The 57,671-nt window shown below is 64.0% G+C and carries 44 protein-coding genes and 4 pseudogenes (1 of these 48 running past the window's edge); 22 read left to right on the top strand and 26 right to left on the bottom strand.

Going from position 1 to position 57,671, the window contains the following annotated elements:
• From KDW55_RS24050 to KDW55_RS24015, 8 genes are all read right to left on the bottom strand, one after another.
• On the bottom strand, positions 1–543 hold the 5' portion of the coding sequence (locus KDW55_RS24050; RefSeq protein WP_040140936.1) for an alpha/beta hydrolase. The gene continues 249 nt to the left of window position 1, outside the view; the window shows 543 of its 792 coding nt (coding positions 1–543); its start codon is at positions 541–543; its stop codon lies beyond the left edge, outside the window.
• A gap of 84 nt (positions 544–627) precedes the next feature.
• Positions 628–990, bottom strand: coding sequence for a DUF4148 domain-containing protein (locus tag KDW55_RS24045; protein ID WP_040139141.1), 363 nt, complete (start codon positions 988–990; stop codon positions 628–630).
• Between the two features lie 270 nt (positions 991–1,260).
• On the bottom strand, positions 1,261–1,800 hold the full coding sequence (locus tag KDW55_RS24040) for a cytochrome P460 family protein (RefSeq protein WP_040139140.1): 540 nt from the start codon (positions 1,798–1,800) through the stop codon (positions 1,261–1,263).
• Positions 1,800–2,843 carry an alpha/beta hydrolase gene (locus tag KDW55_RS24035; protein ID WP_059546208.1) on the bottom strand — a complete coding sequence of 348 codons (1,044 nt, stop codon included), beginning with the start codon at positions 2,841–2,843 and terminating at the stop codon, positions 1,800–1,802. Before KDW55_RS24035 ends, KDW55_RS24040 begins: the two co-directional genes overlap by 1 nt.
• A gap of 266 nt (positions 2,844–3,109) precedes the next feature.
• Positions 3,110–4,387: an epoxide hydrolase gene (locus tag KDW55_RS24030; protein WP_059546207.1), complete on the bottom strand. Its 1,278-nt coding sequence runs from the start codon at positions 4,385–4,387 to the stop codon at positions 3,110–3,112.
• 169 nt (positions 4,388–4,556) lie between these two features.
• The gene (locus KDW55_RS24025) at positions 4,557–5,159 is read right to left on the bottom strand and encodes a pyridoxamine 5'-phosphate oxidase family protein (protein ID WP_069242610.1); all 603 of its coding nucleotides are present in this window, start codon (positions 5,157–5,159) and stop codon (positions 4,557–4,559) included.
• Between the two features lie 92 nt (positions 5,160–5,251).
• Positions 5,252–5,440 (bottom strand): hypothetical protein, encoded by a 189-nt coding sequence (locus KDW55_RS24020; RefSeq protein WP_040139136.1) that lies wholly within the window; start codon positions 5,438–5,440, stop codon positions 5,252–5,254.
• A 12-nt stretch (positions 5,441–5,452) separates the two neighbouring features.
• Entirely contained in the window at positions 5,453–6,652 is a 1,200-nt protein-coding gene (locus tag KDW55_RS24015) for a PLP-dependent aminotransferase family protein (RefSeq protein WP_040139135.1), read from the bottom strand.
• Positions 6,653–6,948: 296 nt separating this feature from the next.
• Between KDW55_RS24015 and KDW55_RS24010 the strand changes: the two genes are divergently transcribed.
• The 3 genes and pseudogenes from KDW55_RS24010 (at position 6,949) to KDW55_RS24000 (ending at position 9,205) form a co-directional block, all read left to right on the top strand.
• Positions 6,949–8,295 carry an MFS transporter gene (locus KDW55_RS24010; RefSeq protein ID WP_040139134.1) on the top strand — a complete coding sequence of 449 codons (1,347 nt, stop codon included), beginning with the start codon at positions 6,949–6,951 and terminating at the stop codon, positions 8,293–8,295.
• 1 nt (position 8,296) lies between these two features.
• Positions 8,297–8,526 (top strand): annotated as a pseudogene (locus KDW55_RS29780) (hypothetical protein); the annotation flags it as partial.
• Between the two features lie 106 nt (positions 8,527–8,632).
• Positions 8,633–9,205, top strand: coding sequence for a PAS and helix-turn-helix domain-containing protein (locus KDW55_RS24000; protein ID WP_080294468.1), 573 nt, complete (start codon positions 8,633–8,635; stop codon positions 9,203–9,205).
• A 118-nt stretch (positions 9,206–9,323) separates the two neighbouring features.
• Here the strand turns inward: KDW55_RS24000 and KDW55_RS23995 are convergent.
• The 8 genes and pseudogenes from KDW55_RS23995 to KDW55_RS23955 all read right to left on the bottom strand — a co-directional run.
• Positions 9,324–9,581 (bottom strand): annotated as a pseudogene (locus tag KDW55_RS23995) (NmrA family transcriptional regulator); the annotation flags it as partial.
• A 1,084-nt stretch (positions 9,582–10,665) separates the two neighbouring features.
• Positions 10,666–11,715, bottom strand: a complete 1,050-nt coding sequence (locus KDW55_RS23990) for an ESPR domain-containing protein (RefSeq protein WP_212160559.1) — start codon at positions 11,713–11,715, stop codon at positions 10,666–10,668.
• Positions 11,716–12,647: 932 nt separating this feature from the next.
• On the bottom strand, positions 12,648–13,049 hold the full coding sequence (locus KDW55_RS23980; protein WP_040139128.1) for a hypothetical protein: 402 nt from the start codon (positions 13,047–13,049) through the stop codon (positions 12,648–12,650).
• A gap of 424 nt (positions 13,050–13,473) precedes the next feature.
• Entirely contained in the window at positions 13,474–14,037 is a 564-nt protein-coding gene (locus KDW55_RS23975) for a hypothetical protein (RefSeq protein ID WP_209822184.1), read from the bottom strand.
• Between the two features lie 207 nt (positions 14,038–14,244).
• Entirely contained in the window at positions 14,245–15,417 is a 1,173-nt protein-coding gene (locus KDW55_RS23970) for an FAD-binding oxidoreductase (RefSeq protein ID WP_212198052.1), read from the bottom strand.
• Positions 15,418–15,613: 196 nt separating this feature from the next.
• Positions 15,614–16,765 carry a branched-chain amino acid ABC transporter substrate-binding protein gene (locus tag KDW55_RS23965; RefSeq protein ID WP_212160562.1) on the bottom strand — a complete coding sequence of 384 codons (1,152 nt, stop codon included), beginning with the start codon at positions 16,763–16,765 and terminating at the stop codon, positions 15,614–15,616.
• A 380-nt stretch (positions 16,766–17,145) separates the two neighbouring features.
• The gene (locus KDW55_RS23960; RefSeq protein WP_040139123.1) at positions 17,146–17,355 is read right to left on the bottom strand and encodes a CsbD family protein; all 210 of its coding nucleotides are present in this window, start codon (positions 17,353–17,355) and stop codon (positions 17,146–17,148) included.
• Between the two features lie 164 nt (positions 17,356–17,519).
• Entirely contained in the window at positions 17,520–19,055 is a 1,536-nt protein-coding gene (locus KDW55_RS23955; protein ID WP_209822182.1) for a helix-turn-helix transcriptional regulator, read from the bottom strand.
• A gap of 373 nt (positions 19,056–19,428) precedes the next feature.
• On the opposite strand from KDW55_RS23955, the gene KDW55_RS23950 reads away from it, so the two are divergent.
• The 3 genes from KDW55_RS23950 (at position 19,429) to KDW55_RS23940 (ending at position 20,264) form a co-directional block, all read left to right on the top strand.
• Positions 19,429–19,593: a hypothetical protein gene (locus KDW55_RS23950; protein ID WP_167357956.1), complete on the top strand. Its 165-nt coding sequence runs from the start codon at positions 19,429–19,431 to the stop codon at positions 19,591–19,593.
• A gap of 63 nt (positions 19,594–19,656) precedes the next feature.
• Positions 19,657–20,013 carry a BON domain-containing protein gene (locus tag KDW55_RS23945; protein WP_040139120.1) on the top strand — a complete coding sequence of 119 codons (357 nt, stop codon included), beginning with the start codon at positions 19,657–19,659 and terminating at the stop codon, positions 20,011–20,013.
• Positions 20,014–20,066: 53 nt separating this feature from the next.
• On the top strand, positions 20,067–20,264 hold the full coding sequence (locus KDW55_RS23940) for a CsbD family protein (protein WP_040139119.1): 198 nt from the start codon (positions 20,067–20,069) through the stop codon (positions 20,262–20,264).
• 229 nt (positions 20,265–20,493) lie between these two features.
• Here KDW55_RS23940 and KDW55_RS23935 read toward each other — a convergent pair whose 3' ends face one another.
• A complete protein-coding gene (locus KDW55_RS23935) occupies positions 20,494–21,522 on the bottom strand; it encodes a DUF1338 domain-containing protein (protein ID WP_040139118.1) in 1,029 nt (342 codons plus the stop codon).
• A 227-nt stretch (positions 21,523–21,749) separates the two neighbouring features.
• Here KDW55_RS23935 and KDW55_RS23930 point away from each other — a divergent pair, with 227 nt between their 5' ends.
• Positions 21,750–22,706 (top strand): LysR family transcriptional regulator, encoded by a 957-nt coding sequence (locus KDW55_RS23930; RefSeq protein ID WP_212149298.1) that lies wholly within the window; start codon positions 21,750–21,752, stop codon positions 22,704–22,706.
• A gap of 115 nt (positions 22,707–22,821) precedes the next feature.
• Here KDW55_RS23930 and KDW55_RS23925 read toward each other — a convergent pair whose 3' ends face one another.
• Positions 22,822–24,951, bottom strand: a complete 2,130-nt coding sequence (locus KDW55_RS23925; protein WP_212160563.1) for a TonB-dependent siderophore receptor — start codon at positions 24,949–24,951, stop codon at positions 22,822–22,824.
• An 896-nt stretch (positions 24,952–25,847) separates the two neighbouring features.
• Between KDW55_RS23925 and KDW55_RS23920 the strand changes: the two genes are divergently transcribed.
• Positions 25,848–27,476 (top strand): NADP-dependent glyceraldehyde-3-phosphate dehydrogenase, encoded by a 1,629-nt coding sequence (locus tag KDW55_RS23920; protein ID WP_212160564.1) that lies wholly within the window; start codon positions 25,848–25,850, stop codon positions 27,474–27,476.
• A gap of 706 nt (positions 27,477–28,182) precedes the next feature.
• Complete coding sequence (locus KDW55_RS23915; RefSeq protein WP_040140930.1) at positions 28,183–28,506, top strand: hypothetical protein; 324 nt, start codon at positions 28,183–28,185, stop codon at positions 28,504–28,506.
• A 36-nt stretch (positions 28,507–28,542) separates the two neighbouring features.
• Here KDW55_RS23915 and KDW55_RS23910 read toward each other — a convergent pair whose 3' ends face one another.
• Positions 28,543–29,784 (bottom strand): NADH:flavin oxidoreductase/NADH oxidase family protein, encoded by a 1,242-nt coding sequence (locus KDW55_RS23910; RefSeq protein WP_212160565.1) that lies wholly within the window; start codon positions 29,782–29,784, stop codon positions 28,543–28,545.
• A gap of 77 nt (positions 29,785–29,861) precedes the next feature.
• On the opposite strand from KDW55_RS23910, the gene KDW55_RS23905 reads away from it, so the two are divergent.
• Positions 29,862–30,329: a MerR family transcriptional regulator gene (locus tag KDW55_RS23905; protein ID WP_040140928.1), complete on the top strand. Its 468-nt coding sequence runs from the start codon at positions 29,862–29,864 to the stop codon at positions 30,327–30,329.
• 176 nt (positions 30,330–30,505) lie between these two features.
• Positions 30,506–30,826: a DUF1330 domain-containing protein gene (locus KDW55_RS23900; RefSeq protein WP_040139113.1), complete on the top strand. Its 321-nt coding sequence runs from the start codon at positions 30,506–30,508 to the stop codon at positions 30,824–30,826.
• A 28-nt stretch (positions 30,827–30,854) separates the two neighbouring features.
• Here KDW55_RS23900 and KDW55_RS23895 read toward each other — a convergent pair whose 3' ends face one another.
• The gene (locus KDW55_RS23895; RefSeq protein WP_212160567.1) at positions 30,855–31,691 is read right to left on the bottom strand and encodes an NAD(P)-dependent oxidoreductase; all 837 of its coding nucleotides are present in this window, start codon (positions 31,689–31,691) and stop codon (positions 30,855–30,857) included.
• An 86-nt stretch (positions 31,692–31,777) separates the two neighbouring features.
• Between KDW55_RS23895 and KDW55_RS23890 the strand changes: the two are divergent.
• A pseudogene (locus KDW55_RS23890) lies at positions 31,778–32,882 on the top strand (LacI family DNA-binding transcriptional regulator).
• A 108-nt stretch (positions 32,883–32,990) separates the two neighbouring features.
• Here KDW55_RS23890 and KDW55_RS23885 read toward each other — a convergent pair.
• The gene (locus tag KDW55_RS23885) at positions 32,991–34,283 is read right to left on the bottom strand and encodes an MFS transporter (RefSeq protein ID WP_212160568.1); all 1,293 of its coding nucleotides are present in this window, start codon (positions 34,281–34,283) and stop codon (positions 32,991–32,993) included.
• Between the two features lie 440 nt (positions 34,284–34,723).
• Here KDW55_RS23885 and KDW55_RS23880 point away from each other — a divergent pair, with 440 nt between their 5' ends.
• Positions 34,724–35,257 carry a methylated-DNA--[protein]-cysteine S-methyltransferase gene (locus KDW55_RS23880; RefSeq protein WP_040139110.1) on the top strand — a complete coding sequence of 178 codons (534 nt, stop codon included), beginning with the start codon at positions 34,724–34,726 and terminating at the stop codon, positions 35,255–35,257.
• Positions 35,258–35,296: 39 nt separating this feature from the next.
• Here KDW55_RS23880 and KDW55_RS23875 read toward each other — a convergent pair whose 3' ends face one another.
• Positions 35,297–35,794, bottom strand: a complete 498-nt coding sequence (locus tag KDW55_RS23875) for an Lrp/AsnC family transcriptional regulator (RefSeq protein WP_069242599.1) — start codon at positions 35,792–35,794, stop codon at positions 35,297–35,299.
• Between the two features lie 156 nt (positions 35,795–35,950).
• On the opposite strand from KDW55_RS23875, the gene glmS reads away from it, so the two are divergent.
• Positions 35,951–37,780 (top strand): glutamine--fructose-6-phosphate transaminase (isomerizing), encoded by a 1,830-nt coding sequence (glmS, locus tag KDW55_RS23870; RefSeq protein ID WP_212160569.1) that lies wholly within the window; start codon positions 35,951–35,953, stop codon positions 37,778–37,780.
• A gap of 393 nt (positions 37,781–38,173) precedes the next feature.
• Positions 38,174–38,485, top strand: coding sequence for a hypothetical protein (locus KDW55_RS23865; protein ID WP_212160590.1), 312 nt, complete (start codon positions 38,174–38,176; stop codon positions 38,483–38,485).
• 776 nt (positions 38,486–39,261) lie between these two features.
• Here the strand turns inward: KDW55_RS23865 and KDW55_RS23860 are convergent.
• From KDW55_RS23860 to KDW55_RS23850, 3 genes are all read right to left on the bottom strand, one after another.
• Positions 39,262–43,797, bottom strand: coding sequence for an AAA domain-containing protein (locus KDW55_RS23860; RefSeq protein ID WP_212160591.1), 4,536 nt, complete (start codon positions 43,795–43,797; stop codon positions 39,262–39,264).
• A 965-nt stretch (positions 43,798–44,762) separates the two neighbouring features.
• Entirely contained in the window at positions 44,763–45,533 is a 771-nt protein-coding gene (locus KDW55_RS23855) for a hypothetical protein (protein ID WP_212160592.1), read from the bottom strand.
• A gap of 160 nt (positions 45,534–45,693) precedes the next feature.
• Entirely contained in the window at positions 45,694–46,509 is an 816-nt protein-coding gene (locus tag KDW55_RS23850; RefSeq protein WP_212160593.1) for a DUF6597 domain-containing transcriptional factor, read from the bottom strand.
• A 119-nt stretch (positions 46,510–46,628) separates the two neighbouring features.
• Here KDW55_RS23850 and KDW55_RS23845 point away from each other — a divergent pair, with 119 nt between their 5' ends.
• From KDW55_RS23845 to KDW55_RS23815, 7 genes are all read left to right on the top strand, one after another.
• Positions 46,629–47,282: a glutathione S-transferase family protein gene (locus tag KDW55_RS23845; RefSeq protein ID WP_069242577.1), complete on the top strand. Its 654-nt coding sequence runs from the start codon at positions 46,629–46,631 to the stop codon at positions 47,280–47,282.
• Between the two features lie 929 nt (positions 47,283–48,211).
• Positions 48,212–50,986 carry a type VI secretion system Vgr family protein gene (locus KDW55_RS23840; RefSeq protein WP_212160594.1) on the top strand — a complete coding sequence of 925 codons (2,775 nt, stop codon included), beginning with the start codon at positions 48,212–48,214 and terminating at the stop codon, positions 50,984–50,986.
• 18 nt (positions 50,987–51,004) lie between these two features.
• Positions 51,005–53,317 (top strand): DUF3274 domain-containing protein, encoded by a 2,313-nt coding sequence (locus tag KDW55_RS23835; protein ID WP_212160595.1) that lies wholly within the window; start codon positions 51,005–51,007, stop codon positions 53,315–53,317.
• A 134-nt stretch (positions 53,318–53,451) separates the two neighbouring features.
• Complete coding sequence (locus KDW55_RS23830; RefSeq protein WP_212160598.1) at positions 53,452–54,795, top strand: virulence factor; 1,344 nt, start codon at positions 53,452–53,454, stop codon at positions 54,793–54,795.
• A gap of 72 nt (positions 54,796–54,867) precedes the next feature.
• Positions 54,868–55,125, top strand: a complete 258-nt coding sequence (locus KDW55_RS23825) for a PAAR domain-containing protein (RefSeq protein ID WP_209822165.1) — start codon at positions 54,868–54,870, stop codon at positions 55,123–55,125.
• 18 nt (positions 55,126–55,143) lie between these two features.
• Positions 55,144–55,452, top strand: coding sequence for a TrfB-related DNA-binding protein (locus KDW55_RS23820; protein ID WP_059546294.1), 309 nt, complete (start codon positions 55,144–55,146; stop codon positions 55,450–55,452).
• A gap of 232 nt (positions 55,453–55,684) precedes the next feature.
• On the top strand, positions 55,685–57,169 hold the full coding sequence (locus KDW55_RS23815; RefSeq protein ID WP_069242567.1) for an aminotransferase class V-fold PLP-dependent enzyme: 1,485 nt from the start codon (positions 55,685–55,687) through the stop codon (positions 57,167–57,169).
• A gap of 368 nt (positions 57,170–57,537) precedes the next feature.
• Here KDW55_RS23815 and glyA read toward each other — a convergent pair.
• Positions 57,538–57,671: pseudogene (gene glyA, locus KDW55_RS23810) on the bottom strand (serine hydroxymethyltransferase); the annotation flags it as partial.

Raw genomic sequence — 57,671 nt, 5'->3', positions numbered from 1 at the left:
TTGCGTCGCCGCGACGACGCGCTGCTGCGCGGGCGGCAAGTCAGGTGCGAAATCGTGCGCGATCGCGTTGTCCGACAGCGTCGTGAAGCCGCCGGCGTCCTTGCGCAGCTCGCCGGCCCATGCAGGCGCCGGCAACCCCTGCGTCACGTCGGCAATCGACTGGCCGTTGTCCGGCGCGAACGCGGCGACGTAGACGAGCGACTTCACCTTGTCGTCATTGCCCGCGTCGCTGATCACGACGCCGGCCCACGAGTGGCCGACCAGCACGACGGGGCCCGTCTGCGCGTCGATCGCACGTTTCGTCGCGGCCGCATCGTCGGCGAGCGAGCTCAGCGGATTCTGCACCGCGACCACATGCAGCCCACGCGCCTCGAGCAGCGGAATGACGCGATTCCAGCTCGACCCGTCCGCGAACGCGCCGTGCACGAGTACGACGTTCGTGCCTTTCAGATCGTCCTTCGGCGCCGCCTGCGCCGTCATCGCACCGAACAGCCCGCCGAGCACCGCCGCGGACACCAGAACCCGTTTCGTCAAACCGACCATCGTCATGCTCCTGTCTGTCGTGTTGTTGATCATCTGGAATGTTGCAGATCGCGCCGCGCTGCGTAACGCATGCGCGGCCGCGGATTACGAATGCGCGTACAGATCGTCGGCATCCGTGCGTGTGCTGCGTACGTTGTGCGCGGCGCGCGGTCCCGCCGCGGCGAAGCGGGCGGCCGGCGCGACGGCGGCGACGTTGTCGCCCTGCGACTTCGACGGGCCGTTCTGGTCGGAACGGGCGACCTGCTCGGCGGCCGCGACAGCGCTCTCCGCAGCGGCGATGTCGTCCGGGTAATGCGCTTCGCTGCCGGCCGGGCTGTAGCCGGCCTTCTCGAGCCGGACGAGATCGGCGCGCACGTCGGCACGCGTGAGACCATGGCCGGTATCGGCAAACGACAAAGCGGGGATCGCGGCGAGTACGGCAACTGCGAGGATTCGAGCGGCTTTCATGACAGTTCTCCTTGGCGGAAGTGGGGGATATCGATCATTCGGCGTCCGGTGCGAACGTATGGCACCGAACGTTTGCTGCATGTCGACAGTAGAACCCGCTCACGTATCCGGCATGTTTCCGGAACCGGGGTGCTGTGCAAGCCGATGTTTCCGCAACGGCTCCCGATACAGTGCGATACACACGCGCCGATCGCCGCACCTGCCGCTCAACGCAAAAAAGGCGTGCCGCCGTCGGCACGCCTGTCCGTCGAACCGCTTCGTCAGGTCACGTCAAGGCGCGAGCCGCGTGAACACATAATCGTGATTCTTCACGCGCGCCTGATGACAGGCGAAGCACGTCTGGTGCTGGCCGATATCGGCCGGCACGCCGTTGATGAAGCGCCCGAAACCCCAGCCGCCCGTCGACGCATAGCGCCGCGAATCCTTCACCATCACCTGCACGGTCGTCGCCTGGCCCGGCACCGTCGCCGGCGGGAATTCGTCCGACTGCTTGCGCTTGTACGCGAGCTTCACGAGGATCGTGCCGTCCGGAAACGGCAGCGTCGACTGTTCGAGCGCTCGAATCGCGACGGGATTGCCGAGCACCACGCGCAACTCGTCGAGCGGCGCCGCCTCCTCGGCCGGCGCGACCATTTCCCACTTCCGGTAACCGGGCGGAATCGTCACGCCGTAGATCGGCGACGCGGCCGGCTTCGGCTGCTCGGCCAGCGCGGCCGGGCCGCTTGCCGCCAGCGCGCCGGCGAGCAGCACGCCCGCGATCAGCACACGGCGCGCGCCGCCGGCGCGCAAAACGTGAGTATCCGCGCGCATCACAGATGCTCCACTTGCAGGATCGCGTCGGCGAACGCCTGCGGCGCTTCCTGCGGCAGGTTGTGGCCGATGCCGCCGGTGATCGTCCGGTGCTGGTACTTGCCCGTGAACTTCTTCGCATACGCGGCTGGTTGCGGGTGCGGCGCGCCGTTCGCGTCGCCTTCCATCGTGATCGTCGGCACGGTGATTACCGGACCGGCCGCAAGACGCCGCTCGATGTCGTCGTATTGCGCTTCGCCCTTCGCGAGGCCGAGGCGCCAGCGGTAGTTGTGAATCACGACCGCAACGTGATCGGGATTCTGGAACGATGCGGCGCTGCGCGCGAACGTTTCGTCGGAGAACTGCCACTTCGGCGACGCGAGCTGCCAGATCAGCTTGTTGAATGCATCGCGATTCTCCGCGTAACCGATTGCGCCGCGCTCCGTCGCGAAGTAGAACTGATACCACCACTGCAATTCGGCCTGCGGCGGCAACGGCTTGGCGTTCGCCGCCTGGCTGCCGATCAGGTAGCCGCTCACCGACACCAGCGCCTTGACGCGCTGCGGCCACAGCGCCGCGATGACGTCGGCCGTGCGCGCGCCCCAGTCGTAGCCGCCGAACACCGCGCTGTCGATCTTCAGCGCATCCATCAGCGCGACGATGTCGACGGCCGTCACGGCCTGCTGGCCGTTGCGCACCGTGTCGGCGGAGCGGAACGTCGTCGAGCCGTAACCGCGCAGGTACGGGACGATCACGCGATAGCCGGCCGCCGTCAGCAGCGGCGCGACGTCGGCGTAGCTGTAGATGTCGTACGGCCAGCCGTGCAGCAGGAACACGACCGGGCCGTTCTTCGGGCCGAGATCCGCATACCCGACGTTCAGCACACCCGCGTCGATCTGGTGGATCTTGCCGAGCGACGCGGCGCCGGCCGCGCCCTTCGATGTCGATGCGGCGGGCGCCGGCTGCGCATTCGCGAGCGCGCTGAAGCCTAGATCGGCCAGGCTCAGGCTCGCGAGTGTCGAGCCCAGGATCAGGCGGCGGCGGGTGTTCACGGTATCGGGCATGACTCGTTCTCCATTGTCGAAGCGCAAAGAAAGGAATTCCGGTATCGCCGTTCACGCCGGCGGCGCCTGGCATTGCGCCGCCGTGTGATACGCGTCACCGGTTTTATATCCGAACCGCCCGGACGCTTTGTATCTCAACGTATCTGTGTTCGAGTCCGACAAACAACGATTCAAAATCGCGTGCGAACCGACGGTTCGCGGCCGGCGCAGGCGCGCGGGGCAGTCGCCCGCGCCGGCTCGTCGAGCGTCGCCCGATCCGGCCACGCTCACGCGCGCCGCAGCGGCCGGAACCCCGCACGCACTTCGCGCGCGAACAGTTCCGGCTCTTCCCACGCCGCGAAATGCCCGCCCTTGTCGACTTCGTTGAAGTAGATCAGGTTGTGATAGCTGCGCTCGGCCCAGCTGCGCGGCGCCTGGTAGATTTCGCCGGGGAACACCGTGATCGCCGCCGGCAGCGAGATGTCCACCGCGTTGAAGTTGTTCGAGTGATCCTCCCAGTAGATCTGCGCGGACGACGTGGCCGTGTTGGTCAGCCAGTACAGCGAAATGTCGTCGAGAATCTCGTCGCGCGGAATCGAGCGTTCGGGCACGCCGCCGCTGTAGGTCCACTGCGAGATCTTGTCGTACATCCATGCGGCCTGACCCGACGGCGAATCGGCGAGCGCGTAGCCGACCGTCTGCGGACGCGTGACCATCATCGCCGAGTAACCGCAATTGTCGCGATAGAACGTCGCGAGCTTCTCGTACGCGGCCTTCTCCTTCGGCGACAGCGATGCCGGCGCAGGCGCGTCCGTCTGCAGCAGCGTTGCGATGTCCGGCGGCACCGTCGCCGGCATGTTCACGTGAATGCCGGCCAGGCCCTGTACGCGCTGCATCGCCATCCGGTGCGAGATCACCGAGCCGCAGTCGCCGCCCTGCGACACGAAGCGCGTATAGCCGAGACGAGCCATCAGCTCGCCCCACGCGCGTGCGATGTGGTCGGAGCCCCAGCCCGTCTTCGTCGGACGGCCCGAGAAGCCGAAGCCGGGCAGCGACGGCACGACGACGTGGAACGCATCGTCGGCGCTTGCACCGTGCGCGGTCGGATCCGTGAGCGGGCCGATCGCCTTCAGCAACTCGAAGATCGAGCCGGGCCAGCCATGCGTCATGATCATCGGCATCGCGTTCGCGTGCCGCGAGCGCACGTGGATGAAATGAATGTCGAGCCCGTCGATTTCGGTGATGAACATCGGGAAACCGTTCAGGCGCGCCTCGCCCTTGCGCCAGTCGTAGTCGGTGCCCCAGTAGCGCAGCAGCGCCTGCATGCGCGCGAGCCGTACGCCCTGGGATTCGTCGGCGACGGTCTCGCGGCCCGGCCAGCGCGTCGCGGCAATGCGCCGGCGCAGGTCGGCCAGTGCTTCATCGGGAATATGGGCGGTGAACGGGCGTATGCCGTCGCCGCCGGTCGCCGCATGCAGCGCGGTGGGCAGCATCGCGGTGACGCCGGCGGCAACGGAACTGGCCAGCAGGTGGCGACGCATCGGGGAAAACGGTGTGGAAGACATCGTTCGGCATCTCCTTTCGTAAAGTGGAAAGTGAACATGCCGCGCACCTATCGCGCCGACTTTCGAACGGGCGCGCGCTGGTCATGCGGCGTCGCCCATTTGAAAGGTCTGATGTATCCCGGATGTGTCTGGTTTGTACGCGTTTGTAGCAGCGATGCGGAAACCGCGGTCAGGGTGCAACCCAGCGTCCTTCGCAACCGCCGTCGCTCACGTCGAAGATCGCGCGCCGATGGCCGCTGCGCCCGAGTTCGAGCCAGTCGATGCGCGTGACGTCCACGTGGATCAGGCAGAAGTTTCGATAGCCGTCGTCGTCTGCCGTTGCGCCGGTGCTTCGACTCGCCGCGATGCGCGCGTCGTCAGGCGACTCGATCGGCGTGCCCGGGCGCAATGGCGCGCGATACAGGAGCAGCGTATGCGGGCGGCTCGATTGCCAGATCGCACGACGTTGCGCTTCGTCGTCGCAGATCGATGAAACACCTTCCGCGCGAATCTGCACGAGCGAGCCGAGATCGTTCGCGACGATCGCGATGCGCGGATCGCGGCGCAGCTCCGCCACTTTCTCCGAACGCACGTCGGTATGGAACGCCAGCACGCGGCGCGCACGATCGACTTGCCGCAGTACGACCATGCGCACCTTCGGCGCGCCGTCGACGCCGAGCGTCGCGGCCAGCAGCATCGTGAACGGCGAGCGCTGTGCGCCGACGCCGGATTCGAGGCACGACCATAGACGGTCGTATGTTTGCGCAAGCGATTCGGCAGCGGGATCGGACATGTGGGCGCGGCGGTGTCGGGGAGTCGATCGCGCTAGCTTAACCGTCTCGGCGGCCGCGCGCTGCCGGCAGCGCGAGCGGGCGGCCGCCCGGTTCAGTTGTAGCCGAGGACGGCAGGCGCCGCGTCGCCTGCGTCGTTCGGCTCCGCGCCGAAGCGGCCCAGCACGTCGGCCACGTATTGCGGCCCCGCGCTGATCTGCGACGATCTGTGCTCGACGGGCCGGACGCCGGCCATGCCCGGCGCTTCATCCGCCCATCCGGCGGTGCTGACGACGATGTTCATCTATCTGTCTCCTCACGCGGCCAGCGCCGCACCATATGCGCGCACCAGGCGCGCGACGCCTTCCCGGATCGGATCGACGTCCGGCGCGGCGAACGACAGGCGCAGCGACGCGGCGTCGACGTTGTCGGCGAAGAATGCGTTGCCCGGCACGAACACGACCTTGTTCGCGATCGCCCGTTGCAGCAGCACGTCGGACGACACCGCGCCGATCCGCGCCCACACGAACATCCCGCCTTCGGGACGATGAAACGTAATCGCGTCGCCGAAGCCATCGCGCAGTGCGTCGCACATCGCATCGCATTTGCGCTTGTAGGCCGCCGTGATGTGCGGCAAATGGCGTTCGAGCGCACCGTCGGCAAGATACTCGGCGGCGATCGCTTGCGTCCACGGCGCGCTGCACAGGTCGACCGTCTGCTTCGCGATCACGCAGCGGCGTGCGATCTCGGCCGGCGCGATCGTCCAGCCCACGCGCAGCCCCGGCGCGACGATTTTCGACAGGCTCGCGAAGTGCACGATCCAGTCGCGCGCACCTTCGACTTCGCTCGCCAGCGCGAGCATCGAGGGCACCGGCTCGCCCGCGAAGCGCAGATCGCCGTACGGGTCGTCCTCGACGATCAGGAAACGGTATTGCACCGCGAGCCGCAACAGCTTCAGCCGACGTTCGCGCGCAAGCGTCGCGCCGGTCGGGTTCGCGAAGGTCGGCACCGTGTACAGCAGCTTCGGCTGCGCGATCGCGCCCGACGCGAGCAGCGAAGCGAGACGGTCGACGTCGAGGCCGTCGCCATCGACGGGGATCGTCACGATCCGCGCCTGTTGCAGACGCATCGCCGACAGCGTCGCCGGATAAGCGGGTTGTTCGGTCAGCACAACGTCGCCCGGCGCGACCATCACGCGCAGCAGCAGGTCGAGCCCCTGCTGCGAACCGGTGGTGACGAGCAATTCGGCCGGCGTGCACGCGACGCCGCGGCGCGCCATCAATGCGATCAGTTGCTGCTTCAGTTCCGCCAGGCCGTCGGTCGGGCCGTATTGCAGGCAGCGGACCGGCTGCGCATATGCGCGTTCGGCAGCCGTGTTCAGGCCGTCGACGTCGAACAGGTCGCTCGCCGGGTAGCCGCCCGCGAAGGAGATCATCCCCGGTTCGGAAAGGTACTTGAACAGCTCGCGGATCGGCGAACCGGCTGGATTCTGGAATGAGGGCGTGAACGCGTACATGTCGTCGTGAGCTGGATGGCAGCGACGGCCGGGATAGCCGCCACGTGCCGGCCGCCCCTGCGCTTCTGGCGCAAGCGGCGGGGATTCGAGCCACGATTGTCGATAGTCATTAACGGCGCGGCAAACGATATCTACGCACTAGGTCTTGCGGTTTGGTCATTAATGTTCCAGATCCGCCGGTCAGGTTCGCCTCCTCCGATTACCTAGGTAATTGACACCTATCGACCTAGGTAATTGGCCTCCCTACCATGGTTTTCGACGCGAACCGAGCGCCCACACGTAGAGAGGACACGACCATGACCACCCAGGACGTCGACACCAAAACACTCCGGCGCGTGATCGCCGCAGCGTCCATCGGCAATTTTGTCGAATGGTTCGATTTCGCCGCATACGGCTTTCTCGCCACCATCCTGACGCGCGAATTCTTCCCGAGCGGCGACCCGACGGTCGGCCTCCTCAAAACCTTCGCCGTGTTCGCGGTGGCCTTTGCATTCCGTCCGCTGGGCGGGCTGATCTTCGGCGTCGTCGGCGACCGGATCGGCCGCAAGCGCACGCTCGCGTTGACGATCCTGATGATGGCCGGCTCGACGACGCTGATCGGCCTGCTGCCGACCTACGCGAGCATCGGCTACTGGGCGCCGCTGCTGCTGACGATCATCCGCTGCGTGCAAGGCTTTTCGGCCGGCGGCGAATACGCCGGCGCGTGCGCGTACGTGATGGAACACGCGCCGCGCCGCCGCCGCGCATTCTTCGGCAGCTTCGTGCCGGTATCGACGTTCTCGTCGTTCGCGTGCGCGGCCGTGGTCGCGTATCTGCTCGAATCGTCGCTGTCGTCGCAGGCGATGATCGACTGGGGCTGGCGCGTGCCGTTCCTGATCGCGGCGCCGGTCGGCCTCATCGGCGTCTACCTGCGCGTGAACCTCAATGAAACGCCCGCGTTCCAGGCGCTCGAAGGCAAGCACGACATCGCGCATGCGCCGCTGATGGAAACGCTGCATTCGCAATCGTGGAACATCCTGAAGCTCGGCGCGTTCGTGTCGGTGACGGCGCTGTCGTTCTACACGTTCACCACCTATTTCGCGACGTACCTGCAAGTCGCCGGCCACCTGTCGCGTGGCACGTCGCTGCTCGTGACGGTGCTCGCGCTGTTTTTCGCGGCAGCGTTGTGCCCGGTCGCCGGTTTCTACTCGGACCTCGTCGGCCGCCGCGCGACGATCGCCACGACCGGCATCTTCATCATCGTGTCGGTGTATCCGGCGTTTTCGCTGGGCGGTTCGGGCGTGTTGTCGCACTCGCTGCTCGGCGTCGCGCTGCTCGCCATCGGCGCGGTGTTCTCCGGTGTGGTGACGGCGCCGCTGATGTCGGAAGTGTTCGCGACGAAAACGCGCTATACCGCATCGGCGATCACGTACAACCTCGCGTACACGATCTTCGGCGGCACGGCGCCGCTCGTCGCCACGTGGCTGATTTCGGCGACCGGCACCAATCTGTCGCCCGCGTACTACCTGATCGCCGTGTCGATCTTCGCGATGATCGGCGGCCTCGCTCTGCCGGAAACGTCGAAGACTGCACTCGAGGATGCAGGCCCGGCTACCGCGGGAACCGGCCAGTCCGCGAAGCGCGGCATCGAACGCGCGGTTTGAGATCGCGCCGGCTTCTCGAGCCGGCGCCCGGCACGCCCCTCGCACAGGGGCGAGCCTTCACGATTCCAGCATCGTCATCGACGGCCTGAACGTTTCGAAGTTCGAGCGCTCGGTGTTCTCACGCTGGTGCGCACGACCGACGACGTCCTGCGCGTGAAGCGGAAACACAAGACCGGCATCATCCGCGGCTTCCAGAACGCGTATGCGTTCGATAACAATCTCGGCGACATCGTTCACGTCGGATGATGCTCCGCGCGCCTGCGCCGCCGCTACAATCGGACAGCAGACAACCCCGCCCGATAGCGCTGGTCCGGACACGGTTCGGACCGTCGACGAGATGCCGAACATGACCGACACGATGCCCGCCCTCGACTACGAAGATCTCTTCAGGCACCTGCCTGTCGCGGCAATCGTGGCGAAGGAGCGAATCATGATCGACTGCAACGAGAAGGCGTTGCAACTGTTCAGGGCGACGCGCGACGACATCATCGATCAGTCGTTCGCGAAGCTCTATCCGCAACAGAAGGACTTCGCGACGACGGGCCGGCGCCTCGCGCCGCTGCTTGCCAAACACGCCGGGTTCAGCGACGACCGCATCATGCGGCGCGTTGACGGCAGTCACTTCTGGGTCACCGTCTGCGGTTTCGGATACAACCCGAAGCGGCCGTTCGAGCTGGCGATCTGGACGTTCACCGATCTGTCGGAGAACGTCAAGCATACCGACGTCACGAGCACGCTGACCGATCGCGAGCGGGACGTCGCGGCGCTGCTGGTGCATGGCCTCACCAGCAAGGAAATCGGCAAGGAACTGGGCATCAGCCCGCGCACCGTCGATATTCATCGTGCGAGTTTGCTGCGGAAGTATGAGGTGCGGACGACGCATGACTTGATAGCGTGTCTGCTGGCGTGAGGGCACGCGTATCGACAACGCGTCGTGCGCGCGGCAACAAACACGTGACGCACGCCTTTCCGCGGACGTCGCTTGCCTGCCCGAAGCGCACACGCGCCCCGGGCCCCACCGAGTCTATTCAGACCGTACGCGACACAAGCTCGCTCAGGACGCTGTCCAGTGCGACGCGACCGCGCAAAATTTCATCAGGCCTGCTTTCGAAATCGATCCAGCCTTCGTTGAAGCCGTCCAGCATGCGCATGCGGGGCGCCGGATGCTTCATCCCCTGCGCGCGGAACAGCGTTTCCCACGTTCGCCTGTCGACGACTTCCGCGCGCACGTGCCGGCCCAAAACGCGACTGAAGGCCCGTGCGAGTTCATCGGGGCTCACGCGGCGCGATTGCAGCGAAGCAGACAGCGCATCGGGTACGTCGAGCGCAAAACGGTCAATGCGAAAGCACGGCGTTTCGGATGGCAGCGCTGGATACCCTGCGCTCGCCATCACGCTCGAACGCACCCCGGGCGCGGTGACGGTCCGTTCGCGCTCGCGCGCCTCTTCTTGCTGTCGGGATTGCTGGTCGTTGCCCGGAATGATCGGTCTCGGCGTTTCCTGTGCCCATACACCAGTCGCGATAAGCAGCAGTACTGCTACAGCGGAATTCCCCCGGCAAATAGTTTTCATGTAATTTTAAGCACTTGATTGTGAATTTCGACTACGTCGCACACCGATCGATGCCAAGTATGCGATCGTCAGTGAACCGAACGCATCTAGCATCCGAAAATGCCATTAGACACACTGCATTACACCATCGCAAGAAGCCGTGGGCGCCAGAAGATAAAATTGGAGATTAACTCGGCGCTCATTAACGCCATTAATTATATTTACTACCCCTCACCTCTGAAAATATGGGAGGACGCCCTCTTAAATATAACCAATAAATTCCCCATCAAAAGTGATTCAAACAAACGTACGAGTGCCTCTCCGAAGCCGAAGCTGAAGCCTCCCAAGCACCTTACTAACAAGTGTCCCGAACAATCCGCCAACCAACCCGCTTATGATTTCGCCGGCCATTGCCGCTCCTTACCATTTCTTGGAATCGCCGGACGTTGCAATCGTTCGCCCGGCACGTCCGACCGATTGCCCAAGTGCGAGGTCAATTCCGCGAATTACCGCTTCCAGCAATTGACTATCTCCCCCGATCACCACTACCGCATCGCCAATCGCGAGATGACGGAATAGGAGATTCAGGACCGCATCCGCGACGACCAACGACTCGCCGCTGAACGACGGTTTCGACGGCGCTTTCGCTCCAAGCGTTCATAAACACCGCCCCCGGCATACGCCGGGCCCGGTTTTCAGCTAAAGAAGATGTTCTTCAACACCACGTACACAATGAAACTCATCATCGCGGTAAAACAGCACCACCAGATAATTTTCTGTGCTCGCGTCTTCGGAACAGATGTAATTGACGGTCCCATGGCTACCACCTAATTCCAGTTTTCCCTTGATCAACGGAGAAACCCCAGCCAACAGATGCAGGGTTGTTTGTCTTCCCCACGTTCACACCTGCACCGAAGCCTACAACAGTCGCCGTACCGTTACCGGGCGACACCATGACGCCGCCACCCAAGCCGCCATACAGCGCGGATCCGCCGCCTGCGTATTCGCCAGCAAAGTTATTTGTCTGTCCCGGCCTGACTGTACTCGTATTCAGATAGCCAGCCGATATATTCACACCTGCACCGACCGGGTTCGGCAGCCCCATATTCAATCCGCCACCGAAGAACCCGTTCCCGTCTCGCGTAAATGTCCCCCACACACTGCCCACGAAATAGTCAATCTGGAAGTTCACAAAGTCCGGTGCACGGACCAGGGCCGGATTCTTGCCCGTCGTCGTCGCCTGATACGAGAACCCGCTACCCTGCGCTCTCTTCGCAATATACGCCTGCAAATCAGGATCACCCGGACCCAACGATTGCGTCCATACCGTCTGACCCGCCTTGTTCACGCCATACCGCGTCCACTCCGTCCCGTCCTGCGGCATCTGTCCCGACGCTACTCGAACATTGCCCGGCAACACCCCTCCATCGCTCATCACCAGATCCATTTGCGCCATCTGCTCCTGAATCTGCTGCATCGTATATTTTCCGTCGCTTTCCGCTGCCAGCTTCTTCGCCAGCGTCTGCTCCTTCGCCTTACCGTCCTCGTGCAACTGCCGATTGAACCGATCCACGTTGTACCCCGAAAACGCCCCGGACTCACCACCCACTGCCGCACCCGCCCCGTTCGGCGTCCGGATCACCTGCGTGCTGGTTCCTGGCGTCGGGACAATCTGCGCACCGGACAGAGTGGGCAGCATGCCGAGCGCGGCGACGCCGGCCATCACAACGCGAGCGCCGGACGTCGACGAACGCCGCCGTGCGCGTGCCTCGCCCGTTGCCGATTTGCCCTCAGCCGTCGCGGTCTCTTCGACAGCCACCACCATTCCCCGAAGCCCGGAAAACACCAGGCGATACGTATTCCTGTTCATTCTCGCCGGCGCGGCCTGCGCCCAATCGTTCGTTATCGAACGCGAGATTACCGAATCACCGGGAAATCACCGCTAAAAATTGCCAAGTCGTCGAGTGGAAGCCACAAATCTTTAATTTCGGATTCGTCTGATTGACGCGACCCCAGACTTTCGGATTTTCGGTACTTAGTCTCTAGGTTCCAATGCAACACCTTGAAACGGGTAAGGCGTTGCGATGAGGAAGTACAAGCATCTGAGCGCGGAAGAACGCTCGGTCATCATGATTGAACATAGAAACGGCAGCAGCACGAGAGCGATCGCACTACGGCTCGGGCGAAGTGCCTCGACGGTTTCCCGCGAACTCGCACGCAACGGCGATACGGCGATACGGCGACGCACTACGATGCGACGCGGCGGCATCGACGTACCGTGCTCGTCGTCAAGGATGCCGCCTGCGGCGCAAGCTGTTCGCTGGCAGCGCACTGTATCGACATGTGCATCACCGGCTGGTCTATTGGCGCTGGTCGCCGCAGCAGATTGCTGCCAGACTTCGCCGTATGTATCCCGACGATCCTGACCAGCGCGCCAGCCACGAAACGATTTACGCCGCGATATACGCTCATCCGCGAGGCGGACTCAAGCAGGCGATGATCGAAGCATTGCGCCAGCGATACATCATCTTTCAGCCATTTATGATTAATTCCAGTATCTCGCATTCCTCCACATACACACGCGCAAAATCCAGCCCATGGACTTTCCAATCGCAATGAGCACGCATAATTCGCTTTGCTATGGTCTGAGTATTCCCGGTCGGTGCTTTCACTCCAGCTGACCCGCCCCCTTCCAAAACACCAGACAGCCGCGACTTCAACGGCAGTTGCCGACCATGAACCGCAGCCGCACCGAGAAGCCTCTTTCCCCAGGCCGAGCAAGCTTAAAAGTCAGCGACCACGCTACCCAAAAACCCGAGTCCACACCGCGCGAAGGCGTCGTGCGCGGTCTTCGAGGAGATAGGAGGCGGCCAGCGTCAAGAGACCCGAAATCGCGCCCGTCACGATGTGTTCGACATATGGGATACGGTAATGACTCGCGTGCGAGTACGCGTCGCCCACCGTTGTCAGGATGCCGACGATCAGCGCATTGCCGTATCGGTGCGTGTAGAGTTTCGCCGCGGGTGTGAAAGTCAGAAGCACAGCCAGGAGGCCGGTGAACAAGCCTGTTTGAAATGCAATGGCCCAGTGGGCGGCGCTCATGATGTTTCCCCAGCTACCCGGCATGCAGGTCATGCACGCACTGGTCGGCTGCCAGAAACGCTGGACAAACAGTCTGGCGCGGTGCTTCCACTCGGTTGACATGATGCGTTCCCGTCAATGCCGGCCATGCCGCCGTCCCGGCCGGCGCCACGCGGATCGTTGAATCGGCATCCGGATCATCTGACGAACCGACCGTCATCGCGGATCGACCAATTGTGCGCCATGGCGGCCGGGCCGTCACCCGGACATAGGGGAATACTACTCCACGACAACACGGCCGCTGAAACGACGGAGACCGGTACGCGTCGCGCCGAAATGACGGCGATCATGCGGCTCATCTTCACACACCCGGCAGACAGAAAGACGGTTCTTCGTGGATTTCCCCGGGCGTCGCTTGCGGACCCTGAAGAGACAGTTGCGGAAAGCGAAAACGGACACTCGCGTCGCCGTTAGGGGCGAATCTGTCCTATTGGGATTGACAACTATTTTGCCTAAATTCGCAGAGCGCCTGAGTCACCGTTGCTGGTCACGGCGTGATAGGTAATTGCTTCCAATCGCCGGCGATGCGTCGGTACAAGTGAGAGGGCAGGCGATGGTCGCACTCCCCGGACCGCTCTACGACGTGCCGAAGCTCCACTAGCCCTTGCGCAGAAGATGAGTCGCAGAATGCAAGGAGGTCACGAGCTGGAGCAACTGCGACAAAACCCTGCGGCGCGACATGGGCGTACCAGTAATTCCACATGGCATCAAGCGTGAGAAGACTCGCCTCGAAGTTGCCTCCCATGAGTGCAACATAGATGGAACCGTATTCGCGAACAGTCAGCTTTTCTTCCGCAAGAGCCTGCAAATTTGAAACGGCGATTGAATGAAGTTGATCAACCGAAACACATTCGTGTTCCAGATGCCGGTGCTGAATGAAAGCCAAATGATCAGCTGCATCCACGACATACGAAACCAATAGATCGTCACTGAAGGGACGGAGAACAGGCGAGTCCTCGCGTGACAACGATATTGCTGGTGTGGAGTCTTGCACCATGGGCTTCAGGTAAGCGATGGCGCGGGCGCAGATGCCGCCTTCTGTCACATTCATAGAGCGATCCCAAAATACAGCCAGAACCAACTCGCGGATTGTCGACCATTCGGGCCGCCATGTCGAACGGCCGATTTTGGCCGAACACCGACATTCCTCCCGCGCATCCACCCCGAAGAACCAAAAAAAAGCCCGGCAAAGCCGGGCGAATCAGATTGAGAACACAAGGAGAATCCCGCCCACCCCACACCGGGCGGTCACGCCGCGCTACACGACGTTCTTTTCGACGATCGGCCGGTTTTCAAGCACACGCTCCCAGCCGAGCGACGACAGGTCGAGCGATTGATACCGCCCGCCGAGAATGAGTTCACTGACCCCGCGCCCGGTCGCGGGCCCTTGCTGCAACCCGTGCCCGCTATACCCGTTTGCGAACACGACGTTGTCGAGCTCGGGGTGATACCCGATGATCGCGTTGTGATCGAACACGTTGTACTCGTAGTACCCGGACCAGCAGTTCTCCACGCGCAGCGCCTCGAACTCCGGCACGCGATTCGCGAGCGTCGGCCAGATCACTTCATCGAACAGATCATGATCGACCTCGTCGAGCGGCAGATCGTCGGGATCGCGATCCGGGCTCGGCGACGTCCCGCAGATATACGTGCGCCCTTCCGGCCGGAAATACACGCCGGTCGGATCGATCAGCAGCGGACAATCGGTGAGCTTCGCCGGCGACGACACGTTGAAGATGCTGCGACGCCGCGCATACACCGGAATGTCGATACCCATCATCGACGACAACGTGCGCGTCCACGCGCCCGCCGCATTGACCAGCGTGTCGCACGCATAACGCTCGCCGTCGCTCGTCACAACATGCGTGACCTTGCGGCCGTCGCGCACGACGCCGCTCACGTCGGCCGCCACATAGCGCGCACCGAGCGCCTGCGCCTTCTTGCGCAACGCCTGCACGAGCCCATACCCGTCGAACCACCCTTCGCCGCTCGCGCCATACGCGCCCGACACGAGATCGTCGACGTTCAGCCACGGAAACTTCGCACGCAGCGCGTCGCGATCCATCAGCCGGATATCGGCGCCGAGCTTCGTCTGCAGCGCATGGTTCTCGCGCAGCGTCGCATCGCCTGCCGGCGTCGCGAGGAACAGGTAACCGCCTTCATGCAGATCGATCGACGGCCGCGTGCCGTCGACCTCGAGCCGCTCGCCGATGTTGCGCAGGAACTCGATACCGGACAGCGACATCTGGATCGACAGCGGCGTCGAGAACTGCTGGCGGATCGACGCGGCCGACAACGCCGACGACGACTTCGCGTAGGTCGGATCGCGTTCGATGACGGTCACGGAAACCGTCGGATCGGTGGCACGCAGAAAATAAGCGATCGAGCTGCCGATCACACCACCGCCGACGATGACGACTTGAGAACTCACGACTGACTCCAGTTGCTCGTAAAAGACGCGGCCCGCTCGGCCGCGCGTGAAGATTGTTCGTGCCGCGTCGCGCGGCGCACCTCGGCGGCCGGGGGATTCGCCGCGAGGTGCGCCGCGATCGCGCTCGATCGCTTCGGCTATTTCAGCACGTCCGGCATTGCAGCGAAAGTCCGCGCGCGTCGGCCATTTCAGGCGTTCAGTCCGCCGTCTGCGTCGTGACTGGCTGCCACGCGGCGTTCTTCACTTCATACAGCGTCGAGCTCGGATTCTTCAGGTCGCCCGTGTTCGTGAACGCGATCGTGCCGGTGATGCCGTCGTAGCGCGTGCTCTTCAGCGAACCGTTGAAATCGGCCGGCCTCGTCGAATTCGCCTTCTGCATCGCATTGATCGCGATCCACGTCGCGTCGTACGCGAACGGCGCATATGCGAGCATGTCCACGCCGTACTTCTGCTTGAATTTCGTCTCGAACTGCTTGCCCTTCGCCAGGCGCGCGAGCGGCTGCCCGTATTCCCACACGGCCGCACCTTCGGCGGCGCTGCCGGCGAGCTTGATGAAATTCGCGTTCATCACGCCGCCGCCGGCGAGGAACTGCGCGCGAATGCCGAGCTGGCGCATGCGCTTGACCAGCATCGCCGATTGCGCATCGAGGCCGCCGAAGAACACGAGGTCCGCGTTCGTGCTCTTGATCTTCGTGAGCTGCGCGCTGAAGTCGACGGCCTTGTCGTTCGTGAATTCGCGCGCGACGATCATACCGCCGCTCGCTTTCGCCGCCTTCTCGAATTCGTCGGCCTCGCCCTGGCCGAACGCGGTGCGGTCGTCGATGATCGCAATGCGCTTTGCCTTGGTCACGCTCGCCGCATACGCGCCTGCATTGCCGGCGTTCTGCGCGTCGGTGGCGATCACGCGATAAACGGTGCCGAGCCCCGCGCGCGTGATGTCGGGATTGGTGGCCGACGGCGTGATCATCGGAATGCCGGCCTTCGCATAGATCTTCGATGCGGGCAGCGTCGTGCCCGAGTTGAAGTGGCCGATCACGACGGCCACCTGCGCGTCGGCCAGCTGCTGCGCAGCCTGCACGCCGATGCGCGGATCGCTCTGGTCGTCCTGCGACGCGACGACGAATTTCACCGGCTTGCCGCCGATCGTCGTACGCGCGGCGTTTGCCTCGTCGACGGCCATTCGCACGCCGTTCTCGATGTCCTTGCCGTACGCGGCGCCGCCGCCCGTGAGCGGCACGGCCACGCCGACCTTCACGACCGTCTCCTGCGCGTAGGCGGCGCCTGTCTGGAACGCGAAGATCGCGGCGGTCAGCGCCATGCCGGAAAGCGAACGAATGCGGAACGTCATCGGCCAATCCTTCTTCTGTGGGTCGATATGCGACGCGCGACCATCGCGCGCCGGCGACCTCCCGCGTGCCGGTGTCGATCACCGCGGCTCCGTCTCCGGGGAACCTGTCAGCGCGAAAGAGGTGAACCGATTGTGGGTAGCCAATACGCGTGCAGCAAACGAATTATCGGAACTACGTTGTGAGGAATTGTCATCAACTGTCGACGCAATCGACGGTGCGCGGCCCGCGCGACGGCGGGCCGGCACGGAAAGCGTCATGCGGGATGCGCGCAAACGCCGTTGCAGCAAGGGCGCGCGGGGTAATGCCGATGCAGAATCATCGCTGTATCAGGCGGCGCAACGGCGCCACGCGGTCCGGCCGCACGCATCGCGCGCTACGGTCAATGGCGGTCGCGCCCGATGTGGGTATCGGTGCCCGTATGGTGGCGCACCGCGTCTGCCGCCTCGCCCGCCTTCTCCTGCAACTTGCCGGCCTGCTGTTCGGCCACGCCTTCGGCCTCCGTCGCGCGGTCGCCCGTCACCTTGCCGAGCGCTTCCTTGACCGAACCCTTCACTTGTTTGAGCTTCCCTTCGATGCGATTCCTGTCCATGGTCGTCTCCTGCGATGAGTTGGGGAGAGAGCCGGCGGCACGGCAGCGTGCGCCGCACCGCCGAGCGGACAGGATCGCAGCCGCGCGCCGGGCGCGGCAGATGCGGATGCACCACCCGGGATGGTGCATTCGCCCCGGTAGCACGATGTGGCAGTGTCGCGGCGTCAGTCGGCGGCGTTTTTGTCGGTGCCTTTTTCGCCGCGCGCGACGTTCGGCTCGGCCGCTCCGACAATCCCGCGCTCGCGCGCCCACACGATCGCCTCGCCGCGACTGTGCACGTCGAGCTTCGCGTAGATCGTCGCGACGTGATTGCGCACGGTATTCGGCGCGAGCCCGAGCCGGCCGGCGATCTCCTTGTCGGCGAGGCCGTGACACAGCAGGTCGAACACGTCGCGCTCGCGCGCGGTGAGGTCCGACAGTTGCGCACCCGCATCGGGCGCATTCGCGCGGCGCACGTTCGCGAGTTTTTCGATCAGCGTGCGGCTGAACCACGACGCGTCCTGCATCGCCGTCTCGATCGCATAGACGAGCTCCATCTCGGTGCGCTTGCGATCGCTGATGTCGAGCAGCGCGATCAGCAGGCAATCCTGGCCGTGGATCGCGACCGGCTCGGCCGACACGACGCAATCGCGCACGTCGCCTTCGCGCGTGCGGATCTGCACGTCGGCGCTGCGCACGTTGCCGTCGCGCGCGATCTGGTTGTCGATCTGCTGTCGCGCGCCGCGCTCGGCCCACAGTCCGATCTCGTCGGCGGACTTGCCGAGCAGGTCGTCGCGCGAATGGCCGGTCATCCCGACGAACGCATCGTTTACGTCGAGCAGCGCAAAGCCGTCCGCCGTGACGATCGCGGTCGCGACCGGCGCCATCCTGAACGCCTTGGCAAAGCGCTCCTCGCTCTGCCGCAGCGCAAGCTCGGCCTGCTTCCGCGGTTCGAGATCGGTGAACGTGAACAGCATGCACGCCTCGCCGTTCATGTCGATCGGCTGCCCCGCAACGACAACCGCATTCGGGCTGCCGTCCGCGCGCTTGAGCACGGCCTCCATCTGCGGGATCGTCGCGCCGTCGCCGAGGCGCTCGATCGCGAGTTCGCGTCGCTCGGCCTGTTCGAGCACGTCGATCTCGTACACGGAGCGGCCGAGCACGTCGTCGCGCGTGTGGCCGGTCATGTCGAGAAACCCTTGGTTGACCTTCACGTAACGCAAGTCGTCGAGCCGGCAGATCACAGCCGGCGCCGGGTTCGCGTTGAACGTGCGCTCGAACCGGTCTTCGGCGCTCGCCCATTCCGTCGCGTCGTGCAGCACGAGCGCGAGGCAGTCGGGCTCGCCGGCCGCGTTCGTCAGCACGAGGCTGCGAATCCGGTGAACCCAGCTCACGTTCTCGTCGGCGGCCGACTCGACTTCGACCGTCACGTCGCTGAACTCCTCGCCCGCGATCACGCGGTCCATCGGATAGTGGCCGTCGCGCACAGGATGGTTGTTCCGGTAGCGCAGCCGGAAGCGCTCGCGATACTCGGTGACGTCCGCGCCGAGCGCTTCGAGTTCGGTCACGCCGTGCATCGCTAGCGCGGCCTCGTTCGCCCAGACGATGCGCTGGTCCGGTTCGATCAGGATCACGCCTTCGGTGAGCCCCGCGATGATCTGGTGCAGCTGGCGCCGGTCGGTATGCGACTTCAGCACCTGTTCGTTTACTCGTTCGTCCATTGTTGGGTGGTCCACGTCGTTGCATGGTTGCCGATTCGGTTGCATTCGCGCGGCGGCACGCCTGGCGCGATCGATCGGGCGCCGCCGCGCACGCGCACGCGCGAATGCACTATGCGCAATAGTACATTCGCGTGTAGTTCAGCTTCGGTGCGATACCCCGCCGAGCCGCGCACGGCACGGCCCGCCCCGCTCTCGCGTGCGCCACGCGGGATGCTGTCGCATTTCCCGTTCCCGCGCCGCCGTTCCGTCCCCGTGCAAACGCACTAGCTCATCCGGTGAATTTGCGCGATGTGCGCGTGCATTCGTGCCGGTACGCTGGTACTGCATCGGCGCTCATGCGCTGCCCATCCATACCGCAGAGGAGGATCACCTGATGAAGCTGCATCAGACACCCGATCCGACGCGGCCCGAGCCGGCCCCGGACAATCCGCCCGAGCCTTCGCCGGGCACGGATCCCCCGGTGCCGCTGCCGCCCGACGTGCCGCGCCCGGACATGCCGCCGCGCGAGCCCGGCTACGACACGCCGATCGCACGGTAGCGTGCGCCGCGCTTCGCATTCGTCGATTCATCCACCCATCAAGCCAATCGAAGGAGAACATCAATGAACAAGACCTCGCACCTTTCGACGCTACTCGCCGCGAGCGCGGCTTTCCTGCTCGCGGCCGCACCGCTCACGAACGTGCACGCGCAGACACAGGCATCGTCGACCGATACCACGATGAAGTCGGATTCGGATCAGCCGGTGACCGACACGTGGATCACGACCAAAGTGAAGAGCGAACTCGCGACCACCAAGGGCGTGAAGAGCACCGACATCAGCGTGAAGACGGTGGACGGCGTCGTCACGCTGACGGGCGTGCTGCCGTCGAAGACCGCCGTAAAGAAGGCCGTTGCCGTCACGCGCTCGATCAAGGGCGTGAAGCATGTCGATTCGTCCGGCCTGAAAGCCAAGGCATGAGCTGTCACGCGGCCCAGCGCCGCGCTTTTCTCCCCTAACTCCAGGAGCACACCATGAACGAGGACAAGATCAAGGGTCAATGGAAGCAGCTGACCGGCAAGCTGAAGGCCAAGTGGGGCAAACTCACCGACGACGACCTGACCGTCGCCGAAGGCAACCGCGACTACCTGGTCGGCAAGATCCAGGAGCGTTACGGGATCGCCCGCGACGAAGCCGAGCGCCAACTGAGGGACTTCGATCGCGAGCTGTAACGCACCGGTCGTCTCATCCCGCCGCGACGCATCCCGCGTCGCGGCCACGCGGAGGACAACGACATGGGCAAGTATCTGATCGCATGGCTGCTCGGCGTACCGATCGGCGTGCTGGTGCTGTTCTATCTGGTCACGCACCTGTTCTGACGACGTGGCGCCCATCCAGCGCAAACGGGCCGATGGCTGTTTTCAGCCATCGGCCCGTTTCTATTCGCTCACGCGCCGCGCGTTACTTCGCCGCGTTCGCCGTCATCTTGAAGATGCCCTGCGCATTGCCCGCATCGAAACGCAGGTCCGTCACCCAGCGGCGCGTCGCCTGATCGAACGTGCGGCGGCGCGTGATGAACTCGTAGAACGAGCCCGGCACGTTGCGCTTGACCGTGCCGCCGTCGCGCGTGCGGAACTCGCGCTCGACGATGTCCGCGCGGTACGCGGTCTGGAACACGCGGCCCGAACGCGAGCGCTCGACTTCCGGCTTCATCGGCCGGCCTTTCGCCTTCTCGTCATCGGACAATTTGAACACGTCGGCCACGCGATCGGTCGCATGATTGAATGCGTTGCCTTCGGTCGCGATCCACGCCATCTCCGCCGATTCGAGCAGCAGCGTCTCGTAGTCGAGCTCGTTCGGCACGTCGTGCTGCCGCGCGAACGCGCCGACGATCTCCGGCAGCAGCGCATGCGCGGCGTCGAGCGGCAGCCAGCCTTCGCGCTCGATCTCCCACAACAGCGCGACCGCCGCCGGCGACAGCGGATCGCGCGACGAACTGACAACGTTCGTCACGGCCTGCTGGAACTCCTTCGAGAAGCGCTCCGGATGCAGTTCGCTGACGAAGAACTGCGCGATCTCGTCCGGCGCATCCTCGTGCGCGTATGCGCGGCCCGTCATGCCGAGCTTGTCGAGCGGATAGCGGCCGTTCAGGCGAAACCCGAGCGGACGCAGGATCCGCGTGAACGCGGCTTCGCCGGGCGGCAGCGCACCCGTGTGCGGCCAGCGCACCGTGCGCAGCGCGCCGTGGTCGAAGTACACCGAGCCGCCGTTTGCGATCGCGTCGGCCGTGTACGCGCGGCCGTTCGCCGAGCGCTCGAGCAACCCTTCGAACAGCGCCATGTTCATCGCCTGCGCGATCTCCGCGCGCGTGACGACGCCGGTTTCCCACTCGTCGAGGATGGACGGCATGTTCAGGGTCGCGAACAGGGCGTCGGTCTTCGCCTGTCCCAGCAGCTTCGTCAGCAAGCTCTCGATATTCGGATTGCGCATCAGGATTCTCGTGTTCGGGGACTGCCGGAAAAAGGCGCCGGCAATTCGGATGGCCGGCCGCGATGCGGGCGCGTGGCCTTGCGTGGGATGCATTATTCAAAGGGTTGCAGCGACGCGTAAAGCGAGATTAAATTGACACGTGATGAGTTTTTGGAATTATTGACGTACTTCGCACCCGCCCGCCCGTCCGTTTCGCGCGGGCCCGTTCGTCAGACGATACGAGCACCATGCGCAAATTCAAGATCCCCAACATGGGTGCGCTCGTGGCTTTCGAAGCCGCGGCGCGCCACGAGAGCTTTACGCACGCGGCGAAAGAGCTGTTCCTGACCGAAAGCGCGGTGTCGCGGCAGATCGCGACACTCGAAGCGAGCCTCGGCGTGCGGCTGTTCGCGCGCGTGAAGCAGCGCGTCGTGCTGACGCGCGCCGGCAAGCTGTACGGCACGCAGGTGCGGCGCGCGCTGGAGGCGCTCGACCGCGACACGCTGTCGATCATCGCGCACGGCAGCGGCGGCGGCTATCTGGAACTCGCGGTGTTGCCGACCTTCGCATCGCACTGGCTGATCCCGCGCATCAAGAGTTTCTACGACCGCACGCCGGACGTGCGCGTCAACATGGGCAGCCGCACCGACCTGTTCTCGTTCGAAGATACGCACTTCGAGGCCGCGATCCACTACGGCAAGCCGACGTGGCCGGGCACGTCGTCCGACTATCTGTTCGGCGAGGAAGTGGTGCCGATCTGCTCGCCCGCGTTGCTGAACGGGCCCGTCGAGCGCGTCGAGGACTTGCTCGCGTATCCGCTGCTGCACTCGACCACGCGCCCGGGCGCGTGGGCGCAATGGTTCGAGACGCACGGCGTCGACGACATCCGCACGATGCAGGGCGTGCGCTACGAACTGCACACGATGCTGATCAGCGCGGCCGCGGCCGGGCTCGGCATCGCGCTCGTGCCGAAGTTTTTCGTCGAGGAACAGTTGCAGCAACTCGGCCTCGTCGTGCCGTGCGACGCGGCAACCGTCGGCGATTCGGCGTACTACCTCGTATATCCGACGGAGTTCAGCCACAGCAAGCCGCTGGAGCTGTTTCGCGGCTGGCTGCTCGAGCAGGCGAGCGCGTATGCGGCGCCTGCTCCCGATGCGCACGAACGCGACGACGAAGACGACGAAGACGACGAAGACATCGAGTGACCGCACCGTGGTGGGGCCGTCAACGCGCGGCGGCCCGCATCCGCGCCACGCCGCTGCGTGACGGCTCGTCGGCAGTCACGCGCGGGCCATCGTGAAGACGACCCAAGCCGCGTGTTTACATGTGCCACTTCACCGTGGCGGTCAGCGTGCGCGGATCGCCGGGCATGTTGTACAGATCGGCGTTGCCGTGCGCGGCAATGAAGTACTTGCGATTGAACAGGTTGTCGAGCGTGAGCGTCACGTCGACCTTCTTGCTGCGATAGCCGGCGCCGAGATTGAACACCGTGAACGACGGCAGCGTGACCAGATCGCTGGCCGACGTGTAGCGGGCCGACTGGAACTGCATGCCCGCTGCCGCATAGAAGCCATACGGGAGCTCGCGCTTGAGCCACAGGCTGGCACTGTGCCGCGGCATCAGCCCGGGCGTGTTGCTCGACAGCGCAAGGCCGGCCGCCGTCGACTGGGGCGAGCCGTCGACCGTGCCGTTCAGGTACGCATAGCCCGCATATACCGACCATTTCGGCGCGATCTGCCCGGTGAATCCGAGTTCGGCCCCGCGCACGTGCTGCGTGCCGATCGGCAACGCATAGCCGAGATTCGCCGGGTCGCCGATCTGCTGGTTCGTCTGCCGCATGTCGAACAACGCAACGCTGGCCGTCGCCTTGCCGCCGATGTCGAAGCGCGAACCGATTTCGTACGCGGTCGTCTTCTGCGGTGCGAGCGCGGCGCCGTTGGAAAACGCGCCGGAGCTGATCAGCGTGTCGGCCAGCGGCGAGAACGACTGGCTGAACGAACCGTACAGCGTCAGCCAGTCGAGCGGTTCGTACATCAGGCCGACGCGCGGGCTCCACGCGTGATCGGTGCGGTCGAGATTGACGTTCGACGACGTGTAGTCGTGGCGAATCTGGTTCAGGTAGTCGAAGCGCAGGCCGGCGAGCACCTTCCAGTGTTCGCTCAGCGAGATGAGGTCTTGGGCGTAGACGCCCGCGAGTCCGACCACGGTCGATGCGTTCGTCTTCGCACGCGTGCCGATCGGCACGCCGGGCAGCACGACCGGCTGCGGATTCAGCAGATCGTAGGTCGCGACTTTCGATACGCTGTAGATCGTGTCGAACTTCTGCTGCTGCGACAGCTCGAGCCCATACAGCAGCTCGTGACGCATGCCGAACAGCGACGTCTTCTGCGTGAGTTCGAACAGCCCGTCGATACCGTGATCGGTGCGCTGGCGCGTCGACTGATCGAGCGTGACGACCGGGTGCGCGGCGGTCTTGATCGGCTCGTACGTCACGTAATTCTTTCGTTCGAGCGAGAAGTCGTACGCGCGAATCGCGCCATGGAACGACAGCGAATCGTTGAAGCGGTGATCGAGCGACACGGTCGCGCTTTTCGCCGAGACGTCGTTGTACGAACTGTTCACCCCGTCGGCCGACCCGTAATACGTGTTGATCGGCACGTCGACCGGCCGGCCGAGATACGCGGGCAGCCCCTGGTCGGACGTGCGGCGGTCGTGCAGGTAGTCGAATTCGACGTTGAGCACCGTGTCGCTGTCGAGCTTGAACTGCGCGGACGGCGCGATCGCCTGGCGGTTGAGCTGGAACTGGTCGCGAAAGCTGTTCGAATTCTCGGCCGCACCAGTCACGCGAAAGCGCGCCGCGTCGTTGGCGTTCCAGCCCAGGTCGAATTCGCCGCGCCGCTCGCCGCGCGTGCCGAGCGTCACGCCCACGTCGTTCACCGGGTTCGCCTGCGGCCGCTTCAGCACGCGATTCACGATGCCCCCTGCCGAGCCGCGCCCGTACAGCACGGCCGCCGGCCCCTTCAGCACCTCGACCCGCTCCACGTTCGACAAGTCGCGGTAGTACAGCGCGTCGTCGCGAATGCCGTCAACGTACTGGTCCGTGATGCTGTTGAAGCCGCGGATCGTAATCTGGTCGCGCTGGCCGTCGCCGACCGAAAAGCCGACGCCCGGCACGTTACGCAGCGCGTCCTGCAGCGACGTCGCATTCTGATCCTCGATCACCGCGTGCGGCACGACGTTCACGGTCTGCGGCACGTCCATCAGCGACATGTCGGTCTTGGTCGCCGCGCGTGAACGGCCGCCGTCATACGACGCACGCTCTGCAGCCGCATTGACGGAAATCGCGGGCAAGGTCGCCGCGGTGTCGCTTGCCTGCGCGCAGGCGGCGCGTGTGCCGGCAAGCGACGAGGCAATCAGAAGTACGTGGCACGCGCTCTTGTTGAGTTTCATCGTTGAAGTAAAGGCAGAGGGAAATCGGTGAGCGCAAACGCGGCCGGCCGACGCCGATTCATCCACCGGCGCATCGACGATGCGGACTCTCTTTCAGCGCACCACGAACGGCGTACCGGGAATCGCGCCGTTGCGCGGGCCGGCGTGCGGCGCGCGGGCGGCCGTTACGCCGCGTCATGGCTCGTAACGGAGCGAAATATTAAACGAGAATGATTCGCGTTATTAGTTAATTTCCAGCATGTCGCCTTCGTGCAACGTCCATCCTGCTGGCGGAGGGGATTTCCGACGAATTGCTTTCAGTTTTGCGCGCAAATGCGCGTGCGTCGTAATTAAAACGAAAGAATGAGAACAAGCGCAGTGCGTGATGACCGCGCGTGTCGAAGGGCTGTGCGGGGGATACGTCGGAAAGAGGAAACGGAATCGCGGGACGGCGTGGACGGCCCAATCGCTCGAGGTCCGGTGCGCGCCGGGCCGGGCAACCCCGACCCGGCGCTCCGGGCAGCCGACCTCGTATCGGCAGCGCGGCGGACCTTCTCTTGTTTCTTGACTGCGTGTGTCTCTCAGGTTCGGGGCGTTTTTTACTTCACCGCGCGAGGACATTATCCGCGCAATTCGGGCGGACTGAAACGTTTGCGCGCGCACCAAACCGCTTATATTGAGGATTCCGACACAGTCATACAAAAGCCTTACACCAAGTCACACCGCGTTCGGCAATTCTTGCAATCGGTGCCGGGTTCCTTTTTAATGGAACTGGTTCCAGTCATCCTTGCGGCAGGCAACGCCAGCGCGTGACGCAGCGTCGTGCGCGCGTCATCATGCCGATTCAGGATCGACGAACATACCGCTCAGGATTCGCATCGCCCGTCCTTCCCGGACACCCGTCAAACGAGACCGTCATGCCCGATTCCGCCTCCCTGCAGCAGCTGTTTCCCGCGTATCAAGACATCCCCGCCGAGTTCCGGCTCGCCGCGCCGATCCACCAGCGCGTGTCGCTGGTCGACGGCGAACTGCGTCCGTGGGACGGCGCGACCAAGACCGTGCTCTCGCCGGTGTGCGTGCGCCAGCCGGACGGCAGCGTCGAACAGATGGAGATCGGCAGCTATCCGGTGATGAGGGAGACGGAAAGCGACGCGGCGCTCGACGCCGCGGTGCGCGCGTACGATTCGGGCCGCGGCGAGTGGCCGACGATGAAGGTCGAGCAGCGCATCGCGTGCATGCAGGACTTCATCAAGCGGATGGTCGCGCAGCGCGAGCTCGTCGTGAACCTGATCATGTGGGAGATCGGCAAGAGCCTCGCCGATTCGCAGAAGGAGTTCGATCGCACCGTCACGTACATGACGCAAACGATCGACGCGCTGAAGGAGCTCGACAACGCGAACTCGCGCTTCGTGATCGCGGAAGGCACGATCGGCCAGATCCGCCGCACGCCGCTCGGCGTCGTGCTGTGCATGGGGCCGTACAACTATCCGCTGAACGAAACGTTCGCGACGCTGATTCCCGCGCTGTTGATGGGCAACACCGTCGTGTTCAAGCCGCCGCAGTACGGCACGCTGCTGTTCGAGCCGCTGCTTGAAGCGTTCCGCGATGCGTTCCCGAAAGGCGTGATCAACACGATCTACGCACCCGGCGCGGTGGTCGTGCCGCACATGCTCGCATCGGGCAAGATCAACGTGCTCGCGCTGATCGGTTCGAGCAAGGTCGCCGATCATCTGAAGAAGCAGCATCCGAAGTCGAACCGGCTGCGCGCGATCCTCGGCCTCGACGCAAAGAACGCGGCGATCGTGCTGCCCGACGCCGATCTCGACCTCACGGTGAAGGAGTGTCTGCTCGGCGCGCTGTCGTTCAACGGCCAGCGCTGTACCGCGCTGAAGATGCTGCTCGTGCACCGCTCGATCGTCGACGAGTTTCTGAAGCGCTTCACCGCCGCGCTCGAACAGCTGAAGATCGGCATGCCATGGGAGAAAGGCGTCAGCATCACGCCGCTGCCGGGCATGCATCGCACCGCGTACATGACCGACGCGATCGACGACGCGAAAGCGCATGGCGCGCAGGTCGTCAATCATCAGGGCGGCGAGTTCAGCAAGACGCTGTTCTATCCGGCCGTCGTGTATCCGGTGACCGAAGGGATGAAGCTGTATCGCGAGGAACAGTTCGGGCCGATCATTCCGGTTGCGGCGTTCGACGACGTCGAAACCGCGCTCGACTACGTGACGACGTCCGAGCACGGCCAGCAGGTCAGCATCTTCGGTTCGGATCCGGCGCAGATCGGCGCGCTCGTCGATCCGCTCGTCAACCAGGTGTGCCGGGTCAACATCAACTGCCAGTGTCAGCGCGGGCCCGACGTGTTCCCGTTTGCCGGGCGCAAGGACTCGGCGGAAGGCACGCTGTCGGTGACCGATGCGCTGCGCGCGTTCTCGATCCGGTCGATGGTCGCCGCTAAGCAAACCGAAGGCAGCAAGCATCTGCTCGATTCGATCGTGTCGGACCACTACTCGAAGTTCATCAACACGGGCTTCATTTTCTGAAGCGCTGACGCACGAACGATGCTGTTCGGCGATGCGCCGCGGGTCCGTCGCGGCGCATCGTTCATTCATACGTTCGCTCATGTCGAGCCTCGCGGGATGATGCCGCGATCGTTCGCACCGGTTGCTCGGCTCCCCATCGTCAATCGTCCGCCCATTCGCCCGGCCCGTTGAACGGCGCAACGGCGTGCGCGTCCGTTGCGTACGCATCGGGATCGCGCCGGCGACAACGTCTCGGTTATGAAACATCCGGCGCACGGGTTGCGGGCTTGCGTCGTGCTGCAAACGTCGGCACTCGTCGCCATGCACGACCGACGCGGCGCCCTGCGGCCGCGGGTGCGCGATCGCCGGCGCACACGCCGTGACGGTCCGGCCGTTCCGCAACGGAAACACGCATGCGGTTTCGACGCGGCGTTACGTTACATCGCTGAAGCATTTCCTCGGTCCGCGATCGGGCCCGCGGCGGAGCAAGGCCGCACACACCGTATGGAAGCGCACCTCAATTTTCGGTGCGAGCCAGTACCGGCGGGACGCGCCGGCCGATGCGGCAGCCCGCGTCAACATTGCTCAACAATCTGTTCGCGACGCTGGTACGGAATCTGCATTCGTACGCAGCAACCGCCGCGCCAATGCCGGCGCGGCCACGAACCCGGTTCGGGATCCGTCTGCCGGAATCGCCCGAACGCCCACGCAAGCAACGAGGCTCGTCATGGATGCGCTGCCCAATTCGTCCGATACGTCGTTCCAGCTCTTTCTCGCGAAACTGCTCGAACAGCCGCAACCCGAATGGACCGAAAAACAGCAGATGGAACTCGAGATGGCGCGCTCGCTGTCGACCCAGATGGTTCAATACGCGGAAAGCATGCGCGGCGGCAACGCGGATCTCGCGCGCTGCCTCGTGCTGCTGCGCTATGCGAAGGTCCTCGACTTCATGCTGACGTCGCTCGCCGCGCGCCGCGACATTCATCCGCAAACGCTGCGCACGCTGTTCCGGCTCGCGAACCTGAAGGTCGACGACGCGTATCCGGTGTGAGCCGGCATCCGGCCGCGCAACGGGCCGCGTTGACCTTCACCGCGACGCCGCCGCTCTCCCCGCCATCCACTTTCGGTAACGCCGCGTCTGGCACGTCGCGGCCAGTTGCTGCGACACCAGCGCGCGCAGCGGCGACACGCGCGGATGCGTGCGCCGCCCGGCGCTCAGCCGCGCGAGCTGAAACTTCACGACGGCCATGTTCGCGAGCGAGCCCAGCGTCTTGTTCTTCCACCGGATCGGCTGCAGCGCCGGCGCGCTGTCCTTGCCGGCCCGCCAGTCGCGCGGCAGATTCGGATCGATCGACAGCGCGGTCGCGATGCCGACCATCGCGACGCCGCTCGCGACGACCTGCTCGGCCACCGCGCGGCGCCGGATCCCGCCCGTGACCATGAGCGGCATCGCAGCCACGCCGGCGATGTCCCGCGCGAACTCGAGGAAGTACGCTTCACGCGCCAGCGTGCGCCCGTCGCGCGCGTCGCCCTGCATCGCCGGCGCTTCGTAGCTGCCGCCCGACAGCTCGACGAGATCGACGCCGAGCGGATTCAGCAGCTCGACGACGCGCTTTGCATCGTCCGCGCTGAAGCCGCCGCGCTGAAAATCGGCCGAATTCAGCTTCACCGCGACGACGAACCCGGGCGATACCGTCGCGCGTACGTCGCGCACGATGTCGAGCAGCAGGCGCGCGCGGTGCTCGATGCTGCCGCCCCATGCATCCTGTCGGCGATTGGTCAGCGGCGACAGGAACTGGCTCAGCAGATAACCATGCGCCGCGTGGATCTGCACGCCGGTAAAGCCGCTTTGTTCGGCGAACTGCGCGGCAAGCACGAAGCGGTCGCGCACGTCGGCGATGTCGGCCTCGGTCATCTCCTTCGGCACCGGAAACTGCTTCGACAGCGCGCCAAGCGCGAGCGGCACCGCCGACGGCGCGAGTGTCGGCTGGCCGAGCGCCGCCTGCATTTGCCGCCCCGGATGATTGATCTGCATCCACACATGCGCGCCGCCGGAGCGCGCGACCTGCGCCCAGCGCCGGAAGCGGCCGAGATGTGCGGCGCCGTCGAGCACGACGCCGTTCGGCCCCGTCATCGCGCGGCCGTCGACCATCACGTTGCCGGTCAGGATCAGCCCGGCCCCGCCGTCGGCCCACGCCTGGTACAGGCGCAGCAGCGCGTCGGACGGCGCGTGATCCGCATCGGCCATGTTCTCTTCCATCGCGGCCTTGGCGAGCCGGTTCGGGATCACCGCGCCGTTGGGCAGCGTAAGTGGCGCAAACAGGTTCATGGTGGACATCCTCGATTGACGATGCCCAACCATAACTTTAAAGTCAGCTTCAAGGTCAAGCCCCCTTGGAGCACGAAATGAAAATCGGCGAACTGGCACGCGCCAGCGGCATCGCGGCGTCGCGCATCCGGTTCTACGAAGCTAGCGGCCTGCTCGAGCCGGCGCGTCGCCAGGCGAACGGCTATAGGGAATACGGACCGGAAGCGCTGACGCGGCTCGCGATCATCGACCGCGCGCAACGCGCGGGCTTCGCGCTCGATGAAATCCGCGCGGTGCTGCCCCCTGACCTCGGCGCGTGGCCGCGGGACGAACTGCTGGCCGCGCTGCGGCACAAGGTCGACGAAATCGCGCTGCTCGAACAGCGGCTCGCGCAGAACCGGCGGCGCCTGGAGGTGCTGATCGACGAGATCGCGAACAAGCCCGCCGGCGAGGATTGCGCGGGCGCTGCGCAACGCATGCTCGGCAAGCTGTGCGACGAGGCCGGCGATACGGTGCCGACGCCTGCGCCACGTTCGCGGCCGCGGCCGGTTCGCAAGCGCGCGTGAGCGCTTCGCGTGCTCGGCGTGCGTCGCGCATGCGCGTCATCGCCGCCGCAAGGTAGCGGCCGGCATTGCGCCCGGCCACATGAATTTGCTTACGTCGCAGGTAATCGACGCGCGCCGGCCGCGCACCGATCATGGCTTCACCGATCAACACATTGCATCGATACCCGGAGCCCGCCATGACCGCCTACGCCATCGCCCACCTGCACGACGTTGAAATGTGCGACGACATCGTCGAATACCTCGAACGCATCGACGGCACGCTCGCGCCGTTCGGCGGTCGCTTCGTCATTCACGGCGCGCGGCCCGACGTACGCGAAGGCGTGTGGCGCGGCGACCTGATCGCGATCGCGTTTCCCGATCTCGCTCGCGCACGGGCGTGGTACGAGTCGGATGCATACCGGCAAATCCAGCCGCTGCGCGCACGGCACGCGAGCGGCCCGCTGATCCTGATCGACGGCGTGGACGAACGGCACAAGGCGACGGACATTCTGCGCTGATCGCCGGCGCCCGGCGCCGCCGCCGCGCTTATTTCGCGTCGCGCTCCATCGGCTCGCCGACGACGAAACCGCCGCCCTGGTAGCGCTGCGCCGGATCGTCGTAGTCGGCGGTCGGCGCCGTCACCGGGAACAGCCCGGCGAACTGCTCGGAGCTGTCCTGCGGCCGGAAGCCAAGGAACGCGACTTTCGTGTTGTCCCACCACTTCACCGGGTTATCCGACGCGCCGTAGACAATCGCGTGCCCGACGCGGTTCGTCAGCAACGAGCAGCGCACGAGCTCGATGAAGTCGCGATAGCTGAGGTAGGTCACGAGCATTCGCGGATTCTTCGGGACTTCGAACGATGAGCCGATCCGCAGGCACACCGTCTCGATCCCGAAGCGGTCGAAGTAATAGCGCGACAGCGACTCGCCGAAGCACTTCGTCACGCCATAGAGACTGTCCGGACGCAACGGCGAATCCGCATCGAGCACTTCCGTCACCGGGTGGAAACCGATCGCATGGTTCGAGCTCGCGAACACGATCCGTTTCACGCCGTACTTGCGCGCGGCTTCGTACAGGTTGTACGTGCCGGTGATGTTCGCGTCGACGAGATCGTCGAATGGCGCATCGACCGAAATCCCGCCCAGATGGACGATCGCGTCGACGCCGTCGACGAGGTCCATCACCGCAGGCCGGTCCGCCAGGTCCACGACCCTGGCTTCTTCATGCGCGGCCGCTGCGTCGAGCGCGGCGATGTCGCTCACGCGCACGATGTCGGCCCAGTTCGCCAGCGCGCCGCGCAACTGCCGGCCGAGGTTGCCGGCCGCGCCGGTCAGCAGCACGCGCCGGAACGGCTTGCGTGCGCCGGTGGAGGTGGCGTTCATCGAATCTGTCTCCTTGAATCCATGCCGGATATACCGAAAAGTGGAAAACGTTTTCCAACTATACGCGGGACGAAACCCGGACGTCAATGGCGGGAGCCGTTCGCGATCATCCGCATTTTCCCGATGCCAGTGTGACGGCCGGAGGCCGGCTTTTTCTGCCACAATCGCGGGCAATTGAACGAAAACGTTACCCTTCCGATGAAAAGAGTTTCCCCGACGATCCGCGACGTGGCCGCGGAAGCCGGCGTGTCGGTTGCGACGGTATCCAAGTACGTGAACGGCACGCAGCGCTTCTCGCCGAGCGTGGAAGCGCGGCTCAAGGAAGCGATCGAGCGGCTCGGCTACCGTTCGAACCCGCTCGCGCGCTCGATGATTACGGGGCGCACGCGGACCATCGGCGTCGTGATTCTCGACATCAGCAACCCGCATTTCACGAACGTCGTCAAAGGCGCGAACCGCGTCGCGCTCCAGCACGACTACACGCTGCTGCTCGTCGACACCGAAGAGAGCCAGGCGCGCGAACGTTCGCTGATCGAGGCGCTCGCGCAGCGCGTCGACGGGCTGATCGTCAGCACGCGGATGCCCGACGACGAGGCCGGCTGGATGCTCGACCTGCACAAGCCGCTCGTGCTGCTGCGGCGCAGCCCCGGTCTGCCGATTCCGAGCGTCGGCATCGACAACCGGCTCGCCACCTACATGCTCGCGCGGCACATGCTCAATCTCGGCCACACGCGCATCGCGTACCTCGGCTTCGGAACCGCGCGCGTGAACGACGAACGGATCCAGGGCGCGCGCGACTGCCTCGCCGAAGCGGGGCTCACGCTCGACGTGCACGACGCGCACGCGCCGACCGCCGAAGCCGGCGAGCGCGCATGCTCGCGCGTGATGCTCGGGCCGCAGCGTCCGCAGGCCGTGATCTGCTACAACGACCTGATCGCGCTCGGCTTCATGAAGGAAGCCGCGTCGCTCGGATTCCGGCTGCCGCAGGACGTATCCGTTGCAGGCATCGACAACGTGCCGTACGGCCAATATGCGGCGCCTGCGCTGACCACCATCGACATCCAGAGCGAAAACATGGGCGAACTCGCGATGCAGAAGCTGATCGACGCGCTCGCCGGGCGCACCGACGCGAGCTACTCGACGTTCGAGCCGCGGCTGATCATGCGTGCATCGACGGCCGCGGCCGGTTGAACCGGTCGGCGCGCGCGCTCGGCTCTTCCAGCCGGCGGGCACCGCTTCGCCGCACTTCAAATGAAAACGCGCCGCCTGCAGGCGGCGCGGTCGTTTGCCGCGACGCGATCACGCGTCGAGCTTCGCCGGCTTCATCTTCGGCGTGAGCACGTGCATGACCGCCAGCGCGAGCAGGTACGCCAGCGCGCCGATCGCGAACAGCACCCAGTAATGGCCGGTGCGTTGCAGCACCTGGCCAATCACTTCCGAGAACAGCACGCCGCCGATCGAGCCGGCCATCCCGCCGATGCCGACCACCGACGCCACCGCACGGCGCGGGAACAGGTCGGATGCCGTCGTGAACAGATTCGCCGACCAGCCCTGGTGCGCGGCGGCGGCAACGCCGACGATCAGCACCGCGATCCAGAGGCTCTGCACCTGCGATACGAACGCGATCGGCAGCACACAACACGCGCAGATCAGCATCGCCGTCTTGCGCGCACCGTTCACGCTCCAGCCGGCGCGCAGCAGCACCGACGACAGCCAGCCGCCGCCGATGCTGCCGACCGTCGTCAGCGCATAGATGCACACGAGCGGCAGCCCGATATGCTGCATGTCCATCCCGCGCGACTCGTTCAGCCACTTCGGCAACCAGAACAGATAGAACCACCACACCGGATCGGTCAGGAACTTGCCGATCAGGAATGCCCACGTCTCGCGCTTGCGGATCAGTTCGCCCCAGCGCGGCGCGCCGGCATCCGCGTTCGCCGCGTCGAGCGCTTCGGCTTCGTCGCGTGGCTCGTCGTACTCGGCTGCGAGCGCGCGCGTGTCGGCCGTCCGGTACATCACCAGCCACACCGCGAGCCACACGATGCCGATCGCGCCGACGATCACGAACGCCGCGCGCCAGCCGTACGCCACCGCGATCGCGGGAATGATCGCCGGTGCGAACACCGCGCCGATGTTCGCACCCGAGTTGAAGATGCCGGTTGCGAGTGCGCGTTCGCGGCGCGGAAACCATTCCGCCGTCGTCTTGATCGCCGCCGGGAAGTTGCCGCCCTCGCCGATCCCGAGCAGCGCGCGCACGGCCGCGAAGCCCGCCACCGAGCCGACTGCCGCGTGCAGCATCGCCGCGATGCTCCATACGAGCATCGCGACCGCATACGAGATGCGCGTGCCGAGCCAGTCGACAATGCGCCCGAAGCCGAGCAGGCCGATCGCGTAGAACGCGGAGAACGCCATCACGATGCGGCCGTACTGCACCTGGCTCCAGCCGATGTCGTGCTGGAGCATCGGCGCGAGCAGGCCGAGGATCTGGCGATCCATGTAATTGATGACGGTCGCGAAGAACAGCAGCGCACAGACGGTCCAGCGATAGCGGCTCGCGGCCGCGCGGACCGCGCCGACGACGGCAGATTGCATGAATGTCTCCGATGCGCGGCCGCGCCCGTCGCGCCGCATGTCGATGCGTATCCATGACCGGCGACGGGCGCCGGCGCGGGCAGCGGCCCGCCGTTGCGTGGCGCAGCCGCCTCCCCAGCGAATGCTGGAAAACGTTTTTCAAAGCATAGGATGCCGGGCGGTGCGTTGTCAGTCCGGGATTTCGATGAGTCATCTCAAATTCAGTCGCGCGAAAAGAGACGACTGTTTCGCAGAATGGCATTAACCGTTTTTCCCCGATTTTCCGGCAGCGAAACCACGGGATGACTCGCCGGCGATTCCGGCCAGAATCGGTCGCGCCGATGGTTTACAGTCGTCCCGTACGCGTCGATCCCGAGAGCTGCTGCGGCTCTGCTGTCGCGAGACAGGCGTTTCGGCGGCGCGCGTACGCCGCGCCGCCGCGTTCATGGAGAAGCTTTCCGATGACACCCGCTCATCTGATTTCGAGCCCGCTTGGCGACATCGCCATCCGCATTGAAGAGGATGCGTTGACGGGCCTGTTTTTCGTTGGCCAGAAATACTATCCGCCGCTTGCGATCGCACCGGATGCGAACGCGCGCAACGCGTCGCCGCTCGTACGCAAGGTGGCCGAAGAAGTTGCCGAATATTTCACCGGCACGCGCGAAAGGTTCAGCGTGCCGATTCAACTGCGCGGCACCGCGTTTCAACGCAGCGTGTGGGCGCAACTGCTCGCGATTCCATTCGGCGAGCTCGCGTCGTATGGCGATATCACCGCACGCGTCGGGCTGCCTATGAGCGCCGCGCGTGCCGTCGGCGGCGCGGTCGGCCGCAATCCCGTGTCGATCATGGTGCCGTGCCATCGTGTAATCGGCGCGTCGGGCAGCCTGACCGGGTATGCGGGCGGGATCGAACGGAAGCGCGCGTTGCTGTCGCTCGAAGGCGCCGGATTCGCGCGTGACGCGCTTCATCCGGTTCAGCAAACGCTCGCGTTCTGATGCGGGAAACGCTTGCCCGCTCGATGCGCGTCGTCCGGCCTAGCCGCCATCGCGCTTGCGCGTCGCATGCGCCACCCGTGCGTTCGCCTCGAATTTCGCGCGATGCGTCGAGAAGAACGTCCGCACGTTGCGCACGTTCGACGCGCCGGTGAACAGCCGCCGCGCGAATACGTCGTATTCGGCGACGTCGGCCAGATCGGCCACCACCACGAAATCCGGCCCAGGCGACACGCGATAGCACTGCGTGACCGCGGGCTCCGCGCACACGTACGCTTCGAACGCATCGTAGTCTTCGGCCGTCTGCCGGTCGAGGCTGATTTCGATCAGCGCTGTGACGCCCGTGCCGATCGCGCGCGGATCGAGCACCGCGATCTGACGGCGGATCACGCCCGCCTCCGTCAGCCGTCGAACGCGGCGCATGCAGGTCGGCGGCGACGACAGCGCGCGTTCGGCGAGTTGCAGATTCGAAATCGATGCGTCGTCCTGCAGGATCGCGAGAATGCGCAGGTCGAGTTCGTCGAGGGTGATGCCGGCCATCCACGGCTCCTTTCGATCAAGGCTTGAAATTTAATTTCAACATGATAACCGCCCGCTGCCTTTTTTCACTAGCGCGCTTATTTTGAAATTTAATTCCATTCGCTCGCTTCTACCATCGCTGTCACGGATTCAGACACGACGTTTACGGAGCGCGATATGTGTGGAATTGTCGGAGCGGTTGCCCAGCGGGACATCCTGCCGAACCTCGTCGACGGGCTGAAGCGGCTCGAATACCGCGGTTACGATTCGTGTGGCGTCGTGGTGTACCGCGACCGTGCGCTGGCACGCGCGCGCAGCGTCGACCGCGTCGCCAGGCTACAGCGCGAGATCGCCGAGCACGCGTTGTCGGGGTACACCGGCATCGCGCATACGCGCTGGGCGACGCACGGCGCACCCGTCACACTGAATGCGCACCCGCACTTCTCGCCGAGCGACGACAACGCACGCATCGCGCTGTCGCACAACGGAATCATCGAGAACTGCGACCAGCTGCGTGCGGAACTCCAGGCACACGGCTACGTGTTCGCGAGCCAGACCGACAGCGAGGCGATCGCGCATCTGATCGATCATATGTACGACGGCGACCTGTTCGACGCGGTGCGCCGCGCGGTTGCGCGCCTGCGCGGCAGCTTCGCGATCGCGGTGATGTGCCGCGACGAGCCGCACCGGATCGTCGGCGCGCGCGACGGGATGCCGCTTGTCGTCGGTGTCGGCGACGGCGAAAACTTCCTGGCATCGGATGCGATCGCGTTGTCGGGCATCACCGATCGCGTCGCGTACCTCGAAAACGGCGACGTCGCCGACATCCAGCTGCATCGCTACTGGATCGTCGATGCGGCCGGCCAGCGCGTCGAGCGCGCGGTGCAGCGCGTGGCCGCGCATAGCGGCTCGGCCGATCTCGGTTCGTATCGCTACTACATGCAGAAGGAGATTTTCGAGCAGCCGCAGGCGGTGGCCGACACGCTGCTCGACGTCGCGTCGATCATGCCCGAGCTGTTCGGCGACGGTGCGTGGCGCGTGTTCAACGACGTCGATTCGGTATTGCTGCTCGCGTGCGGCGGCAGTTATCACGCGGCGCTGACCGCGAAGTACTGGATCGAGAGCCTCGCGAAACTGCCGGCAAGCGTCGAGATCGCGAGCGAGTTCCGGTATCGCGACAGCGTGCCGAACCCGCGCACGCTCGTCGTCGCGGTGTCGCAGAGCGGGGAGACGGCCGACGTGCTCGGTGCGGTACACGTGGCGAAGCAGCGCGGGATGATGCATACGCTCGCGATCTGCAACGTCGCGACGAGTGCGCTGATGCGCGAATGCACGCTGCAATTCGTGACGCGCGCCGGGATCGAGATCGGAGTTGCGTCGACGAAGGCGTTTACGACGCAGCTCGTTGCGCTGTTCTTGCTGACGCTGTCACTGGCGCAGGTGCGCGGGCGGTTGAGCGATGCCGACGAGCACGAGCATTTGCGCGCGCTGCGCCATTTGCCGGATGCGATGGCGAAGGTGCTTGCGCTGGAACCGCAGATCATGGGCTGGTCGGAGCTGCTCGCGCGACGCGACAACATGCTGTTTCTCGGGCGCGGGATGCATTATCCGATCGCGCTCGAGGGCGCGCTGAAGATGAAGGAGATTTCCTATATCCATGCGGAGGCTTACCCCGCCGGGGAACTGAAGCATGGGCCGCTCGCACTGGTCAGCAATGAAATGCCGGTGATTGCGGTGGCGCCGAACGATGTGCTGCTGGAGAAGCTGAAATCGAACATGCATGAGGTCAGTGCGCGGAACGGCAGGCTTTTCGTGTTCGCGGACGTGGATTGCGGGCTGGCGCCGGGCGACGGGATCGACGTGATTCGGCTCAACGAGTACTACGGGCCGCTGTCGCCGATTCTGCATACGGTGCCGATGCAGTTGCTGGCCTATCACGCTGCGTTGGCGCGAGGAACGGATATCGATAAGCCGAGAAATCTGGCTAAGTCGGTGACGGTGGAGTGAGGCGGCTCACGGGTTCGTGTTCTTAGCAACTTTGAATAGTTTCACTTAACGCGTTCGGAAAAATTTCACTTAACACCTTTCGATACCTCGCAAATCGAAGCGGGGCGGGGCTTAAGTGGAAGTATTACAAGAACGATTTGGCGGGGCTGACAGCCAGCGCGCGGTAGAAAACAGACCCGGCGCGCTGGTCACCAGGCCGAGGACTCCGGCGTCGGACCTACGCGCGACGGACCAGCTACATCCGAGCACCAATTTGACAGCGGTCTCTAGCCGCGGCCCGAAGGTCGCCGTCCTTACGCACAAGAAGATATTTAAGGGCGGACTTTTAAGGAGCGCTGTCTCCCCCTCGGCAAGTGCGAGCAGAAGCTCCTGCTCCGAAAGAGGCGTCTCGTCGTGATGACGGCACACTTAGCCTTTGTCACGACAGTCGTTGACGACGGCATTGACTGCCTGTTCTGGGACAAAGCAACCGGCCAATCAGTCGCCATCCAGCTGAAATGCCGTGCCGTCACCCTATACAAACCCGGCACTAAAGAGCGCGGAAATCAAGCCCACTTTGAAGTCCGGAAAGCGACCTTCGACGAATCGCGTCGCGCATATCTGGTCGCGGGACTCTGCAACGAGGAACTGACAGGATTTGTCGTGACCTGGCTCCTTCCGATGTCGACTTTGCCAGAACTCGCTCGCAATAGTGCAACCAAGTGAGTCATCCGGCCGAACAAGTCGGAAAGCAGCGCGGACCGCTTCGCGCCTTACCGGTGGACCACGGCACGCTTCTGAGATTGCGGGAAATTGAAAGGAACAAAATAGCGACGCCGGTTACTCGACGACGCGATTCAGCCAGTCTCGTCTTAACACCCATTCGGACGGCACGCATTGCCGCGGTCGCTCTCGTGAATGTTTCACTCATCCCCGCTCCTTCTATTTCGACGACTCACGCCTGCCCTTCTCGATGACGTTACTGCCGCTTCACCGAACTGCCTCAGTGGTCGAAGCGGTCGGTCGAAGACTTGCGGTGGAGCAACTTCGGTCGCGAGAGAAAACGTCGAAGCTATACCCAACGGACAGGTTTCCCGCAGGAAGAACATCGCAATGCACTCCGGCCGACAAAACCTTTGCACGCACTACACATGTAGATAGGCTTGCCATCAAATGTCTTGTGTTCGGTTGGCGTCGGCCGGGACACATCGAGCGATGCGACTTGCTTCGCCATGTTCTCAGGGGCGCAGTGATTACAGGTTTTCGCTGACGCCGACCAGCAATTTGTCTTGCATACAAGTTTGCCGCAAAGTGAACAGCGATGCCGAGGCGAGTGGGGAGTGCAACCGCATCTCTCACAACGCTCTTTCATCGGTTGCTCCCTCTGATTTGTTGTGGCTATTGCTGACCGTGCTCGCTCCGAATAGAAGCTTCAGCAGAGACTTCGCCGCTTTCCGTGTGACGTTATCTGCGACATCAACAGGTCGGATTCTGGCCAAGGACTATGCAGGTAGCTGTTCTTCGTCGACCAAGTCATCGCGCTCACCATTCCATTCCCGGTACTCGACTAGCGCCGGCACTCGCTCAATAGCTCCCAAGGGCTCAATGCCAAGCGCATACATGCGAGCCAGGAGGTCGTTGAGCACTTCCTCCCTGCGCATCGACCAGGTCGAAGCAAAGCAGCGCCAGAAGACCCAACCGGCGCGCTCAAGCACCCGCTGCCGATTCATATCCGCTTGCCATCGGTCGGGGCCATGAAACTCATCGCCATCTAGTTCGATGGCAAGTCGCGCGTCGTTCGCGCCCTCAACCACCATGTCGATGCGAAATGCGCCCGCCTTTACCTGTGGAATGACACGGTAACCCCGGTTCACCAGCTCCGTGTACACCTGCCGCTCAAAGCCCGACTCGCATAGGTCGATGAGGTTTTTTTCCTCCTCGCCATTGCCGTGCTGGTCGATTGGCATCGAGAAATGCTGTAACAGGCCTGCGCGCAGGTCTTTCCCTGATGCAGACAGCTCCGAGAGCTTCACGGAACGCACGAGATACATGCGGTCCTGCGCGCGACTCGCAGCGACGTTGAACCGCTGCTCTGACGACTGGTCCGAAAGCGCTCGCGTGCCGGACGAGTCGATGACAAGCGACAGGAAAATGATGTGGCGCTCAGCACCCTGGAATGTCCGGGCATCGCCGCAGGCGAACTTACGCCGGTGCAGTTCAGCCGCGTCACAACGTTCGCGCACGAGCGTGTCGATGAACTTGCCTTGCTCTGGCCCGAGCAGCGTGACCACGCCCAGCGTGCGATGCTCGAACTGCGGGTTGGCTAGGATGGCCTGAATTTCGGCCACAATCGCCTCTGCCTCTGCGCGGTTGATATCCCGCTTGTCGCGCAAGCCGTGCGGCACATAGATGTCGACCAGCGGCGGGTCAATCCTCTGTGACATCTTGGGAATGCGCAGTGGCTGGATGAAATCCTTATAGAAGTGCTTGTTGCTGTACGCGATGATGGGCGGGACGCACCGGAAGTGCTCGCGCAGCATGACCTTCTGCGCGGCGAACACAGTCGACGCGATGTCGTAGAGCGACTTCTCCGGCGTGAGCACGGGCGCATGGGGCTGGTCAGCAAGGAAACGGTCCTTCAGCTCCTGGATACGCACGGCCGAGATGAAGCTGCCATCCGGCGACACCTGCCGGTCGTCGCCAACCACCAGAATCTTCTTGCCGCGCAGGACTGCCGGCAACGCCCACAGGTCAGACTGCGACGCCTCGTCGACGATGACGAGGTCGAAAGCGCCGAGGTTAGCCGGGAGCGTTTCCGACACCTTGGCGTGGCTCATCACCCAGCACGGCACGGCATCTTGTGCGTCATGCATCGCCTTCTGCGCGTCGCGACGGTGCCGGACCGCATTGGGGCCGGTGCCGGCGCCGATGCGGCGAATTGCAGTACGGTATGTCTCGAGCGCCGACAGGACCTTGGGCGTCGCGTTCATCTTGGTCGAGAGCCATGCCGACTTTGACACCATGCTCGAGTACAGGCGGGAGAGCCCCGACTCGACATCCCGGCGCTGGGCCGCGAGTTCAAGCAGTTCCTGCCTCGCTTCGATGCTTTCCAGGTAGTCGCGCACACGCGCCCAGTTCCACGCTTCGCGCCAGCTTGCGGGCCACGTGACGTCGTCCCCAGCTGCGGGCACCGGGACGCTGCGGAGACGCGCGGCGAGGCGCACAGCACCCGCGGTCTCAATCTTCTTGCTGAGCGTGCGGACCGCTTCCAGCTCGTTGAAGAGTCCTTCGATGCGCCGCAATTCTGCAACCAACTCGGCGTAGTCGGCGGCCGCTTTCTCGGCCGGCAACGCTGGCTCACCCAGACGGTTCTCCGCAAAATCGCGCAGCCGCTCCGCCACCGGACCGCGGGTGCCCGCAAGCTTCTCGCGCAGGATGCTCAGGTTCGTCGTCGCCTGCGCCAGCTCAACGCGACTCAGGTGCTGGCGTAGATACTCGCGAACGCGTGAAAGCTCCTTCGAGCCACCACGAAGGTCGTCCACGGGCGGTTCTGCGAACACCTTGTCGGCGACCGCGGTCAGATGGGCGTCGTGGTTCGTCGCGAAAGCATGTGCCTTGCGTGCAGCGATGGTGACCCGCTCAATGTGACGCAACTGCGAGACGCTCGGTGTGAGTCTCGGGACGACCAGAACATCGGCGAACTCGTTCCAGCGCGCGCAGAAGGAGGCAACCTTCTCGTGCAGGTTGACATACGAGAGCGCATGCTGCCAGTCGGCTTCGTTCTTCGGCGCGATTTCGGCGATACGAATTGAAGCCACCATTTCCTTGGCGTCGCCCGCGCCCATTGCGAACATGCCGAAGGGCTTGCCGGTCTTTGCCGCGCGCTCAAGCGCCTCTTTCACCTTCGGTGAACCAAGCGCGGCCTCGTCGATTTTGACCGGGCGCTGCATGAACGCCGAGCGCGCCTCCATCAGCTGGTCGGATTCCCCAAAAAGCGCTTCCAGCGCCATGCGTTCAGTCGCGTGGTCGGCGCGGCGGCATTTGCGCCGTAGGTCAAACGGCCAGGTCTCTTCGGTTTCTTCAATTTCGATGGCGAGTGTGACGGCCGCGTCGACCTTGACGAGCATGTCGCGCGCGTGCTCGTAAACATCGTCAGTTGTCGCCCTCAACGGAATGAGCGTGCCCTTCGCCTCTGCCTCCTCGAGGCTCGCGATATTCACCATGACCGTATGAAGCCGGCGGACATCATCCACGGTCAGGAGCGCGGCACTCGCCGGCAGATGCGACGAAACATATCCAATGTCGGAGCCGAGGTTGCGCCGCGCCTCGCGCAACGCACTGACTTCCTCGGCGACCAGCGGTGGCGCATTCTCGGGAGCAAGCGAGAGCGAATCGTCAAACCAGGAGAACGTCTTCCCGCCTTCGATGACGAACTCGGCCATCTTCTGGGCACGCATCACGACGCCATCCACTTCCACGTCGGATAGTTGCGTCATCGCGATTTCATCGATGCGGCGGTCGATGCGCTGCATGGTGGTATGCGCGCGGTCGATGGCGGAGAGGTCTGCCTGAATCTGGGAGGCGACCACGTCCGGGTTCATCTGGCTAACCTGGTGGATGATGGCCTCAATACTGGCCTGAAACTGCTGCATGCCCTGGCGGTCACCCGAAAGCAATGCCACGGTCAGCGGTCGCACTTCCTCCGGAATCTTCTCCTGCAGCAGTTCGAGGGCTTTCTCGCCTTTCGACGTCACCAGAATTTTCTTTCCGTTCGCCAGGTAGTGGCAGATGATATTGGCGATGGTGTGCGTCTTCCCGGTCCCGGGCGGGCCCTGCACCGCCACGCCGTCGGAGCGCTCGAGTTGCTCGACGATGGTGACCTGCTCGTGGTTGTAGGGCAGCGGAAAATACAGTTCTCGGGGCTTCCCCGAACCACCGGATGGCGTACCCGCGAGACCGCGAAACGAGACGGCCTCATAGCTGACCTTCTCATCGGCGGGCGGTGTGACCAGCGCGAGCGGGCCTTCCGGAATCTCGGCGCCGTCTTTCAGGCGCGCCTTGAGTCGCTCGATGTCCTCGTGCAGGAAGTTGTTCGACCGGGGCCTCGAGTGGAGCACCCACAGGTCCGTGACGAGCAGCGACGGACCAGCGGGAGGGAGCCCGACCTGCCCTTCAATGTATTTGCCGTTGCGGTCGATGTTGCCTGCAACGCTTCTCAGGGCATGCTCGTAGGTACCCGGGTCGAACGGGTCGGGCGGGCGCTCGGCCGACCGCTCGAGTTCCTCCTTGACCGCACGCTCGACTGCTGCGGCACTTTGCAGCTGACAGGCGGAAAATGCGTCGAATTCGATGCGCGGGCTGACCGCGCGTGGCCGGACCTCAATGGCGAGGGTGCGGTCGTCGATGGCCAGTTCGAGCGACTGCGTGAGCACCGGATACTGATAGTCGAAGTCGACCTTCTTCGTGCGTTCCTCGAAGCTCATCTTCCAGGACGCGACACCAATGCCGCACACGAACTCCTGCGGCTTGGCCGTGTCTTCAAGCTCCAACTGCTGCTTGAGCGAGAACAGCTCACCGTAAAGTCGGATAGCCTGCCACCGCGGCTTTTCCACTTCGGCCCACGTCTGCCAGAGTCTGGTGTAGCGCTCCAGCTCCGCCTGAACAGCCTCTTTCTCGCGGCCTGCAAGCTGCTGCGACTCCAGCTCAGGCTTGCCTTCCGTCATGACGGCAAGGCGCCGCTCCAGCGCCGCTTCATTGATACGCGGAAGCTTTCCAGTCGGGTTGGAGTCGACGACAAACAGTTCCTTCTGTTCGGGCGGAACCGCTGGCGGATTCTGGGCCTCAAGTCGCTCAACGCGGAGCCAGATATGGTCGCCTTCGACCTTGATGTCGAGGTCGATGCCGGGCAGCCCTCGCAGGTCGCCACTCGTGCGAAGGAATCCGTCGGTGCCGGAAAGCCTGAACCCCCGCGGGTCGATATCCTTTGACTGCTCGACGACGTAGTCAAGCAGCTTGGTAAGCAAGCTGGAAGAACTCATTTATCCCTCGGATTCGGTGCGGTTCACGCGCGGCTGCACAACGAGCCCGAGTTTTCGACAGTGGTCGAGGATAAGCGTCTCGAGCAGGTTCGTCTGGCTGCGGTTTTCGCATTCCGCGGCTTCTTGGAGCAGGCGCTTTAGGTCCGGCCGAACGCGCACATTGATGGTCTCAGTTTTGCCAACGCGCATATTCTTCCCAGCGATTTTGTATCGCAGAGTACGTTACACAATCACCTGATTAACGGCAACCACGATTGCCGTCTGAAGTACAGGTCGCACGCGCCGATTGGCCGGAGAATTGGGGCTGGATTCTGTGGGATGCGGGGCGTGGTATCCGGACGGCCATTGCAGTCTCCCGGTGATGGTGGAGAGTCAAACGCAGATGGGATGTCGGCCCTCGTTCGAGCGTCCCATCTGTCGCTCACGACTGAAGGGGTTTTTCCATGCTATCCGCAATTTTGTTGCGAAAAGGCGGGAAAAATAGACTGTTTTATCGGCGATTTCTGGGGATGTCTTATGCTTTATTTCGTTCCGTTTGGCCACGTTTTGGTTTACTGCGGAGAGGCGGCGGGAAACAGAACCAGCCGCCGCAGACAGCTTATGCTTTATTTTGCGGACGGGTTATAGGTAACGGCACAGCTCTGTGCGAGGTCGGCCGTAACCGAAACTATTGGAAAAACGAGGGTACCGATATTCAAGACGTGCATGCAAACACCGACCGGCTTGAGTGTGGCCGGGCAAGCCGAGGAAATCATTGATTTCCCAACGAAATCTGCGTTAAACCAGAACTGATGGCGACGTGTGACCAAAACTAATGCAACTCAGCATTTGCCAACTTCGAACAGCCCCCCTTCAAGCGATGCGCAACGTTTCGCCTGACGCCCGATGTCGCTGCGGGAGGCGGCCGCGTCGCGAGAACCGGTCCGGCGCACCGCCGGGCGGAGCACTTTGAGCGCGGCCCAACCCTACTTCGACAACCGCACCTTTCTCGACAACACGACACCGCTCGACGGACTCACGAGCGAGATGGCGTCGATATCCATATGCAGCTTGGAGACCCGAGTCGTAATGTCCGTCGGCTCGTCGATGCTCGGTTCGGCATGCTCCGTTTCTTCAGTGAGGTAAGGCCGCACCAGCCGCCCGGAAAAAACGAGCGCGAAGTCGCCATGCGTTTGCGCATACACAGCCGGCACAACCCGCACGTTGCTCCGAACGGTCGTCTTTTTCCCGTGCCCCGACTCGAGCTCGATGATATCGACCTGCTGGATATATCCCTTCGCCTTCGCTTCCGGCGCAATCACGAGCCCTCGTCCTCGACGCCCCGTCGTCACCTTTCTGAGCAGGATGCCCGTCCGGTCGTCACGCTCCGCATCGAACAGATCGACATCGATCGTCAACAGCTGCCGCTTCGCCTGGTACCGCACGCCGTAACGCAACGGCACCACGAACGTCACGTCGCGATCCAGATCGACGGCTGCGAGTTCGGGGTTCGGACCATGCCGGACGGCAGCGCCGGGAACCAGACCACGAATACGGGCACTCAATGAAGGCGTGCCGGTGCTGGTGTGTTGCTTCGTGAGCGCATCGCGAATCGCAACCGGATCGTCGCCGACGATCGGCCGCGCGGGCGACGTGTCGCGGCTGACGGCCGACGCGACGCGCATCGTGCCGCCGACAGCGCCCTGCCCCTGCGCGGCGAATGGCGCCAGTATCACGGCGACGGCAACGGCACGCATGAACGTCGAGCGGGGCAGCCTGGATTTCCGGTGCAACACAATGAGCTCCTGATTCTCTTGCAGATCGGTCAACGACGAGCACTATAGGGTGGAATCATCGGCAACGCATCCGCTGTGCAAAATTCGTCTACCGCGCCCCGTCGCCCGACAGGACTTCCCGTCACACCCGCCGATCGTCCCGGCGATACTCGGCCGGCGCCTTTCCCACCAGCTTCCGAAAATCCCGCGTGAAATGTGCCTGATCGAAGTAGCCCAACGATTGAGCCAGCCCGGCGAGATCGACCGGCTCGCCGCCTGCGAGCTTGTCCGCGGCTTCATGCAGCCGGTATCGACAGATCACCCACTTCGGCGTCACACCCACATGGTTCGAAAAAAGCTGCTGCAGCGTGCGCTCGCTCATTCCAGCGCGCTCGGCCAGATCACGCACCTGCGTAAGCCGAAGATCCTGCTGCAACACCTGCAGGATCGCGTGAATGCGCTCGACCTGCGGATCGGGCGGCGGCAACACGCGCATCAGCAGCGTCTCCGCGGCGGCCACCATCCCGGCGTCATCGTCCGCACCGAGCACCGCGTCTTCGGCTTCGGCTTCGCTACAGTCGAACAGCGTCGACACCGGCAACACCTTGTCCGTCATCAGATGCACCGGCTTGCCGAAGAACGCCCGAAACGCACCCGGCCGAAACCGCAACCCGATCACCCGTCCAGCGCCCGTCAGCGTCGTCTCGAATGCGCCGGACACCACACCGAAAATGCCGGTCTGCCGGCGATCGAACACCAGGTTCACGCACGGATACGGCAGCGTGCGCTGCACGTACGGCGGCTGGTCGCGCAGGTCCCATTCGACGATCCAGTGGTGATCGAGCACGCCGGCCAGCTCGGCGCGCGGGTAGTAGCGATTCAGGCGGAAGCGCTGATTGAAGGCTTTCGGGCCGACGACGCCTTTCGGCGTGTCGGTCACGTTACGCAAGGCGGCCATGGTGACGAACCGATGAGGCGACGGGCAGATGATGCACCGCCGCAGCGGGTTTTTCCAAGACGACGGCACGTGTGTCTCCTATAGTGGAAACCCTGTCCCGAACGTCCCCGGAGCCCGCGATGCCGCAAGACCGTCACCTGACCCTGTACCACTCCCCGCGAAGCCGCTCGGCCGGCGCACGGATGCTGCTCGAGGAACTGCACGCCGACTACGCGGTGCATGCGTTCGATCTGTCCACCGGCAAACACCACGAAACCGACTACCTCGCGATCAATCCGATGGGCAAGGTGCCGGCGCTGCGCCACGGCGACGTGATCGTCACCGAACAGGCGGCTGTCTACATGTACGCGGCGGAGCTGTATCCGGAAGCGGGCCTGTCGCCGGCGGCGGGCGATTCGCTGCGCGGACCGTACCTGAGCTGGATGACGTTTTACGGTTCCTGCCTCGAGCCGGCCGTCATCGACCGTTCGATGAATCGCCCACCTGCCGCGTACTCGACGTCTCCGTACGGCGACTTCGACGCCGTCATCCGCACGATCGACGCGCAACTCGCAAAGGGTCCGTATCTGCTCGGGGAGCGCTTTACGGCGGCCGATGTGCTGTGGGGCTCGGCGCTGAACTGGACCACGATGTTCAAACTCATTCCCGAAACGCCGGTCATTCGCGCATATATCGATCGCGTGCTCGCGCGCCCGGCGATTCAGCGCGCGCAGGCGGCAGACGCGGCCCTCGCCGCCGAGCAGGACAAAGCCAAAGCGGCAGCAGCGAAGTAGGTCGGTGGCGGGCGCCTGCCCGCCACCGCGTCAAAACCTCGGGCGCACGCCGGTGCGCGCGACAGCCCGGCTCGCTGAACGCGACGCGCCGTTCGGATCGACCAAGCCGTTGGTCTGCGCGTGCGCGCCGCCATTCCCGCGTTGATCGTCGACAGACACGCACGCCCTCGTCCGCTTCCGCAATAAGTACGGCAGCGTAACGCTGACCTCCATCGCGGCCGTGTTCCGGTTGCAGCCTCCCACAATTCAATCAGCCGACGCCCAAACGACAGGTGCGCCAATGCGGATCGAGTATGGACCGCCCGGCGAGCGCGCGATTCGCAGAATGCAAGTAACCGGCGCGACCGGCGGGCAGATCGGCGGAGAAGCACTAGGCACGCATGCGCGGTGGGAAAGCGGCGCTCGTTTCGCGGTTACGGAGGAATCCGTCACGGACATCGCGGCTGCCCCGACCGGCATCCGTCGCGACTTCGTCCCGAGAACACGAGGCTGCTTGCAGCTCAGCGCGAATGATGAAAACGGCCAGGAATCGATATGCGCTCGCCGGGAATGCGAACGTCGCATATTCATACCCGAGGCGATGACGCAATATTCCCACATTTGCAACGACCCCGGACAAATCCCATTCCCGGCATTCTGAACCAGATTTTTAATAATTAAAAATGCGCAAGTTGAGGTGTATTTTAAGACACGAAACCTGCGCTGAACGACCCACCACCTATTGGCATAAGATCTTTCAAAAACAACAAGATAAAAAATATCGTCAAATACTGTTTACGCCACACCGAAATGCCGCATAAAAATAAAAAATCGCTTGCCGACCACGGCAACCCTGATATTCTCCAGACCAATTTTTCCAACCAATCACGCCGGACCAATTTAAATCCGATTTCAAACCAATCCTATTCAATAAAAACAATATTGCGATTATGTCGACGTCGATAGCGAAAACATTCCGGGATTTTGCGACGGGTCTGATCGACGGCAACACGCGCCCGGTTAGTCTCCATTTCGGCCGCGCGCAACGCACGATCGGCCGGCTGCTTGCGTTGCACCACGCCGATATCCGCGAGGCGCTGATGTCCGGCATCGACGGGCGCCTGACCTGCGTGTCAACCCTTGACCATCTGTCGCCGACGCTGTTTCTCGGCCTGCCCGTATCGGTCCGGCTGACGACCGATCGCGGCGGCACGAGCACGATCAATGCGATCGTGCGCGAAGTGCGGACCGGTCAATCCGACGGCGAACTGACCGTCTATCAACTGCACGTGTGCGACGCGCTGTCGCTGATGGACCGCCGCACCAACGCCCGCGTATTCCGCTCCCGCTGCGTGCCCGAGATTCTCGCGACGCTGATGCAGGAGTGGAAACTGCGCAGCCCCGCACTCGCGCGCGCGTTCGATTTCGATCTGACCGGATTGCAGGCCGATCGCTATCCGGTGCGAGAACTCACGCGGCAGGTCAACGAGTCGGACGCGTGCTTCATCCGGCGTCTGCTGCGCCGGGAAGGCATCACCGTCTTCTCGAAAGCCGAGCCGGTCGACACCGCGCGCGGCACGACGGACGCGTGGCCGGTTCATACACTCGTGTTTTGCGACGATCCGCATCGCCTGTTGGAAGCGCCGGCTGGCACGCTGCGTCTTCATCCGCGTGATGCAGGAACCGAGCCACGCGACGCGGTCACGCTCTTTGCACACGCCCAACGCTTGTCGCCCGGCAAGGTCCGCCGCCCGTCGTGGGACTACAAGACGGCCCGTGCGGACGACTCGAGCGCCATCGGCGACGTCGAGCAGGGCGAATCCGGCGACGATCTTGCGCGCCTGCTCACCGACGTCGCGATCGACGTCCCGCACGTCGGCGACTCGCGGGTCGATCACCATCGCATTACGCATGACCGGATACTCGCGCATCAGTTCGAAGCCGAGCGCTACGACGGGATCGGCAGCGTGCGCGACCTGCCGGTCGGCTGCTGGTTCACGCTGACGGGCGACCCCGAGCTCGACATGAAGCCGATCGACCGTCGCCGGTTTGTCGTCACGTCGGTTCGGCACGACGTCTGGAACAACCTCCCGAAGTCCCTCGCGGGTCGCGTCGACGAGCTGTTCGCGGCAAGCGGCAACCTGGCGCAAACCGTTGCGCCAACATCGGTCGAGCGATCGCGGCAGACCGACACGCGCTACGAGAATCGCTTCACGTGCGTGCGTCGCGGCGTGCCGCTCAAGCCCGCGTACGATCCGAAGCGCGATCTGCCGCCGGCCCACCTGCTGACCGGCACGATCGTCGGCGCGCAGGGCGACGAAGTGTTTTGCGACGAAGCCGGCCGCGTGCGCGTGCAGATCCACGGCTACGATCCGGACGATCATGCGCACGCTCAAGGCGCCGGAACGAACGGCGTGGCTGGCGACAGTGCGCCGATTCGCGTGGGCACGAGCCTCGCGGGCGGCAACTTCGGCGCGATCTTTCTGCCGCGCGTCGGGATGGAAGTGCTGCTCGGATGTCTGTCGGGCGATCCGGACAGATTGGTCATCATCGGCGTATTGAGCAACGGCGCAAACCCGCCGGTGGCGTTCAGCCATACCGGCGCGCTTCCCGGCAATCGTTTCCTGTCGGGCATCAAGACCCGCGAGATCAAGGGCCGGCGCTACAACCAGCTTCGCTTCGACGACACGCCGTCGCAAATCTCGGCACAACTGGCGAGCGAACACGCGCATACGCAGCTGAATCTCGGGTATCTGACGCAGCCGCGTGAAAACGGCCATGGCGACGATCGCGGCGAGGGGGCGGAGTTGCGCACCGACGCCGCGATGGCGTTACGCGCCGCGCAGGGCATCTTGTTGTCGACCTATGCGCGTACGCGGGCCACCGGCGCCCAGCTCGATCGCGACGAACTGGTTCGGCTGCTCGATTGCTGCACCGAACTCTTCAAATCGCTTGGCGATTACGCCGGTCAGCATGGCGGACGCCCTGCCGATTCCGGCGGCCAGGACAGCGTCGCGCAAGCCTTGCGTCGCTGGACGCCTGACCGCGTCCGGCCCGGTTCGGCCGACGCCGCGCCGGCATTGATCGCATTCGGCGCACAGTCGGGATCGCTCAACGTCACGCCGAAAACGCACGTGTCGTATGCGGGCGAGAACATCGATCAGATCGCGCAGCAACACGTGCAGGTGACTAGCGGTGAGCGGATCAATCTGCATGCCGGGCGTGGCGTCGCGATGTTCGCGCACAGCGACGGCGTATCGGCGATCGCGAATCAGGGGAAGGTCGCGATTCAGTCGCAGAACGACGATACGCGAATCGATTCGGCGAAGAACATTCAATTGACCGCAGGCAGCGGAAAACTCGTGGGCGCGGCGAGCGACGAAGTCGTGCTCGTCACGTCCGGCGGTGCGTATCTGAAGCTGCGCGGCGGCGATATCGAATTGGGATGTCCGGGCACCTTCACGGTGAAGTCGGCGGGTCATGTGTGGGGCGGCCCGTCGAGCATGAACGCGGACATGCCGAAGTTCGATCGCGACACGCTGGGACGCATACCGACGCTGATCCGCCCCACCGACGGCAACGCGGCCGCGGGATTCGATGGTGAGGTCAGGAAGCCGTCCGGGCCGCTATCGGACTTGTCTACCAATACGGCCGGCGAACTCCCGGCTATCGATGCCGACCGGTTCGAGAGACTGGACGTGCAGTTCATCAAGAAAAAAATATAGGAGCACGCAAGCATCCGCATGAACGAATCATTTCTCGACCCGCCGCCGATGGCGGCTGCTCGGCGCGACGAGCCCGTGCCAAAAACCGATGCTGCCGACGTAGCGGTGTCGCGGCCTGCACCGCCGCCGATCGTCGTCGGCCGCGGCGAAGGCGTGACGATGTTCGCGAAGAACACGCCGCTCGTCTGCATCAAGCAATTGCCGTTGCCCGGCATCGTGATCTTCGTGCATGGCGTGAATTCCGAAGGCGAGTGGTTCGACGCGTCGGAAGAAGGGCTGTGCCGCGGGCTGAATCGGCGGCTCGGGCGGCTGGACGATCAGATGATGTATCACGGGGTCGATGCCGGACAGCTGACGCCCGCGAAGTACACGGTGAGCGTGACGCCAGACGGGTTTCTCGATCCCAAGCTTTGGTACGGCAACTACGTCAGGCCAGATCCGTCGTTCTCCCCCGTCATTCACTTCCGATGGGGATATCGCGCGACCGCCGCGGAGCTGAAGGAATACGGCGACAAGATCTTCCTGAACGAAAAGGACTATTGGGGCGGCGGTCCGTTTACGAATGGCTGTTCAAGCCTGCCTGATCTCTGGCACGGCGGCCTGGATGACCGGACGATGGGCTGGCTGACCGTGCAAGGGATCAACCCGACCAACCGTCCGCTGTATCGTGCGCCGCCGCGCGCGTATGGCGTGCTCGCCGCATTGCGTCTCGCAAGACTGATCGAGTCGATTCGCAGCATGCAGGCCGACGTACCAATTACCGTCGTGTGCCACAGCCAGGGCAACATCGTCGGCCTTGCGGCGGCGTTCTTCGGCGACGCCTTTCCCGATGTCGAGGATCCGTGGGGACGCAAAGGCCATTGCGTGGCGGACGCCTACGTGCTCGCAAACGCGCCTTATAGCCTCGCCAACGCGGACGGTCCGTATAAATCCGACACGTTCATGGACACATGGTCGCAACGCGCGACGAAAGACGGATCGGGCCAGCGGGGACGGCAAACCTACGCATCGCGCACGAAGACGTTCGGAAAATTCCTGTCGATCGTCGGCGCGCGAAAGGAACACGAACAGCCCGCCGACAAAGTCGATGAAGACATGGCCAACGAACGCGTATCGCCGACGAGCAATCGCTCTTACGCCGCGCAAGCAGATCGCATGCGGCACGGCCTGAACGGGTCGACGTATGGCCGCGTCACTGCGTATTGCTGTCCGCACGATCAGGTGATTTCTGCGGTAACGGTTCAAGGCATCGGCTGGCGCGGGTTCAGCAAGCATGAACTCGACGATATCGGTGCGGCGGGCATCCTGACGCAGCGCGTGTTTGCGTCCGGCTTCCCGGTTGGCGTACGGAAATCCTACCGCTATTGGGAAGACGACTGGCGGCACGGCAAGCAACGAACGACATCCGGCTTCTGGTATCCGCCGTCGCCGTCGGCGAAGTTCAATCTGATCGGTGCGATCAAGGGAAACGAGTCGGTTCTGGGCGTCGCGGCGACGCTCGTGACTGCGCCGCTCATGTTTGTCGTGACGGGCATCAGTTCGGCGTTGAACATGCTGCGTGTGAACGCCGATCCGCCGAAAGGCTGGACGGTGATGGCCGATGCGCCGGCACTCGACGAACCGTTCACGCCGAAGGCGTTGCGATTCGGCAAGCCGATCGAAACCACCGACGGCGACGCCGTGAGCGACTTCAACGAAGGCAACGATCCGCCAGCCGCGTGGCGCGACGCGAACAAGGCCGACTCCGACAAGCGCGCCGACGATCCATACGACCAATACCAGCCGAAGAAGGAGGACGGCGTCGCTCGAGGCACGGCTGCAACCGAGGCCGGGCAGCGTTACGAGGATCGTGCATTGATGCGCATGGAAGCGCGCCGCACGCTCAATACCGAATGGGTCGACAGCGAGGGGCACGTGATCGGCGAGGACGGCAAAAGCGCGATGCCCGACGGCTACAAGGAATGGCGCGACAAGCAGATCGTCGACTGGCTCGATCGCAGTGCGACCAACAGTCCGACGAATCATTCGACGACGATGACCAATCCCGAGCACGCGGAGAAGGCGCTTGCGTATGACGTTGCCGTAGGGCGGTGCTATTTGACGCCCGACCAACTCTACGACTTGCGGATCGAGGCCGACTGGCGAATGGGAAACGGCATTCCGGATACCAACGCGAACAAGAAGTACTTCCGGTACTTCGAATTCGGGATTCTCCAGCAGATGCCAATGCATGAATGGGTCCATGCCGATGGCAGCGAAGGCGCCATTCCCGACTCGATCACCGACGAACGTGAAGGCGACTTCTATCTGAAGGTCGGGGGAATCGTATGAAAAAACTGATCGCTACACGATCACACCGTATCGCCATTGCCGTTTCGGCATGGCTGATCACAACCGTGCTGATGGCCTCATTGATGGCACACGTCGAACAACCCGACCCGGCACATTTGGAAATAGGAGATTGGATGAAACGATTCTTTGTCGTACCTGGCCTGGCCGCGCTGATGGTGTTTGCATTCGCCACGGCGATCGCGCGTCCGGCACACGCCGCGCCGATCCGGGACGCTGCGGCCACCGCGGCATCGGCGGTCGCGGAGCCGGCGAAGCCGTTCTTCGCGCAAGTTGTCGGCCTTATCTGGATGAATCCGTTGCAACGCAAGGACTATCCGACCGAATGGCAACTGCTGTGGACGCAAGGGCTTGTCGCGCCGAACAAGAATGACGATATGGTCCGTACAGATCCGGAGTCGTTCACTACCCTGCAGTCGGTAGCGGGGATTGCATACGGCAACCGCGGAACGGAAACATTCAAGGGCTTCTATCACAAGTACGTGAACGAGTTTATCGTGTTGCCGCGCTCTCGCTATTTTTCGAATCCGAAATACTTTTACACCGTCGCGTCGAAGCAATCGAAGGATTGGCGCGAGCTTGCCGGGGTGCGTATCGAGTTCGCGTTACCGCCGAGGCTCGATCCGGTCGAAGCAAAGACATATTTGGTCAACGAGTTTATCCAGTGCTTCGAAATCGGGCCGCCGTCCCCGAAGTCACTGTGGAGCCGCGACACGCCCCCCGACGTCCACATCACTCAAGGCGGCGCCAATGCCGGTTTCACGTCGCTGAACAACGCACTGGACTACTTGCAGCAGAACCCTGACAAGTCCGTCTGGGCGATGAACTGGGACGCACCGAATTTCCCGCCGACCGACGCGCAGATCAACGAGAACCTCGTCGTGCTGTTTCTCGCCGGTCCGAACTTCAACACCGAGCGCGAACCCCTTGCGTGGATCGGCAAGGCAGCCGTCGGCAATACACAGGCGTTTGCGCGGAAAGTCGGCACGACGCGCGCGGTGCAGGCATGGAAAGCCACGATCGACGAAGCGGCACGCAACGGAGGAGTCGCAGTCACGGACCTCGATTACATCGTTCACGACGCGGGTGCACCCAGCGACGCATCGTCGTCTCGGCTCGTCTCGCTTGCGCAGACCCTGACGGAAACGCTCCCCGAATACGACCACCGCAAACAGACGTTCAACACGGCTGCGCTGCTCGGCGACATGGGCACCGGCAGCGCATTGACCAACGTCGCTCTCGCCATCGGCCGGATCAACCACTTCGGCGGCAACGCGCTCGTTGCCGGCACCACCGACCCTGATCACCCCGTCGCGGTTGTCGTCAGGCCACCGTCGAAGCTGACGGCGATCGACCCGGACAAGGACTGGTTCCGCGCGCGCGGCGGCAACAACGCGTACTTGCCGTGGTGGGGGCGCCGATACGACGTCGATTACGGAATGCAGGGCTATTCGTGGTGAAACAAATCCGCGCGGCGGCACGTGGCAAACACACACCCGCCGCCGCGCGGACCATTCGAGAGGACACGTCATATGCGAGGAATCATCCGGGTAGGCGACCGGCACACCCACGGCGGCCGCGTCGAGTCCGGCGCCGAACTCAGCAAGGTCATGGGGCGTGCGGTCGCCCGCGTCGGCGACAGGTGTTCGTGCCCGATCCACGGTACATGCACGATCGTCGCGGGCGATGCGGCCTTCAACGTCGAAGGCCAGGCCGCCGCATTCGACGGCCACGAGACGTCATGCGGAGCGACGCTGATTTCATCCCTTCCGACGTCGGTGCGAGGCTGAATGCTGAAGACGCGACGCATGACCGCCGAGCAATTCCGACTGCTGCGGCTGCACGACACGCGGATCAAGCCGCTGAACCAGTGGGCGCTGCACGAGATTTTCGTGAAGGGGCGCCCACAGCGCGAGCTGGCCGCAAAACTGGGCATCAACCGCTCCGCAATGTCGCAGCTCGTTCGCAAGGCGTGGCAGCGGTATCTCGAACTGCCGGGCAACGTCACGCGCCTGACGACGGTGACGATCACGATCCCTGCCCAGTATGAACAAGCGCTGCACGCATGGGTCGAGGACGCACATCGCTTGTCGAATCGGCGCGATCGCAACCCGTAGCCGCGACCGGCTCGCCGGAGGGCGCCCACCGGACCCTCCCGCCCACCCCGCTTTCCGTATGACCAAAGCCCGTTACGCGGGCGAGATCATGAGGAAGCAGATTCCCCCATATGCGGATTCGATAAAACGTTATTCCACATCGAGCTAATTTCACAGCCAACTTTGGATCCTTTTTCCCCGCCTCTGCTCGTATCATTTCCCCCGTCACGAACAGAAGAGCCAACGAAAGGACATGAGCGATACCACCCCGCTGCACTACCTCGACTACGCAGCGACGACCCCGGCGGACCCGGGCGTGATCGAGGCGATGACGGCCTGCCTCGGCGCCGATGGCATTTTCGGCAATCCCGCCTCCAGTTCTCACGCCGCGGGCCGGATCGCAAAGCAGAAGGTCGAGCACGCGCGTGCGCAGGTCGCCGCGCTGATCGGCGCGGATGCCGACGAGATCGTCTGGACGTCGGGCGCCACCGAATCGAACAACCTCGCGCTCAAGGGCTACGCGGAAACGGCGACCGACAAGCGTCACCTGATCACGAGCCGCATCGAACACAAGGCCATCCTCGACACGATGGCGCATCTCGCGAAGCGCGGGATGACCACGACGTTCGTATCGCCCACCGCCGACGGCGAAATCACCGTCGACGCGGTAGCCGCGGCGATCCGCCCCGATACGGGGCTCGTATCGCTGATGCTCGTCAACAACGAACTCGGTACGCTGACCGACATCGGCGCGATCTCGCGCGTCGTGCACGCGGCCGGCGCGCTGCTGCACGTCGACGCCGCCCAGGCGCTCGGCAAGACGCCGATCGACGTGCGCGCGCTCGGCATCGACCTGCTGTCGATGTCCGCGCACAAGGTCTATGGTCCCAAGGGCATCGGCGCGCTGTTCGTCCGCCGGGAAATTGCCGATCGGATCGCGCCGCAGATTCACGGCGGCGGCCACGAGCGCGGCCTGCGCTCGGGCACGCTTGCGACGCATCAGATCGTCGGGATGGGCGCCGCGTGCGAACTCGCTGCCGAAAAGCTCGAGCGCGAAACCGTGCGGATCGCGGCGCTCAGCAAGCGGCTGACGGACGCGCTGCTCGCGCTCGGCAGCATCACCCACAATGCGGCAACCGCACGCCGCATTCCGCACACGCTGAGCGTCACGGTCGACGCGCCGGGCTTTTTCCCGTTCATGCTCGGCGATTCGCTCGCCGTATCGTCGACGTCCGCCTGCAATTCGACGAGCGGTGCGCCGTCGCACGTTTTGACCGCGATCGGTCTCGATCCGGAAGCCGCCGGCCGCACCGTGCGCGTGAGCTTCGGCCGCTTCACGACGGAGCAGGACGTCGATTTTGCGATTGCATGCTTCGAACGCGCGCTCGAGCAATGCCGCGCGTCGGCTGCCACCGGATTCACCGCGTCGCGGCAGATTACGCCGGCCGAGCTGAAAGCGATTCGCAATGCAGGCTTTCGCGCGGTGATCTGCAATCGGCCGGACGGAGAAAGCGCCGATCAGCCGTCATTCGACGAGATCGCGGCGGCCGCGCGCGAACTCGGCCTCGACGCACGCTATCTGCCGGTCGAACGCGACGGGATCGGCGACGAGCAAGTCGACGCGTTCGGCGCACTGGTCGACGCGTTGCCGAAGCCGGTGCTCGCATATTGTCGAAGCGGCAGCCGCTCTGGAATGCTGTGGAACCGGCTGACGGCGCGACGCGCCGAGACGGTGTGAACCTGACACTCGCGTAACGCAACACCGCCCGCGTTCGCTGCACGCATCGATCGATCCGGCATTATGCGTCGCGATACGACCGATGCCGCGCAGCAGCGCGCTTGCCCTGCGGCGCGGGGCATGTCGACATGCGTCGCGCCCTCCCGGCTCCTCGGCGTTCGTTGCACACCCCAAGCCGCCAAAGCGCGCCGCCGAACGGTGCACGCATCCGCCGTTTTAGCGCACCGCCGAAATCCGATATCGCCGCGAGACGACACAAACAGTCCGGCTCGCCGAACCTCGCGAGCCGGATTTGTTTGCATCGCTTCGGATTTCAAAAGGTTCAACCGCGCAGGAGGCTGAATCCGACCGAATTCGCTTGCCGCGCCTTAACCGTAGACCGGGAAACGCTTGGTCAGCTCGGCCACCTGCGCGCGCACGCGCTCGATCGTCGCCGCGTCTTCCGGGTTCTCGAGCACGTCGGCAATCAGGTTGCCGACCTGCTCCGCTTCCGCCGGCCCGA

The organism is Burkholderia sp. AU19243 (genome assembly GCF_018148075.1).
In the GTDB taxonomy this organism is placed as follows: domain Bacteria; phylum Pseudomonadota; class Gammaproteobacteria; order Burkholderiales; family Burkholderiaceae; genus Burkholderia; species Burkholderia latens_A.
Note: the sequence above shows the minus strand (reverse complement) of the source record. Positions and strands in the feature narration are given on the sequence as shown.

Coding starts and splice junctions, on each gene's coding strand:
- KDW55_RS23875 (WP_069242599.1), bottom strand. CDS start 35,794: ATGGCCGGCATCACCCTCGACGAACTCGACCTGCGCATTCTCGCGATC.
- KDW55_RS23850 (WP_212160593.1), bottom strand. CDS start 46,509: ATGGCCGCCTTGCGTAACGTGACCGACACGCCGAAAGGCGTCGTCGGC.
- KDW55_RS23855 (WP_212160592.1), bottom strand. CDS start 45,533: ATGCGTGCCGTTGCCGTCGCCGTGATACTGGCGCCATTCGCCGCGCAG.
- KDW55_RS23935 (WP_040139118.1), bottom strand. CDS start 21,522: ATGCGCAATCCGAATATCGAGAGCTTGCTGACGAAGCTGCTGGGACAG.
- KDW55_RS23895 (WP_212160567.1), bottom strand. CDS start 31,691: ATGAACGCCACCTCCACCGGCGCACGCAAGCCGTTCCGGCGCGTGCTG.
- KDW55_RS23940 (WP_040139119.1), top strand. CDS start 20,067: ATGAACGAGGACAAGATCAAGGGTCAATGGAAGCAGCTGACCGGCAAG.
- KDW55_RS24030 (WP_059546207.1), bottom strand. CDS start 4,387: ATGTCTTCCACACCGTTTTCCCCGATGCGTCGCCACCTGCTGGCCAGT.
- KDW55_RS23840 (WP_212160594.1), top strand. CDS start 48,212: ATGTCGACGTCGATAGCGAAAACATTCCGGGATTTTGCGACGGGTCTG.
- KDW55_RS24010 (WP_040139134.1), top strand. CDS start 6,949: ATGACCACCCAGGACGTCGACACCAAAACACTCCGGCGCGTGATCGCC.
- KDW55_RS23950 (WP_167357956.1), top strand. CDS start 19,429: ATGAAGCTGCATCAGACACCCGATCCGACGCGGCCCGAGCCGGCCCCG.
- KDW55_RS23920 (WP_212160564.1), top strand. CDS start 25,848: ATGCCCGATTCCGCCTCCCTGCAGCAGCTGTTTCCCGCGTATCAAGAC.
- KDW55_RS24025 (WP_069242610.1), bottom strand. CDS start 5,159: ATGTCCGATCCCGCTGCCGAATCGCTTGCGCAAACATACGACCGTCTA.
- KDW55_RS23960 (WP_040139123.1), bottom strand. CDS start 17,355: ATGGACAGGAATCGCATCGAAGGGAAGCTCAAACAAGTGAAGGGTTCG.
- KDW55_RS23835 (WP_212160595.1), top strand. CDS start 51,005: ATGAACGAATCATTTCTCGACCCGCCGCCGATGGCGGCTGCTCGGCGC.
- KDW55_RS23845 (WP_069242577.1), top strand. CDS start 46,629: ATGCCGCAAGACCGTCACCTGACCCTGTACCACTCCCCGCGAAGCCGC.
- KDW55_RS23945 (WP_040139120.1), top strand. CDS start 19,657: ATGAACAAGACCTCGCACCTTTCGACGCTACTCGCCGCGAGCGCGGCT.
- KDW55_RS24040 (WP_040139140.1), bottom strand. CDS start 1,800: ATGCGCGCGGATACTCACGTTTTGCGCGCCGGCGGCGCGCGCCGTGTG.
- KDW55_RS23925 (WP_212160563.1), bottom strand. CDS start 24,951: ATGAAACTCAACAAGAGCGCGTGCCACGTACTTCTGATTGCCTCGTCG.
- KDW55_RS24045 (WP_040139141.1), bottom strand. CDS start 990: ATGAAAGCCGCTCGAATCCTCGCAGTTGCCGTACTCGCCGCGATCCCC.
- KDW55_RS23975 (WP_209822184.1), bottom strand. CDS start 14,037: ATGAATGTGACAGAAGGCGGCATCTGCGCCCGCGCCATCGCTTACCTG.
- KDW55_RS24015 (WP_040139135.1), bottom strand. CDS start 6,652: ATGTACGCGTTCACGCCCTCATTCCAGAATCCAGCCGGTTCGCCGATC.
- KDW55_RS23910 (WP_212160565.1), bottom strand. CDS start 29,784: ATGAACCTGTTTGCGCCACTTACGCTGCCCAACGGCGCGGTGATCCCG.
- KDW55_RS23815 (WP_069242567.1), top strand. CDS start 55,685: ATGAGCGATACCACCCCGCTGCACTACCTCGACTACGCAGCGACGACC.
- KDW55_RS23820 (WP_059546294.1), top strand. CDS start 55,144: ATGACCGCCGAGCAATTCCGACTGCTGCGGCTGCACGACACGCGGATC.
- KDW55_RS24020 (WP_040139136.1), bottom strand. CDS start 5,440: ATGAACATCGTCGTCAGCACCGCCGGATGGGCGGATGAAGCGCCGGGC.
- KDW55_RS23900 (WP_040139113.1), top strand. CDS start 30,506: ATGACCGCCTACGCCATCGCCCACCTGCACGACGTTGAAATGTGCGAC.
- KDW55_RS23980 (WP_040139128.1), bottom strand. CDS start 13,049: ATGTCAACCGAGTGGAAGCACCGCGCCAGACTGTTTGTCCAGCGTTTC.
- KDW55_RS23825 (WP_209822165.1), top strand. CDS start 54,868: ATGCGAGGAATCATCCGGGTAGGCGACCGGCACACCCACGGCGGCCGC.
- glmS (WP_212160569.1), top strand. CDS start 35,951: ATGTGTGGAATTGTCGGAGCGGTTGCCCAGCGGGACATCCTGCCGAAC.
- KDW55_RS23860 (WP_212160591.1), bottom strand. CDS start 43,797: ATGAGTTCTTCCAGCTTGCTTACCAAGCTGCTTGACTACGTCGTCGAG.
- KDW55_RS24035 (WP_059546208.1), bottom strand. CDS start 2,843: ATGCCCGATACCGTGAACACCCGCCGCCGCCTGATCCTGGGCTCGACA.
- KDW55_RS23965 (WP_212160562.1), bottom strand. CDS start 16,765: ATGACGTTCCGCATTCGTTCGCTTTCCGGCATGGCGCTGACCGCCGCG.
- KDW55_RS23880 (WP_040139110.1), top strand. CDS start 34,724: ATGACACCCGCTCATCTGATTTCGAGCCCGCTTGGCGACATCGCCATC.
- KDW55_RS23955 (WP_209822182.1), bottom strand. CDS start 19,055: ATGGACGAACGAGTAAACGAACAGGTGCTGAAGTCGCATACCGACCGG.
- KDW55_RS23905 (WP_040140928.1), top strand. CDS start 29,862: ATGAAAATCGGCGAACTGGCACGCGCCAGCGGCATCGCGGCGTCGCGC.
- KDW55_RS23990 (WP_212160559.1), bottom strand. CDS start 11,715: ATGAACAGGAATACGTATCGCCTGGTGTTTTCCGGGCTTCGGGGAATG.
- KDW55_RS23830 (WP_212160598.1), top strand. CDS start 53,452: ATGAAACGATTCTTTGTCGTACCTGGCCTGGCCGCGCTGATGGTGTTT.
- KDW55_RS24000 (WP_080294468.1), top strand. CDS start 8,633: ATGCCGAACATGACCGACACGATGCCCGCCCTCGACTACGAAGATCTC.
- KDW55_RS23930 (WP_212149298.1), top strand. CDS start 21,750: ATGCGCAAATTCAAGATCCCCAACATGGGTGCGCTCGTGGCTTTCGAA.
- KDW55_RS23885 (WP_212160568.1), bottom strand. CDS start 34,283: ATGCAATCTGCCGTCGTCGGCGCGGTCCGCGCGGCCGCGAGCCGCTAT.
- KDW55_RS23915 (WP_040140930.1), top strand. CDS start 28,183: ATGGATGCGCTGCCCAATTCGTCCGATACGTCGTTCCAGCTCTTTCTC.